The sequence below is a fragment of the Eisenbergiella porci genome (assembly GCF_009696275.1).
GTDB classification, from domain to species: domain Bacteria; phylum Bacillota; class Clostridia; order Lachnospirales; family Lachnospiraceae; genus Eisenbergiella; species Eisenbergiella porci.
Genome location: NZ_VUMI01000008.1, coordinates 1 through 57,671, shown reverse-complemented (window position 1 = coordinate 57,671; position 57,671 = coordinate 1). Strand labels below are relative to the sequence as shown.

At 48.8% G+C, this 57,671-nt stretch carries 53 protein-coding genes, 2 tRNA genes and 4 pseudogenes (1 of these 59 running past the window's edge); 53 read left to right on the top strand and 6 right to left on the bottom strand.

Going from position 1 to position 57,671, the window contains the following annotated elements; translation table 11 throughout:
* From FYJ45_RS06895 to FYJ45_RS06765, 27 genes are all read left to right on the top strand, one after another.
* Positions 1-1,050: the 3' portion of a CCA tRNA nucleotidyltransferase gene (locus tag FYJ45_RS06895; protein WP_154464012.1), read on the top strand. Its footprint begins 279 nt before the window's first position; 1,050 of the gene's 1,329 nt are visible here — the last part of the coding sequence; its start codon lies beyond the left edge, outside the window; its stop codon occupies positions 1,048-1,050.
* 146 nt (positions 1,051-1,196) lie between these two features.
* Entirely contained in the window at positions 1,197-2,180 is a 984-nt protein-coding gene (locus FYJ45_RS06890; RefSeq protein WP_025488182.1) for a phosphotransferase, read from the top strand.
* Positions 2,181-2,404: 224 nt separating this feature from the next.
* On the top strand, positions 2,405-2,680 hold the full coding sequence (locus tag FYJ45_RS06885; protein WP_009255984.1) for an HU family DNA-binding protein: 276 nt from the start codon (positions 2,405-2,407) through the stop codon (positions 2,678-2,680).
* Between the two features lie 495 nt (positions 2,681-3,175).
* The gene (locus FYJ45_RS06880; protein ID WP_025488183.1) at positions 3,176-3,415 is read left to right on the top strand and encodes an RNA-binding S4 domain-containing protein; all 240 of its coding nucleotides are present in this window, start codon (positions 3,176-3,178) and stop codon (positions 3,413-3,415) included.
* A 79-nt stretch (positions 3,416-3,494) separates the two neighbouring features.
* Complete coding sequence (locus FYJ45_RS06875; RefSeq protein WP_154464011.1) at positions 3,495-3,683, top strand: hypothetical protein; 189 nt, start codon at positions 3,495-3,497, stop codon at positions 3,681-3,683.
* A gap of 35 nt (positions 3,684-3,718) precedes the next feature.
* Positions 3,719-4,699 carry a phosphotransferase enzyme family protein gene (locus tag FYJ45_RS06870; protein ID WP_154464010.1) on the top strand — a complete coding sequence of 327 codons (981 nt, stop codon included), beginning with the start codon at positions 3,719-3,721 and terminating at the stop codon, positions 4,697-4,699.
* A 218-nt stretch (positions 4,700-4,917) separates the two neighbouring features.
* Complete coding sequence (yabP, locus tag FYJ45_RS06865) at positions 4,918-5,208, top strand: sporulation protein YabP (protein ID WP_021638429.1); 291 nt, start codon at positions 4,918-4,920, stop codon at positions 5,206-5,208.
* Between the two features lie 7 nt (positions 5,209-5,215).
* Positions 5,216-5,806 carry a spore cortex biosynthesis protein YabQ gene (gene yabQ, locus FYJ45_RS06860; RefSeq protein ID WP_207708399.1) on the top strand — a complete coding sequence of 197 codons (591 nt, stop codon included), beginning with the start codon at positions 5,216-5,218 and terminating at the stop codon, positions 5,804-5,806.
* Positions 5,807-5,829: 23 nt separating this feature from the next.
* Complete coding sequence (locus FYJ45_RS06855) at positions 5,830-6,138, top strand: septum formation initiator family protein (protein WP_154464009.1); 309 nt, start codon at positions 5,830-5,832, stop codon at positions 6,136-6,138.
* 313 nt (positions 6,139-6,451) lie between these two features.
* Positions 6,452-7,660, top strand: a complete 1,209-nt coding sequence (locus FYJ45_RS06850) for a SpoIIE family protein phosphatase (protein ID WP_154464008.1) — start codon at positions 6,452-6,454, stop codon at positions 7,658-7,660.
* Positions 7,661-7,809: 149 nt separating this feature from the next.
* Positions 7,810-9,348 carry a tRNA lysidine(34) synthetase TilS gene (gene tilS, locus FYJ45_RS06845; protein ID WP_154464007.1) on the top strand — a complete coding sequence of 513 codons (1,539 nt, stop codon included), beginning with the start codon at positions 7,810-7,812 and terminating at the stop codon, positions 9,346-9,348.
* Positions 9,341-9,868: a hypoxanthine phosphoribosyltransferase gene (gene hpt / locus FYJ45_RS06840; RefSeq protein ID WP_021639548.1), complete on the top strand. Its 528-nt coding sequence runs from the start codon at positions 9,341-9,343 to the stop codon at positions 9,866-9,868. The genes tilS and hpt overlap by 8 nt, the downstream gene beginning before the upstream one ends.
* Before the next feature lie 133 nt (positions 9,869-10,001).
* The gene (gene ftsH, locus FYJ45_RS06835; protein ID WP_154464006.1) at positions 10,002-11,852 is read left to right on the top strand and encodes an ATP-dependent zinc metalloprotease FtsH; all 1,851 of its coding nucleotides are present in this window, start codon (positions 10,002-10,004) and stop codon (positions 11,850-11,852) included.
* Between the two features lie 469 nt (positions 11,853-12,321).
* Positions 12,322-14,478: a glycoside hydrolase family 13 protein gene (locus FYJ45_RS06830; RefSeq protein ID WP_021639666.1), complete on the top strand. Its 2,157-nt coding sequence runs from the start codon at positions 12,322-12,324 to the stop codon at positions 14,476-14,478.
* Between the two features lie 57 nt (positions 14,479-14,535).
* Positions 14,536-14,617, top strand: a tRNA-Tyr gene (locus FYJ45_RS06825).
* 43 nt (positions 14,618-14,660) lie between these two features.
* Positions 14,661-14,744: transfer RNA gene (locus FYJ45_RS06820), tRNA-Leu, on the top strand.
* Positions 14,745-14,954: 210 nt separating this feature from the next.
* Positions 14,955-15,830: a helix-turn-helix domain-containing protein gene (locus FYJ45_RS06815; RefSeq protein WP_154464005.1), complete on the top strand. Its 876-nt coding sequence runs from the start codon at positions 14,955-14,957 to the stop codon at positions 15,828-15,830.
* A gap of 358 nt (positions 15,831-16,188) precedes the next feature.
* The gene (locus FYJ45_RS06810) at positions 16,189-18,081 is read left to right on the top strand and encodes a sialate O-acetylesterase (RefSeq protein ID WP_154464004.1); all 1,893 of its coding nucleotides are present in this window, start codon (positions 16,189-16,191) and stop codon (positions 18,079-18,081) included.
* 23 nt (positions 18,082-18,104) lie between these two features.
* The gene (locus tag FYJ45_RS06805; RefSeq protein WP_154464003.1) at positions 18,105-20,114 is read left to right on the top strand and encodes an alpha-glucuronidase family glycosyl hydrolase; all 2,010 of its coding nucleotides are present in this window, start codon (positions 18,105-18,107) and stop codon (positions 20,112-20,114) included.
* Positions 20,111-21,043, top strand: a complete 933-nt coding sequence (locus tag FYJ45_RS06800) for an ABC transporter permease (protein WP_235930663.1) — start codon at positions 20,111-20,113, stop codon at positions 21,041-21,043. Before FYJ45_RS06805 ends, FYJ45_RS06800 begins: the two co-directional genes overlap by 4 nt.
* A gap of 12 nt (positions 21,044-21,055) precedes the next feature.
* Positions 21,056-21,967: a carbohydrate ABC transporter permease gene (locus tag FYJ45_RS06795; protein ID WP_154464002.1), complete on the top strand. Its 912-nt coding sequence runs from the start codon at positions 21,056-21,058 to the stop codon at positions 21,965-21,967.
* 74 nt (positions 21,968-22,041) lie between these two features.
* A complete protein-coding gene (locus tag FYJ45_RS06790) occupies positions 22,042-23,742 on the top strand; it encodes an ABC transporter substrate-binding protein (protein ID WP_154464001.1) in 1,701 nt (566 codons plus the stop codon).
* A 402-nt stretch (positions 23,743-24,144) separates the two neighbouring features.
* Entirely contained in the window at positions 24,145-24,972 is an 828-nt protein-coding gene (locus FYJ45_RS06785; RefSeq protein WP_276890356.1) for an MATE family efflux transporter, read from the top strand.
* Between the two features lie 49 nt (positions 24,973-25,021).
* A complete protein-coding gene (locus tag FYJ45_RS06780; protein ID WP_154464000.1) occupies positions 25,022-26,059 on the top strand; it encodes an aldo/keto reductase in 1,038 nt (345 codons plus the stop codon).
* 302 nt (positions 26,060-26,361) lie between these two features.
* The gene (locus FYJ45_RS31385) at positions 26,362-26,646 is read left to right on the top strand and encodes a sulfatase/phosphatase domain-containing protein (protein WP_154463999.1); all 285 of its coding nucleotides are present in this window, start codon (positions 26,362-26,364) and stop codon (positions 26,644-26,646) included.
* Between the two features lie 269 nt (positions 26,647-26,915).
* The gene (locus tag FYJ45_RS06770; protein WP_154463998.1) at positions 26,916-27,896 is read left to right on the top strand and encodes a hypothetical protein; all 981 of its coding nucleotides are present in this window, start codon (positions 26,916-26,918) and stop codon (positions 27,894-27,896) included.
* 316 nt (positions 27,897-28,212) lie between these two features.
* Entirely contained in the window at positions 28,213-29,850 is a 1,638-nt protein-coding gene (locus tag FYJ45_RS06765) for a SulP family inorganic anion transporter (protein WP_154463997.1), read from the top strand.
* Positions 29,851-30,006: 156 nt separating this feature from the next.
* Here the strand turns inward: FYJ45_RS06765 and FYJ45_RS06760 are convergent, their stop codons facing one another.
* Together FYJ45_RS06760 and FYJ45_RS06755 are read right to left on the bottom strand one after the other, a co-directional pair.
* Complete coding sequence (locus FYJ45_RS06760) at positions 30,007-30,525, bottom strand: type 2 periplasmic-binding domain-containing protein (RefSeq protein WP_154463996.1); 519 nt, start codon at positions 30,523-30,525, stop codon at positions 30,007-30,009.
* On the bottom strand, positions 30,522-30,719 hold the full coding sequence (locus tag FYJ45_RS06755) for a hypothetical protein (protein ID WP_154463995.1): 198 nt from the start codon (positions 30,717-30,719) through the stop codon (positions 30,522-30,524). The genes FYJ45_RS06760 and FYJ45_RS06755 overlap by 4 nt, the downstream gene beginning before the upstream one ends.
* A gap of 200 nt (positions 30,720-30,919) precedes the next feature.
* Here FYJ45_RS06755 and FYJ45_RS06750 point away from each other — a divergent pair, with 200 nt between their 5' ends.
* From FYJ45_RS06750 to FYJ45_RS06670, 19 genes and pseudogenes are all read left to right on the top strand, one after another.
* Positions 30,920-31,879, top strand: coding sequence for an AraC family transcriptional regulator (locus FYJ45_RS06750; RefSeq protein WP_154463994.1), 960 nt, complete (start codon positions 30,920-30,922; stop codon positions 31,877-31,879).
* Positions 31,880-31,911: 32 nt separating this feature from the next.
* Positions 31,912-32,100, top strand: a complete 189-nt coding sequence (locus FYJ45_RS06745; protein ID WP_154463993.1) for a hypothetical protein — start codon at positions 31,912-31,914, stop codon at positions 32,098-32,100.
* Between the two features lie 8 nt (positions 32,101-32,108).
* Positions 32,109-32,504, top strand: a complete 396-nt coding sequence (locus FYJ45_RS06740) for a hypothetical protein (RefSeq protein ID WP_154463992.1) — start codon at positions 32,109-32,111, stop codon at positions 32,502-32,504.
* A gap of 199 nt (positions 32,505-32,703) precedes the next feature.
* Complete coding sequence (locus FYJ45_RS06735) at positions 32,704-33,192, top strand: hypothetical protein (RefSeq protein ID WP_154463991.1); 489 nt, start codon at positions 32,704-32,706, stop codon at positions 33,190-33,192.
* Between the two features lie 34 nt (positions 33,193-33,226).
* Entirely contained in the window at positions 33,227-34,483 is a 1,257-nt protein-coding gene (locus tag FYJ45_RS06730; RefSeq protein ID WP_321170212.1) for a carboxylesterase family protein, read from the top strand.
* Between the two features lie 42 nt (positions 34,484-34,525).
* Positions 34,526-34,960, top strand: coding sequence for an alpha/beta hydrolase fold domain-containing protein (locus tag FYJ45_RS06725; protein WP_154463989.1), 435 nt, complete (start codon positions 34,526-34,528; stop codon positions 34,958-34,960).
* 196 nt (positions 34,961-35,156) lie between these two features.
* Positions 35,157-35,405 (top strand): annotated as a pseudogene (locus FYJ45_RS06720) (phosphatase PAP2 family protein); the annotation flags it as partial.
* Between the two features lie 179 nt (positions 35,406-35,584).
* Positions 35,585-35,932 carry a type II toxin-antitoxin system PemK/MazF family toxin gene (locus FYJ45_RS06715; RefSeq protein WP_154463987.1) on the top strand — a complete coding sequence of 116 codons (348 nt, stop codon included), beginning with the start codon at positions 35,585-35,587 and terminating at the stop codon, positions 35,930-35,932.
* Between the two features lie 130 nt (positions 35,933-36,062).
* Positions 36,063-36,137: pseudogene (locus FYJ45_RS32605) on the top strand (PTS transporter subunit EIIB); the annotation flags it as partial.
* Between the two features lie 57 nt (positions 36,138-36,194).
* Complete coding sequence (locus FYJ45_RS06710; protein ID WP_320620544.1) at positions 36,195-37,106, top strand: PTS transporter subunit EIIC; 912 nt, start codon at positions 36,195-36,197, stop codon at positions 37,104-37,106.
* On the top strand, positions 37,097-37,420 hold the full coding sequence (locus FYJ45_RS31705; RefSeq protein ID WP_320620545.1) for a PTS sugar transporter subunit IIA: 324 nt from the start codon (positions 37,097-37,099) through the stop codon (positions 37,418-37,420). Before FYJ45_RS06710 ends, FYJ45_RS31705 begins: the two co-directional genes overlap by 10 nt.
* Positions 37,421-37,491: 71 nt before the next feature.
* Positions 37,492-38,505: pseudogene (locus tag FYJ45_RS06705) on the top strand (glycoside hydrolase family 32 protein); the annotation flags it as partial.
* Positions 38,506-38,556: 51 nt separating this feature from the next.
* Positions 38,557-38,970: a GH32 C-terminal domain-containing protein gene (locus FYJ45_RS29485; protein ID WP_195841701.1), complete on the top strand. Its 414-nt coding sequence runs from the start codon at positions 38,557-38,559 to the stop codon at positions 38,968-38,970.
* 225 nt (positions 38,971-39,195) lie between these two features.
* Positions 39,196-40,064, top strand: a pseudogene (locus tag FYJ45_RS06695) (YeiH family protein).
* 202 nt (positions 40,065-40,266) lie between these two features.
* Complete coding sequence (locus FYJ45_RS06690) at positions 40,267-42,858, top strand: EAL domain-containing protein (RefSeq protein ID WP_154463985.1); 2,592 nt, start codon at positions 40,267-40,269, stop codon at positions 42,856-42,858.
* 16 nt (positions 42,859-42,874) lie between these two features.
* Positions 42,875-46,867: a PAS domain-containing hybrid sensor histidine kinase/response regulator gene (locus tag FYJ45_RS06685; protein ID WP_235930661.1), complete on the top strand. Its 3,993-nt coding sequence runs from the start codon at positions 42,875-42,877 to the stop codon at positions 46,865-46,867.
* Between the two features lie 13 nt (positions 46,868-46,880).
* Positions 46,881-47,321 (top strand): GntR family transcriptional regulator, encoded by a 441-nt coding sequence (locus tag FYJ45_RS06680; RefSeq protein WP_154463983.1) that lies wholly within the window; start codon positions 46,881-46,883, stop codon positions 47,319-47,321.
* Positions 47,322-47,328: 7 nt separating this feature from the next.
* Positions 47,329-47,811, top strand: a complete 483-nt coding sequence (locus FYJ45_RS06675; RefSeq protein WP_154463982.1) for a hypothetical protein — start codon at positions 47,329-47,331, stop codon at positions 47,809-47,811.
* A 162-nt stretch (positions 47,812-47,973) separates the two neighbouring features.
* Positions 47,974-49,308: an SPFH domain-containing protein gene (locus FYJ45_RS06670; protein ID WP_154463981.1), complete on the top strand. Its 1,335-nt coding sequence runs from the start codon at positions 47,974-47,976 to the stop codon at positions 49,306-49,308.
* Between the two features lie 88 nt (positions 49,309-49,396).
* On the opposite strand, the gene FYJ45_RS06665 is transcribed toward FYJ45_RS06670, so the two are convergent.
* Positions 49,397-50,017 carry a flavodoxin family protein gene (locus FYJ45_RS06665; protein ID WP_154463980.1) on the bottom strand — a complete coding sequence of 207 codons (621 nt, stop codon included), beginning with the start codon at positions 50,015-50,017 and terminating at the stop codon, positions 49,397-49,399.
* Positions 50,018-50,512: 495 nt separating this feature from the next.
* Between FYJ45_RS06665 and FYJ45_RS06660 the strand changes: the two genes are divergently transcribed.
* The 7 genes from FYJ45_RS06660 (at position 50,513) to FYJ45_RS06630 (ending at position 56,059) form a co-directional block, all read left to right on the top strand.
* A complete protein-coding gene (locus FYJ45_RS06660; RefSeq protein WP_021637638.1) occupies positions 50,513-51,040 on the top strand; it encodes a hypothetical protein in 528 nt (175 codons plus the stop codon).
* Between the two features lie 220 nt (positions 51,041-51,260).
* Positions 51,261-52,610 carry a TrkH family potassium uptake protein gene (locus tag FYJ45_RS06655; RefSeq protein ID WP_102287395.1) on the top strand — a complete coding sequence of 450 codons (1,350 nt, stop codon included), beginning with the start codon at positions 51,261-51,263 and terminating at the stop codon, positions 52,608-52,610.
* A 6-nt stretch (positions 52,611-52,616) separates the two neighbouring features.
* Positions 52,617-53,267, top strand: a complete 651-nt coding sequence (locus FYJ45_RS06650) for a potassium channel family protein (RefSeq protein ID WP_154463979.1) — start codon at positions 52,617-52,619, stop codon at positions 53,265-53,267.
* Positions 53,268-53,301: 34 nt separating this feature from the next.
* Positions 53,302-54,441, top strand: a complete 1,140-nt coding sequence (locus FYJ45_RS06645) for a sensor histidine kinase (RefSeq protein WP_021637642.1) — start codon at positions 53,302-53,304, stop codon at positions 54,439-54,441.
* Entirely contained in the window at positions 54,438-55,145 is a 708-nt protein-coding gene (locus FYJ45_RS06640) for a response regulator transcription factor (RefSeq protein ID WP_154463978.1), read from the top strand. The genes FYJ45_RS06645 and FYJ45_RS06640 overlap by 4 nt, the downstream gene beginning before the upstream one ends.
* Positions 55,146-55,187: 42 nt before the next feature.
* A complete protein-coding gene (locus FYJ45_RS06635; RefSeq protein ID WP_154463977.1) occupies positions 55,188-55,544 on the top strand; it encodes a winged helix-turn-helix transcriptional regulator in 357 nt (118 codons plus the stop codon).
* 98 nt (positions 55,545-55,642) lie between these two features.
* Positions 55,643-56,059 (top strand): pyridoxamine 5'-phosphate oxidase family protein, encoded by a 417-nt coding sequence (locus tag FYJ45_RS06630; RefSeq protein WP_154463976.1) that lies wholly within the window; start codon positions 55,643-55,645, stop codon positions 56,057-56,059.
* A gap of 399 nt (positions 56,060-56,458) precedes the next feature.
* Here FYJ45_RS06630 and FYJ45_RS06625 read toward each other — a convergent pair whose 3' ends face one another.
* The 3 genes from FYJ45_RS06625 to FYJ45_RS06615 all read right to left on the bottom strand — a co-directional run bounded on the left by FYJ45_RS06625 (position 56,459) and on the right by FYJ45_RS06615 (position 57,537).
* Positions 56,459-56,935, bottom strand: a complete 477-nt coding sequence (locus tag FYJ45_RS06625; protein ID WP_154463975.1) for a phosphorylase family protein — start codon at positions 56,933-56,935, stop codon at positions 56,459-56,461.
* Positions 56,936-57,164: 229 nt separating this feature from the next.
* Positions 57,165-57,434: a hypothetical protein gene (locus FYJ45_RS06620; protein WP_207708398.1), complete on the bottom strand. Its 270-nt coding sequence runs from the start codon at positions 57,432-57,434 to the stop codon at positions 57,165-57,167.
* A 1-nt stretch (position 57,435) separates the two neighbouring features.
* Positions 57,436-57,537, bottom strand: a complete 102-nt coding sequence (locus FYJ45_RS06615; RefSeq protein WP_330588576.1) for a helix-turn-helix transcriptional regulator — start codon at positions 57,535-57,537, stop codon at positions 57,436-57,438.
* Between the last annotated feature and the right edge of the window lie 134 nt (positions 57,538-57,671).

The following is a 57,671-nucleotide window of genomic DNA, read 5'->3' as shown; positions in this document are numbered from 1 at the left end:
AGGCATCCGAATGAGGTTACCTTTACCTCCAATTTAATTGAAGATATGAAACGGCGGGATTTTACCATTAATGCCATGGCCTATAATGAAGAGGAAGGCCTGGTGGACGCCTTTGGCGGCAGGGAGGATCTGGAAAAAGGAATCATACGGTGCGTGGGCGATGCCGATGAACGTTTTACGGAGGATGCCCTGCGCATCATGCGGGCCGTCCGTTTTTCTGCACAGCTGGGTTTTGCCATAGAGGAAAAAACAAGGGCCGCCATCTGCGGACATGCTGAAAACCTTCGGAAGGTAAGCGCGGAACGGATTCAGGTGGAGCTGACGAAGCTGCTTGCAAGCCCGCATCCCGAATTTTTAAAATACGCCTGGGAGACGGGAATTACCGCCATTATACTGCCGGAATTCAACAGAATGATGGAAACGTCCCAGCAAAATCCCCATCACAGCTGGAATGTGGGGGAGCACACGCTGCGCGCCATGCGGGCGGTGCGGGCCGACAAGGTCCTGAGGCTTACCATGCTGCTGCATGACTGCGGTAAGCCGGAATGCGCTTTTACAGATGAAGACGGTGTGGATCATTTTCACGGCCACGCAGCGGCTGGAAGCCGTATGGCCAGAGGGATCCTGAAAAGGCTGCGGTATGACAATGATACGATTGACAAAGTGACAGAGTTGGTATACTGGCACGACTGCGAGATCCTTCCGGAAATCAGGGCGGTGCGCCGGGCGGCCTCTAAGGTGGGGACCGCGCTTTTCCCGCTGCTTTTAGAAGTAAAGCGAGCTGATTTGGCGGCGCAGAGCGATTATCAGAGGGCTGAAAAGGTGAAATGGCTTGACAGGCTTGACAGCCTTTATGAACAGATTCAAAAGGAGGGAGACTGCCTCACGCTTAAGGACCTGGCGGTGACGGGCCGGGATCTGATGGCGGCGGGCATGAAGCCGGGGCCGCAGCTGGGGCGGACCCTTACGGCCCTCCTGGAGTTTGTCCTGGAGGACCCGGGGAAAAATACAAAAGAATATTTGCTTGCAAACCTTCCGAAAGAAACATAACTTGAGCTTCCTTCTCATATGATAGGTAATACCTAGCGGCAGAAAATTGCTGTTGCCCGGGGGCTGTGAACCCGGCCTGCGGGCGGCGTTTGGCCGGCAGCATCTGCTCGGCGGAAAATGCCGGGTATGAGAGGGAGGAAATATCAGTGAATGACAGAGCGGTAAGCGTTTTTGAAAATTATGAAATAGAAATTCTCCGTACACTGAAGGGAAGGGGCGCGCTTCTGTGTGAAACACAGGAGGGCTGGTTTATCCTGAAGGAATATACAGGCCCCCTGGCGCGTCTGGAGATTCAGGAAAAGCTTCTGGCGGCGGTGAAGGATAACGGCTTTTCACAGCTGGAGCAGCTGATCCGGAATAAGGAAGGCGGGTTAATCTCCTACGATCAGGATCGGGTGCCTTATATTTTGAAAACCTATTATGAAGGCCGGGAATGCAATCTGAAGGATGTGCGGGAATGCCAGAGCGCCGCGCGGACGCTGGGAAGGTTACATAATGCCATGCACCTGCCCGAGCTGGTGCAGGAATATGACGTGCCCGCCCTGTGTATGGAAAATGAATACGTGAAGCATAACCGGGAGCTGAAAAAGGTCCGCCGTTATCTGCGGGAAAAAGGCCAGAAGACGGAGTTCGAGATTTACCTTCTCCATCATTATGACTTCTTTTATGAGAAAGCGCTTTCCGCGGTGGAGGAGCTTCAGGGATATGCGGATGCCTTTGATGAAGCAGCGATAAAAAAGAATGGTAATTTCTGCCATGGTGATTTTCAGCATCACAATATCCTGTATACGCCTGATGGCTTTACCGTCATCAATTTCGAAAAATACCTGCTTGATAATCCTATCCGGGATCTCTACCTCTTCCTCAGGAAGCTTCTGGAAAAAAATGCATGGTCGGTCAGCCTTGGCCTGAACATCCTGACAGCGTATGAAACGCAGCGCACACTCTCCGAAGCGGACCGCATCCAGCTGTATTACCGGTTTGCCTATCCTGAGAAATTCTGGAAGATAGTCAACTTTTATTATAACAACGGAAAGGCCTGGATACCGGGGAGAAACCGGGAAAAACTGGAGAATCTGCTGCGGCAGGAAACTGAAAAAAAAGCTTTTCTTGACAATGCATTAAAATAAATGAAAAAACGACAAAAAATGGCGCACACGTAAAAACGGAAGTGCGTCTTTTTTTGAGAGCTTCTTTATTAAAAAAGGGTTAATTTTGCCCTGAAAACGCAGGTTTTTCGGGGGAAATACTTGACAAAGGGGGGATAAACGTATATATATAATATAGTGTCTGAGAGAGTACACTCTTTTGCATACAATCTATAAATTTACAGTGATTACAGGAGGAGTTCATAATGAACAAAACAGAATTAGTAGCAGCTATGGCTGACGCAGCTGAAATTTCCAAGAAGGATGCAGAGAAGGCCCTGAAAGCTTTCACTGATGTAGTAGCAGATGAACTGAAGAAAGGCGGAAAGGTACAGCTGGTTGGCTTCGGTACCTTCGAAGTTTCCGAAAGAGCAGCAAGAGAAGGAAGAAATCCTCAGAGCGGCGAAGTTATGAAGATTGCTGCTTCCAAGGCTCCCAAGTTCAAAGCTGGTAAGGCTTTAAAGGATATGCTGAACGCATAATCGGAAGAGTTTCGTAATAATGGACAAGTTCGGTGGCTGCCAATGACATGTATTGGCAGCCATTTTTCAATAGGGGGGAGGGAACGGAAGGAGAATCCGGAACCAGGGCGGCAGGCTGGGGGCAGGGGGGAGACGGGACAGGTGTTTTTCGGGTGCCAGCCGGACCGGGCATTGCGATGAGCCTTGGGCGAAAAATTGTGTCAGGTTCCTTCCACAATTTTTAAGTCTCATCTCCATGGTCCGGGAAGGCACCCGAAAAACACCTGTCCCGTCTCCCCCCTGCCCCCAGCCTGCCGCCCTGATTCCGGATTCTCCTTCCGTTCCTGCGTAGGTTGTGTAATGCGGGGATGAAGGACGGTGGCGGGGAATTTGGTTGAAGAATGTGAGGGGGAGGGGCAAAACCCATAAGCGCAGGAGATGGGGCGGGATGGGGGATTGTGAGGGAAGGAAGGGTTAGTGCGGTGTTATTTGTTGAGGAAAAGAGGATGAATGAGTATGAGGTTGGATAAGTATTTGAAGGTGTCGCGGTTGATTAAGAGGCGGACGGTGGCGAATGAGGCTTGTGATGCGGGGCGGGTTTTGATTAATGATAAGCCGGCCAAGGCTTCTTCTAATGTGAAGGAGGGGGACGTGATTACGATTCAGTTCGGGAATAAGGATGTGAAGGTGGAAGTGCTGGATGTGCAGGAGACTGTACGGAAGGAAGAGGCGAAGGAGCTGTTTAAGTATCTGTAGGGAAATTGGTGTTGGGATAAATTGAGAACGGGCTTTACTTTTTAGGGGCCCGGGGTTATGATGGGGTCAGGAAAGGCAGGTGAGTCGTTATTATGAGGAATCGGATATTTTTGAATTACGGAAAACGAAGGCATACGGCTCATTTTGCAGGACAATTCTGATGGCATTCATCCTGTTGTTTTTTCGGGCGGTAAATTACGGCGCTTCTGTTTTTCGGGAGTGCCGTTTTTTTATTGTGGAAATTGGTTTGGGCAGGGGCCTGGAGTGAACTCTTAAGGCGGCTGTCCGGAAAGGATTGAGTGAATGCTGAAGCTTGAGAATATGTTTGAAAATTTTAATCTTGTGAGGGAGGCGTTGGCTTTTTGGGCGCATGATGAGGAGAATCTGGAGGAAATGTTGGGGTACTTTCGGATTTCCTCCAACGCGGTTTATCCGTTTACGGCAGGCGGAAAGATGTATTTCCTGCGGCTGGCGCCGGTGGATGAAAAGGTGGAAGGAGATATCCTGGGAGAACTGGAGTTTATCCGGTATCTGCGTGGGCAGGGGTATCCTGCTTTGAAGGCGGTCGCGTCGGTGTCGGGTGAGGAGCTGCTGCGGCTGGAAACGGTTTATGGATGTTTTTATGCATCGGTTTTTGAAGGGGTAGATGGTGTGCAGATGGTGGATTCCGGGTATCCCCGGGAGGCGGTGTACGCGTATGGAAGGGCGCTGGGGCAACTGCATGCATTGTCTGCGGCGTATGTACCCACGGTGCGGAAGCGGTCGTATGCGGATATCCTGGAATGGATACGGGAAGTCCTGGAGGAGTACGGAGGGTCCAAAGGGGCGCGGCAGGAGCTTGAAAAGGTGAGGAAGGCGCTGGATGGCCTTCCGAAGACGGCGGAGAACTATGGGCTTGTGCATTATGATTTTGAACCGGATAATGTGTTCTGGGATGCGTCGGAAAGGGTTTGCCGGGTTATTGATTTTGATGACGGGATTTATTGCTGGTATGCGCTGGATCTTGCACAGGTATGGGACAGTCTGGAGGATGAGCTGGAAGGAGAAAAGGAGCGGCTGCCGGAGATAAAGAAAACCTTTCTGGAGGGATATGCCGAAGAGTATGCCTATACGCAGGAGACGGAGTCGATGCTTGCGTTGATGCGCCGGTTTGTGAATCTTCGCAGCTATGCGCGGCTTATCCGCTGTGTCAGCTCGCGGACGGCGGAGGAACCGGATTGGCTGGTGGAGCTGAGGGAGAAGCTGAATGGAAAAATCCGGGCGCTGGAGGATGGTTTCAGGTAAGCCGGAGTCATAAATGCGGACCTTCTGACATATATTCTATAAGAAATATGGTTACTGTCTGGCAGGGCAATGCATTGGGCTACGCAGGCCGGTGTTTTGCGCCGGCTGTTTGAAAGTGATTCAGGAATGCCGGAATCCATCGGCTGAAGCGGTTGGGGATGGATTCTGGCAGTACTGTAAAGAAGCCGGACAGTTACATACGTTAGGAGGCCTCAGCTATGGAAGATTTGAATACAACCAGAGTAAGACAGCATAAGATGGTTCTGACGGACAGAGGAATCTGCAATATCACGGGCGTGTGTGATGTGCTGTCCTTTGACGTTGCGGAGGTGCTCCTGGAAACGGAACAGGGGATGCTCATGATAAAAGGAAGCGATCTGCATGTAAGCCGCCTGATGTTAGATAAGGGCGAGGTCGATGTGGACGGTAAAATAGACAGCTTAACCTATTCGGAGAACACCGGCTATGGCGGAAAGGGCGAATCCCTTTTCTCCAGGCTTTTCAAGTAGGTGCGCCGTGAGCCCGGTGATTGCGGGAGAGGGAGTGTTTATGCTGCATTCCTTCCTCCTGGGCGTGATTATTACTTTTATTTATGATTTGTTCCGGATTTTCAGGAGAATCATTCCCCACGGATGGTTCCTGCTTTCGCTGGAGGACCTGGTTTTCTGGGTGCTGGCAACGGCAGGTATTTTTTATATGCTTTATTATGAAAATAACGGCATGTTCCGCTGGTTTTCCGTTATAGGCGCGGGCACCGGTATGTTTCTTTATAAGAAAACATTGAGCGCAGCACTGGTAAATCTGGTGTCAGGGGCCGTTAATAAGCTGATTGCGCTGATTGGGAAAATTTTGTGGAAGCTGAGCGCTCCCATCCGGTTCCTTTGGCGCAAGATGAAGGTCCTTGCAGGCCGGTGTGCGCGCCGTGCGGCGCGGGAGGCAAGAATCCGGCGCAGACAGATAAAATACAGGTTGACTGCATGGGAGAAAGTGATTAAAATGAGGTTATGTAAACGACGGGAGAAAAGGCAGAGCAAACGGCAGAATAAAGAACAGGCAGCAAAGAAACTGAGTGGGAAAAAATTGAGGCGCGGGGAAGCAGAAAGCTGACTTTTCAAAAGAGGTGTTAGATTATGGTAAAAAGAAAAGTGGTTTTCCGCAAGAAGAGGCAGAACCGACTGGGTATGTTCCTGGTTTTGATGGTGGTACTGATGCTTCTTGTGGTTGTTTCCTTAAAGAGCGTGGAGTTAAGGCAGAAGCAGGAGACCTACGCGGCACGGGAAAGGGTCCTTCAGGAACAGATCGATGCGGAAAAGGCCCGTACGGAAGAGATAGAGGAATACAGGAAGTACACCCAGACCAAGAAATATGTGGAAGAGGTGGCAAAGGATAAGCTGGGGCTGGTAAATGAGGGAGAGATCATTTATAAACCGGATGAATAAGAAAATAAAGGTTCTGCGGCACGGTTAAGGGTGCTGCAGGACTTTTTTTATTCCTGCGGGCAAAGGTATGGGGGCCGGGAAAGGGTTTTTATGCGTGGTTTTGCCGGAGCGAAAACGACCGGCCGCGACCGCCTTACGGAAAAGCCGACAGCAAAGAGCGCCGAAAAGCGCATCTCCTGGAGGAAAAAGGAAATATAGCCTGATAAAAACCGGGGACAGGCCCCCATGCTTTGACAAATCCCGCGGAAGGATCCCGCTATAATGAGAGCGAGTCACAGACAGGAAAACAGAGTAAAGAAAGGCGGGATGGCAGATGAAGAGCAGGGACACGGCAGGTGCGGCGCAGTCCGGTTATCTTTTGGAATATGGCAGGCGGAAAATCAGGGTATGTGCGGATACCTTTCAGAACCTGGCCCAGATTTTTGGGGAAGACGAAGAAGAGGCGCAGGGAGAGGATGGCGCAGACGCAAGGCAGGCGAGAGCGGTATACATGATGAGGAAAAGGCTTGCGGAGGGAAGGCAGCTGTTTGCGGGAAATCTGAAGGAAATGGCGGATATGATGAATCATGTGGCCGATGAGTCCGTGCGCTTCATCAGCCTGGGGAACCGGAGGCAGAAGCAAATCATGAAGGGGCTTCTTGGCGAGGGGCTGATTGCCAGGGATATTTATCTTGTCCAGAAGGGCGACGGGCGCATGGAACTGTCCATCCTGCTTTCTACAAAGGGAAGGGCTTCCAGGACCGTGGAGGAGGCTGCGGATTATCTTTCTGTGCTTCTGGATATGAGGCTGATGTCTGCCAGGCGGAATCCTTTTTTTATCGGACAGGACCCGGTCTGCTTTTTCTTCGAGGAGGAGCCCTTTTATTGCTATATGACCGGGACGGCCCGGGCGGCCAAGGAGACAGAGGAGGTTTCGGGAGATAATTTTGCTTTTTTTGAAGCGGATGACGGAAATTTTACGATTGTGCTTTCCGACGGCATGGGTTCAGGGGAAGAGGCCTGCAGGGACAGCGAGGCCGTGGCGGATATGACGGAAACCATGCTGGAAGCGGGGCTGCCGCTGGAAATGGCGGTGCAGCTTGTGAACAGCGCGGTGGCCAGCGAAGGGAAGGAAGGGAATATGCCCACGCTGGATCTGTGCAGTGTGGATCTGTATGAGGGAAGCTGCCGGTTTATGAAAACAGGGGCGGCGGCAAGCTTTATCAAGCGGGGGAGCATTGTGGAAAAGATAGACGGCGGGACGCTGCCTCTGGGCGCTTTCGGACATGCACAGCCCCAGCCCGCGGAGTGTCAGCTGATGGACGGGGATTACATAATCATGCTTTCCGATGGAATGACGGAGGGCTGGCCCGGAGAGGATGGGGAGGAGAGGCTGGAAACGCTGCTTGGCTGCATCGGCTCCGTTTCACCGGCGGAAATCGCCAATACGATGATGAAATATGCTATCGAACAGTGTCAGGGCAGAATCAGGGACGATATGACCGTGCTTGCGGCAGGCATCTGGGAGAGGAATCGGGAGTGACAGAGTGAACAGCAGTACCACACAGACTTCGGGGGACAAGACCTGGCGGCAGCATTGATTTTTTTGAAAATATTGGATATAGTAAAAGGATAGCCGGTATCTTTTGAAGGATACCGGCAGATACGAAAAAGAGGAAGGCAGCAGCAGGCATGATAGAGAAAATCCGCTGGTATATGGAAGAACAGCATATGGCCGGGCCGGGGAGCAGGATCGTGGTGGGAGTGTCAGGAGGGGCGGATTCCATCTGCCTGCTTCATGTGCTTGCCCTTCTTGCGCCGTCATTTCAATGGAAGCTGGCGGTGGTCCATGTGAACCATCTCATCCGCAGGGAAGCGGGGGAGGATGCCGCCTATGTGGAGGAAACCTGCAGGCAGCTTGGGGTTTCCTTTTATCTGACCGAAGTGGATGTGGAGGCTCTGGCAAAATCCAGGGGGCTGTCCGTGGAGGAGGCGGGCCGTCAGGTGCGCTACCGCGCTTTTTATGAAGCGGCGGAAAGCTTTGGGGCGGATCGTATTGCGGTGGCGCATAACAGGAATGACAGGGCGGAGACGCTGCTTTTCCACATGTTCCGCGGGACAGGCCTGGACGGCATGGCATCCATCCGGCCGGTGCGGGATAACATCATCCGGCCCCTTCTTTGCGTGGGAAGGGAAGAGATTGAACAGTGGCTCCGGGAAAAAAATATCCGCTGGTGTATAGATAAAAGCAATGATACGGATACTTATACCAGGAATAAGATCCGCCGTCATATTCTTCCTTTTGCCAAGGAGGAAATTTGTCCGGAGGCGGATGCGCATCTTTCGCAGGAGGCGGAGCTTCTGGCCCTGACGGCGGATTTTGTCGGCAGGAGGGCGCAGGAGGCCCTGGACAGATGCAGGCTTTTAGAGGAAGCGTCCGATGGCTCCGCGGGCCCGGAGAAAGCCCGGGCCAGGGTGGGGAACCAGCAGGAATGCAGGCCATCCCCGGTAAAAAGAATCCGCATCGCCGTACCGGCCTTCCTTCAGGAAGAGAAGCTTCTGCAGACCCATCTTCTCAGGCTGGTGCTCAAGGAGCTGTCCGGAGGAGGAAAGGATATCGGCATGAGCCATATCAGGGATGTGGAAAGCCTTTTTTACAAACAGGGCGGAAAAAGGGTGATGCTTCCCTATGGCCTGGAGGCGCTGCGCAGCTTCGGCGAGGTGATCGTTCAGGAGAGAAAGCCGGCGGCCGCGGCGTTGGCAGGGACGGAGGAGGAAGTCCCGGCGGCGCATTTTTTCCAGAAAATAGATATGGAGGAGCTGGCCGGGAATATAGGGGATACGCAAAATGCGGCCCCGGTTCTTACATTGGCCTGCGGCGGGGGAAAAATCCTTGAATTTTCCCTGTTCCGGCGGGAAAATTCTCAGATAATTCCGCAAAAAACATGTACGAAATGGTTTGATTATGATAGAATAGAATCTCTGGTACTTCGGACCAGACAGCCGGGAGACTATCTTAGCATCAATGATAAGCTTCAGAAGAAGCGTCTGAAGGATTACCTGATTCAGGAAAAGATACCGGTACAGGAAAGGGAAAATCTGCTTCTGCTTGCGGACGGCAGCCATATCCTCTGGGTAGTGGGACACCGCATCAGCAGCGCAGTGAAAGTGACGGACAGCACGAAAAGAGTGCTCCGGGTACACATAAGAGGAGGAGAAGAAGATGGCTGAAAGAGTCAGAGTATTATTAACGGAAGAAGAAGTGGATGCAAGAATCCAGGAAATCGGCGATCAGATCAGTAAGGATTATGCGGGCAGGCAGGTTCATCTTGTATGCGTCCTGAAGGGCGGCAGCTTTTTTATGTGTGAGCTTGCCAAGCGGATTACGGTTCCTGTTTCCCTTGATTTTATGTCTGTTTCCAGCTATGGCAGTTCTACCAAATCCAGCGGCGTCGTTAAGATCGTAAAGGATCTGGATGAACCCCTGAAGGATAAGGATGTTATCATTGTGGAGGATATCGTGGACTCCGGCAGGACACTGAAGTACCTGATGGAAATGATGCGTGACAGAGGGACCAAGAGCCTGGCGCTCTGCACGCTTCTTGATAAGCCTGAGAGAAGGGTTACGGATGTAAAGGTGAACTACACCGGCTTCCAGATCCCAGATGAATTCGTAGTGGGCTACGGTCTGGATTATGATCAGAGATACAGAAATCTTCCGTACATTGGTGTGGTTGAATTCGATGATTAATGAAAATAATGAAGAAGCTGCGGAATGCAGCTTTTTCGTTTGAAAAAAGGCAGTTTCCCGCGGGCCGCAGTCCCGGCAGGGAGGAGGCTCACACAGAAGGGCTTAAACAGCTGCCGTAAAAGGAGGAAAGAAATTGGGAAAGAATATCAGGGGTATTAATCTGATTTTTATTCTGCTGCTGGGAGCGCTCCTTCTGATGGTATGGTCCAGCTCCATGAACCAGATGCAGGATAATTATACCCGGGGCGCCCTGGAAGAGGATTTGAAGGCCGGAAATGTAACCAGCGCCGTCATCACGCAGAACAGGGAAACGCCTACCGGCTCGGCCGCCGTTCTGCTCAAGGGCGGGCAGAACCGGACTCTTTATGTGACGAATGTGGAAGAAGCGATCCGGCTGTTTGAGGATTACAGCATTGATCCCGTTGTGCGGGATGTGCCCAGGGAAAGCTGGTTTATGAATTCCTTACTTCCCATGCTTGTCGTGGCCGTAATTATCATGGTGTTCTTCTTTATGATGATGAATGCCCAGAATGCGGGCGCGGGCGCCGGCGGCAACAAAATGATGAACTTCGGGAAAAGCCGGGCCAGAATGAGCGTGGGCGCAGATAACAAAATTACCCTTAAGGACGTGGCCGGGCTGAAGGAGGAGAAGGAAGAGCTGCAGGAAATCGTGGATTTCCTCCGGGAACCCTCCAAGTTCACCAGGGTGGGAGCCAGGATTCCCAAGGGCGTCCTGCTGGAGGGCCCTCCCGGAACCGGTAAGACCCTGCTTGCCAAAGCCATTGCGGGTGAGGCGAATGTACCGTTTTTCAGCATTTCAGGATCTGATTTCGTAGAAATGTTTGTCGGCGTGGGCGCTTCCAGGGTCCGTGACCTGTTTGAAGAAGCGAAGAAAAATTCTCCCTGTATCGTATTTATTGATGAAATTGACGCCGTGGCAAGACGCAGAGGAACCGGTATGGGCGGCGGCCACGATGAAAGGGAGCAGACGCTGAACCAGCTGCTGGTGGAGATGGACGGCTTCGGCGTGAATGAAGGAATTATCGTTATGGCGGCCACCAACCGCGTGGATATACTCGATCCCGCGATTCTGCGTCCCGGACGTTTTGACAGGAAAATCAGCGTGGGAACCCCGGACGTGGGCGGCAGGGAAGATATCCTGAAGCTGCACGCAAGAAATAAGCCGCTGGCCGATGATGTGAACCTGAAGCAGGTGGCCCAGACTACCGCGGGCTTTACCGGCGCAGATCTGGAAAACCTTTTGAATGAAGCGGCCATTCTGGCGGCGGAGTCCGACCGGGTATTCGTATCCCAGGAGGACATCCAGAAAGCCTTTATTAAGGTGGGAATCGGTTCGGAGAAGAGAAGCCGTATCATTTCCGATGCGGAAAAGAAAATTACGGCCTATCATGAATCCGGCCATGCGATTCTGTTCCATGTGCTTCCTGATGTGGGGCCGGTATATACGGTTTCCATCATTCCCACAGGAATCGGGGCGGCCGGCTATACCATGCCTCTGCCTGAGAGGGATGACATGTTCATGACGAAGGGAAGGCTGGAAGAGGAGATTATGGTGTCCCTGGGCGGACGTATCGCAGAGCAGCTGATCTTTGACGACATCACTACCGGCGCATCCAGCGATATCAAGAAGGCAACCAAGCTGGCCAGGAAAATGGTGACCCGCTTCGGTATGTCCGACAATATCGGTGTTGTCTGCTATGATGACGACGATGACGAAGTATTCATCGGCCGTGACCTTGCCCATGCCAAATCCCACAGTGAGCTCATCAGCGGTGAGATTGACAAGGAAGTCAAGGAAATCATTGACAGGTGCTATGCAAAGGCCAAAGAAATCATTCTGGAAAATATGGAAATCCTCCATAAGTCCGCGGATCTTCTTTTACAGAAGGAAAAGATTACGCGGGAGGAATTCGAAGCGCTGTTCCGGCAGGAGAAATCTTTCTTTGACACAGTTACGGAATAATTGATTGTGAAAAATACACAAAAATGGAATGGTGAATTTGTGATATTTGTGAATTCTGGGTATGTACAAAATGGGGCGGGTTTGATATTATAATACTCGTAACCCCCCCAATACATTATATAGTTTTTTGCTATACCCCATAAGAAATACCTTCTCTAAAAAGGACAGCCATAAAAAGCTGTCTTTTTTACTGCAATTTTTCAGGGGCTGCCGGCTTGTGCATAGTATGGTGTCAGGCGGATACAGGAAGACAGACACAGGAAGACAGGCACGGGGACACGGACACAGGGCGGCGACGGCTTTAGCCCGGGCGGGATGTGAACAGTAACTTACGGAGTGAGGTGTTACAGAATGAAGCGTAAAAGGGCTTGAATGTAGCAGATTTTTACGCTACAATGGGTAAAGAAGTACTCTAAAATTAGGCATTTGCGGCAGTGCTGCGGATGCATGAGAGCAAGGGTGTTAAAATATGAATTTTGAACGGTTTTTGCGCGGAGAGCAGCATCAGTACATCAGCAGCATGCGGCCGATTCTCAGCAAAAAGGCTCTGTTCAGTGATACAACGGAAAATTTTATATCACCGGCGGAACCGGCGCCATACAGTGAAGTAACCATTACCTTCCGAGCCAAAAAGAACAACCTGGACAGGGTGTTCTTTATTTGTCAGGGACAGAAGAATCTGATGTTTAAAGCGTCGTCAGATTCTCTTTTTGACTATTACGAACATCGGCAGCAGCTGGATAATGAGAAGATTACGTACTATTTTGAAGCACAATCAGGAAAAGCCAGGTGCTATTACGATTCAAGGGGAGTTGTCAAGCAGCCGGAGGAGCATTATTATTTCAGCATCATCCCCGGTTTTTCCACACCGGCCTGGGCAAAGGGCGCGGTAATGTACCAGATTTATGTGGATCGCTTTTGCAACGGGGATCCGACCAATGATGTCCTCACAGGAGAGTATCATTATATCGGGGATAAATCCAGGAAGGTAGAGGACTGGTACGCATATCCTGCACAGATGGATGTACGGAATTTTTACGGAGGGGATCTGCAGGGTGTTCTGGATAAGATGGATTATCTGCAGGATCTGGGGATTGATGTTATTTATTTTAATCCCCTGTTCGTATCGCCCTCCAACCATAAATACGATATACAGGATTACGATTATATTGATCCCCATGTGGGGAAAATCGTCAGCGAGGAAGGGGAGCTTCTGCCGGACTGGCAGCATGAGAACCGCTTCGCCGGCCGTTATATCAACCGTGTTACGAATAAGGAGAACCTGGAGGCCAGCAACCAGCTTTTTATCAAGGTTGTGGAGGAAGCCCACAGGAGAGGCATGCGGGTTATCATTGACGGTGTATTCAACCACTGCGGTTCCTTTAACAAATGGCTGGACCGGGAACGTATTTATGAAGGACGGGAAGGGTATGCTAAGGGCGCCTTTATAGACAGAGACAGCCCATACCATGATTATTTCATGTTCCATGACGAATACAGGTTCCCCTATAACCCCACTTATGACGGCTGGTGGGGGCATGATACGCTGCCGAAGCTGAATTATGAAGGCTCCAGGGAGCTGTATGAATATATCATGCGGGTTGCCGCCAAATGGGTTTCGCCACCCTTCAATGCGGACGGCTGGCGGCTGGATGTGGCGGCGGATTTGGGCCATTCCCCTGATTTTAACCACCGTTTCTGGCGGGATTTCCGCAGAAGCGTGAAAAGCGCCAATCCCAACGCCATCATTCTGGCGGAGCATTACGGCGACCCATCCTCCTGGCTGCAGGGTGACCAGTGGGATACGGTGATGAATTACGACGCCTTTATGGAACCGGTAACCTGGTTCCTGACGGGAATGCAGAAGCACAGTGACGATTACCGTCAGGATCTGCTCGGAAATGCGGAAAGCTTCTGGGGCGCCATGGGCTACCACAGCGCATGCTTTGCCACACCTTCCATTCAGGTTGCCATGAATGAGCTTTCCAACCACGATCATTCCCGGTTCCTCACCCGTACCAATAAGAAGGTGGGGCGTATGAACACACTGGGTCCGGATGCCGCAAACCAGGGAGTGAACAAGGCGGTGATGCGTGAGGCGGTTCTTATCCAGATGACCTGGCCCGGCGCGCCGACCATTTATTATGGAGATGAAGCGGGTTTGTGCGGCTTTACGGATCCGGATAACCGCAGGACCTATCCCTGGGGAAGGGAAGATCAGGAGCTGATAGCCTACCACAAAGCGGCAATAAAGGTGCACAAGGAAAACCAGGAGTTCAAAACCGGATCCATCAAGTGGATGCTTACGGATTATAATATGATTGGCTATGCCCGTTTTACCAGGGATAACCATTCACTGATCCTTATTAATAACAATGACCATGAGATGACAAAGGAGCTTTCCGTCTGGGAGCTGGGAATACCGAAAGAGGCGGAAATGACAAGACTGCTCCTCACAGGCAATGACGGTTTCTATACGGATCCGGTAAAATATGTGGTGGAAGCGGGAAAAATAACGGTGACGCTGCCTCCGGTTTCGGGAATTATACTGCAGCATCGGAACGAACCTGTGAAGCGGAGCGAAGAAATGAAATCCAACCGAAAAAATTTCTTGCAATTCCTATAAAGGTATGGTTAAATGTATATTGTCGGAGACGGAGTGTCGTCTCCGGCGGCTATAAATGGATGGATTCCCGAGTGGCCAAAGGGGACAGACTGTAAATCTGCTGCAAATTGCTTCGGTGGTTCGAATCCACCTCCATCCATTATTCATTGACGTAAATTGATATTTGCGGCGGTGGATGGTCTGCCGGCATGGCGGAATTGGCAGACGCAAGGGACTTAAAATCCCTCGGGGGCAACCTCGTACCGGTTCAAGTCCGGTTGCCGGCATTAAAGATAGTGTGAAAGGGACTCTTTCCCAGCTCGCGGCTGGAGGGAGTTCCTTTTTATTTTCTCCGGGCGGAATTCCTGTAACTGCATTTGTGCTGGTTACTTTACAACTCTTAGGTTTAAAATAGGAAACATATGATAAAGTAGAAGTGGCCAAAATATCGTTAGAGTGATAAAATAAAAAAAGGAGGGATTTAATGGAACAATATTATGCAAAAAGAAAGTATAGAACATATCTACAACCCAATACCTGAGGATTTATTTATTCGATATTCAGATAAATTGGAGGGGCAGTCTTTTTATCACACACATAACGGATACGAATTATATTTTTTGGTAGATGGGATTGTCAATTATTATATTGATCAGCAATGTTACAGGCTTGATACCAAAACAATAATTGCGATGCGGCCTGGAGAATATCACAGGGTAGAAATGCTGGATAATAAAATATATAAACGTTTTGTCATCAATATCAGCAGCAGATATTTGGAAATGCATTCTACATCACATACAAATTTGAAGGATTGCTTTAATAAACGTTTCAATAATAAGCCTCCTATTGTTGTTTTGGATAATGAGACTGCTGAAGAGCTGTTAACATTATATAATTCTTTATTGAATATAAAAAAATCAGTAGATTATGGGCAGGATGTTGCTACTTCCTCTTATGTCCTGCTGTTGTTGGTAAAGATTAACCTGTTATTTTATAATAGCAAGGATAGTAAGGCGATGCCCAATGTGATGCCGGTTTTGGTCAATGAGACAATGTCCTATATTGATGCTCATCTTTTAGAGACAATCACCCTGGAGGAGTTGTCAGATAAATTATTTTATAATGGTACGTATATCAGCAGAAAGTTTAAAGCAGCAACGGGTTTGTCTATCCAGCAGTATATTTTGCGAAAACGAATTTATCTTGCACAAAATTATCTGGATGAAGGAAAATCAGTGACGGAAAGCTGTATGCTTTCCGGATTCAGCGATTATTCTAATTTTTCAAAGATGTTCAAGAAATGTATTGGCATTTCACCAAAGCAATATCAACAGAAAGTCCTGAATAGTTCGCAGCCTTACATGGTATAAAAACAATCAATTTATTTGTTCCGGTTAAATAACTACGCCAATGGAACGACTGAATTGGTTGTTTTTTTTGTGCATTTTAATTGGATTATTATATTAATTTTCTTGGTGATATTTATATTATGCTAAAAATGAAAGCAAAAAAGTCGTTTTACACCAAAAAAGTATGCATAATATACATATTTTTGTTTCCGATAAACCAATATAGTTAATATAACAAAAATAAATGAAACGTAATTTGCCGGGGCTATATGGGTTAGAACCATTGAGGCAGGAGAAAAGATTTTTCTGATACTTATGCCAGGCAGTAAATTTGATAAGCAATAGTTTCGATCTCTTTGCGATAGTGAAAGGTAAAACTATGAAGAAACAAAACCTCTTAAAATTATTAGCTTTTTTCCAGGATGGTATGGTGCTCCAGCAGGATAAGGAAATTAAGATATGGGGGGAAGGAAAAGCAGGAGCACAGGTCCGTATACACTTTCAGGGACAACAGGCGGCAGTAATTACAGGCGGGGATGGCAGATGGGAATTATTCCTGAAAAATCTGCGTGTTGGCGGCCCGTATATTATGCAGGTATTCCATGGGGATGAGACACTGGAATTAAAAGACATTTATGTTGGTGATGTGTGGCTTTGCGCAGGCCAATCCAATATGGAGCTTCCAATAGCCCGGGTAAAGGATTTTTATCCCGAACTTTCAAAAATCAGCAGGGAGCCGAACATACATATATTTACTATTCCGGAGAACAGTGTATTCCAGGGACCTTTAGAAGAGCCGGCTGCAGGAAAATGGTTAGAAGTAAATGAAAAAAATATAGAAGGGTTTTCGGCTTTCAGTTATTTCTTCGCGGATTATTTGTGGAGAAAGAAAAAAGTGCCGGTAGGAATTATTAATGCCAGTAAGGGAGGTTCCCCTGTTGAGGCATGGCTGGGCAGGGATGCATTGGCAGATATGCCGGAACTATTAACACTTGCCAGGCGGTTTTGCGCTGAAGAGGTTGTAGCGGAATTTATTGAGCGTAATGAAAAGGAACAGCAAGAATGGCGTGAAAGGGTATCGGCTCTGGACGAAGGGCTTGGTAAACTGCCCTGGTATAAGGATATTAGTGAAGAAGGCTGGAAAACAATTTCTCTTCCGGGATGGTTTGAAACAGAGGAACTAAGAGATTTTTGCGGTTCCCTGTGGCTTAGGAAAAAATTTGATATTCCTGAGGAAATGGTCGGCAAGCCAGCAGACCTTTGGCTGGGGACAATTGTTGACAGCGATAAAACCTATGTAAATGGGCAAATGGTTGGAGAAACTGCTTATCAGTATCCGCCAAGAAAATATAAAGTGCCGGAGGCGGTTCTCAGAAAAAAGGATAATGTACTGACAATCCGTGTTTTATGTGAGCGGGGAAACGGACGGTTGACACCGGATAAGATATATCGTTTGTTTTCTGAAGAGGGCTCGGTGGATTTAACAGATAATGAAAATTGCTGGGAATATAAGATAGGATGCAGTTATCTGCCGGCGCCTGAGATGGATTTTATTATCCGAAAACCCACAGGGCTTTACAATGGCATGCTGGCGCCGTGCCAAAAGCTGGCTGTCAAAGGAATCGTGTGGTATCAGGGCGAATCGAACGACAGGAATCCTGACAGCTATGAACAATTGCTATGTCGCCTTATCTGTTCCTGGAGAAAAAAATGGAACGAGGAACTGCCTTTTATTTTGGTTCAGCTTCCCGCTTTTTCTATCGATCTCCCGGAAGAAAACAGCGGATGGCCTATTATCCGTGAAGCACAGAGGCAGGCCGCGCACCGCTTGCCTTTGGTGAAGATGACGGTAAATTTGGATCTTGGTGAATGGAATGATCTTCATCCCTTACGTAAAAAAGAAGCGGCTTACCGTGCTGCTGAGGCAGCCATGTTATTTGAACAGGGAGATAACAGGCCGGAACTGGGACCGATTCCTGTTGTGATTAAGAAGGATGAAGAAAAAATAAGTGTGACCTTTGATTCGGCCCCGGGAGGATTGAAGCCGCAAGGAGGCTTCATCTCAGATGTTGAGGCGGCCGGGGACGACGGGATATTTTATGAAGTACCAGCCTGGCTTGAAGAAAACCGGCTCATCATAGAATGCCCGTCAGAAATTACAGTACGTGAATTGAGATATGCCTGGCGTAATGTGCCAAGAGGAAATCTGATTACTGATGAAGAGGGACATCCGGCGTCTCCCTTTTGCATAAGGACAGATTTCAATACATAAGGGAAAAGGAGCTGGTTTGTAGTATGGAGGAACAAATGGACTATAGCATGGCATGGCTTTCTTACCGGAAAATTCCATGGTATCCGGACAGGGAATATTTCAGGAAAATATATGTACAGGAGAATGAAGCGGTAATTCATACTGCGGCAAAAGAATTGAGCAGGGCAGCAGAGGCGATGTTTGATGAATCCCCTCAAATAATTACTATTTTGAAGGAGGCACCCGAAAATTCATCGGCCGGAATTTACCTGTATACTGATAAAAATGGTCCTGGAAACGGTGGATATCATTTGTATGAAGAAGGAGGAAGGTTAACAATAACCGCGGAGGAACCCTCTGGTATTTTATACGGATGCTTTGCCTTGATAAGAAAGGTTCAAAGGCAGCAGCCGTTAAAGAACCTGGACTATAAGGAAGTGCCGGACAATCCTCTAAGGATGCTCAATCACTGGGACAATATGGATGGGAGTATTGAAAGAGGATATTCGGGGGACTCATTTTTCTTCAAAAATCAGGAATTACTGATAAATGAGCGGACAGCGGATTATGCAAGACTGGTCTCTTCTATCGGTATTAATGGAGTAGTTATAAATAACGTTAATGTAAAAGAAAATGCAACCAAATTAATTTCAGAGGATTATGCAGAGGATTTAAAGCAGCTGGCTATGATTTTCAGAAATTATGGAATCAGTCTTTATCTCAGCCTGAATTTTGCAGCTCCAATGGAATTGGGAGGCCTGGACACTGCAGATCCGGAAGCGGCAGAAGTAAGGGACTGGTGGGAAAAGCAGATGAAGCAGGTATATGCATCTGTACCGGATCTGGGAGGTTTCCTGGTAAAAGCGGATTCGGAAGGAAGGCCGGGGCCTTTTACCTATCAAAGAACGCATGCGCAGGGCGCAAATATGTTAGCCAAGGCTGTGAAGCCATATGGGGGAGTAATTATATGGAGGTGTTTCGTCTACAATTGCACCCAGGATTGGCGGGACAGAAAAACTGACAGGGCGCGTTCTGCATATGACAGTTTTTCACCCCTGGATGGACAATTTGAAGATAATGTAATTTTGCAGATTAAAAATGGACCTATGGATTTTCAGGTGAGGGAACCGGTTTCCTCCCTATTCGGAGCTTTGCAGAGGACAAGGCAGATTTTGGAGGTTCAGATAGCACAGGAATATACCGGACAGCAAAGACATGTCTGCTATCTGATTCCAGAATTTAAGGAAATCCTGGAATTCCATACATGCTGCACTAAGGAAAGGGACACGGTAGCTGATATTATAAGCGGGCGGGCTTTCCCCCAATTTGCAGGCGGAATTACCGCAGTGGCAAATACGGGATCCGATACAAACTGGACCGGGCACGATTTAGCAGCCGCAAATTGGTTTGGATTTGGCAGGCTTGCATTTTCCACATCATTATCTGCTGGGGAGATTGCTGAGGAATGGTGTGAATGCACATTTGGCCCTGACAAGGAAATCACAGAGGCTGTGTGCAGGATTCTGATGATGTCGTGGCCTGCCTATGAAAAATATACTTCTCCCCTTGGAATCGGATGGATGGTTAATCCCCATAATCATTATGGACCTAATGTGGATGGTTATGAATATGACAGGTGGGGAACTTATCACAGGGCGGATCATTATGGTCTTGGTGTAGAACGGGGAAGTAAGGGAACAGGATATGCACAGACGTATTTGGAAGCAAATGCATCTATGTATGAAACGATAGAGGATTGTCCGGAAGAGCTTTTACTGTTTTTCCACTATGTTCCCTATACATACAGGCTGAAAAACGGAAAGACGTTAATACAGCATATTTATGATACTCATTTTGAAGGAGTGGAGGATGTACAGAAAATGATTGCCCTCTGGAATGGGATACGTGAGAGAATTCCGGAAGATATATTTATGCGTGTGTCAGAACGTTTGGAACATCAGCTGGAGCATGCGAAAGAATGGAGGGATCAGATTAATACCTATTTTTACAGAAAATCTTTTATAGAAGATGAAAAAGGGAGGAAAATTTATTGAATACAGGGAAAAAGAATCATTTAGGAAAAATAAAATTGTCAAAACATATAAAGAAGGAATGGAGGCTGTATAGTTTTTTAATTATACCCATCCTATATTTTGTCATATTTAAATATATACCAATGTTTGGAAACATAATTGCTTTCCGTAAATATTCCGGTGGAGTAAATATTTTTGGGAAAAAATGGGTTGGACTGCGCTATTTCAAACAGTTTCTCAGGGATCCGTCTTTCTGGAGAGCTTTTCGGAATACCCTATTTTTAAGCGTAAGCTATTTAATTGTGAGATTCCCGCTTACATTGATATTCGCATTATTATTGAATGAAATCAGAAATATAAAGTGGAAGAAATTTGTACAGACGGTATCTTACCTGCCTCATTTTATTTCAATGGTTATCATTGCGGGCATGATAAAAGAAGTAGTGTCATTGTCCGGCCCGATTAATACCTTATTAAGCTCATTTGGGATGGAAAAAATATCATTTATACAGGAAGCGTCGTGGTTTCCTCCAATTTATATTATTTCCGGTATCTGGCAGGCGCTTGGATGGGGAACTATCCTGTATCTTGCAGCAATGACAGGGATTAATACAGAGCTTTATGAAGCAGCAAGAGTGGATGGGGCCAACCGGTTCAGGCAGGCGCTGCATGTTACCATACCAGGGATACTGCCTACGATTGTAACACTGCTGATTCTTGATATAGGCGGCATAATGGGCTCTAATTTTGAAAAAATTATTCTGTTATATTTACCATCCACATATGAAACGGCAGATGTTATTTCAACATTGGTTTATCGGATGGGTATCTCAGGAGGTAATTTCAGTTACGCAACCGCGGTTGGTCTTTTTGAGGGGATAATCGGTTTGATTTTAGTGACTACTGCTAATTTTGTTTCTAAAAAAATTACTGAGTCAAGTTTATGGTAGGAGGAGGGGAAAATGGAGAAAGGGAAAAAAATCGTTCAGCAAAAAAATAAAGTAAAGGATTCAACGGGATTTCGCGTATTTCAGGTAATAAATACAGTAATCATGATATTTGTTGTCTTTGTTACCCTGTATCCCTTTGTATATCTTGTGGCACAGTCATTTAGTTCAGAAGGCGCCATTTATGCGGGAAAGGTATCTTTTTTTCCGGTTGAGTTTACAGCCAGGACATATCAGGTCATATTAAGCAAACCGAATTTTTTCCTGTACTATAAAAATACAATTGTATATTCCCTGTTGGGAACCATAATTTCTGTAGCGGGTTCGGCATTGCTGGCCTATCCGCTTTCGAAGGAACGGCTGGTACTGAATAAATTTTTTACTCCGTTTGTTGTGTTTACCATGTTCTTTGCCGGCGGAATGATCCCAAACTACATATTAATTGCACAGGCCCTTCATATGCGCGATACCATGTGGGCATTGATTATACCCGGGGCTATCAGCACCTATAACGTATTGATTATGAAATCGTTTTTTGCCAGCTTGCCCGGTGAACTGGAGGAAGCCGCTTCTATTGACGGGATGAATACATATGGAATATTCCTGAAGATTATTCTTCCGCTTTCCAAGCCAATTATGGCCACTATGTTTTTGTTTTATATTGTTGGCATATGGAACAACTGGTTCGGACCATTCCTTTATTTGGACAGCAAGGATAAATGGCCGGTTGCATTATATCTGAGGCAGATAATCATGGGCGCCACCGGAACTGCGGAGATTGGCGCGGTTTCAGACGAGGCCAGCCAGATTTCCGCAAATGTCCGTTCCTGCTGTATGGTATTGACCGCAGCGCCTATTATATGTGTTTACCCGTTTGTACAAAAATATTTTGTACAGGGGATGATGATCGGATCGGTGAAAGGTTGAAATTATGTCGTTTGTATATAAATAATGGATATGCGGCGGCTTAATATTTATTAATAAGAAGGAGGATTTCATTTATGAAAGCAAAAAAGATACTGGCGATGGCTCTCGCGGGAATTATGATGTTTTCCGTTGGGGCATGCGGCGGAAGCACATCTGAGGAGGCGGCCGCGAATCCGGCTGAAACGGCAACGGATGTTGCGGACATGCTGAATACGGAGGTGGCAACGGATGCGGAGGATGCGCAGCTGGATTATACTTATGGGGAGGATGTGACATTTCATTCTGATGAACCGGTTACTTATTCAATGATGTATTCCGATCATGAAAATTATCCCTATCAGGAAAACTGGCGGTTATGGTCAGCCATACAGGAAAAAACAAATGTAACATTTGATCTTACGATTATTGCGAGAACAGACTATGAAGACAAGAAGTCGGTTCTTATTAATTCGGGGGATTCACCTTATATTATCCCGAAAACCTATGAGGAAGGGAAGTATGTAAACAGCGGCCAGATAGTAGCAATTTCCGACTGGGTAAAATATATGCCCAATTACCAGAAATGTGTGAAAGAATGGGATATGGCAGGAGATTTGAAGTCAAAGCTGCAGGCCGATGGAAAGTATTATGTACTGCCTGGCATATGGGAGAATGGCGGAGGCGGTTATTCCTTTATCATGCGTAAAGATATTTTTGATGCGGCGGGAGTGGATGTGACCGAATTGGAAAAAACCTGGACATATGACGATTTTTACGAGGCGTGCAAAAAGGTAAAAGAGTATACTGGCTGTGAGTATGTTATTTCCGATATGTCAAAGGGTGACTGCCTGTTAAATATTTCTTCCATCCCCTATGGCGCTAAAGCAGGGTGGGGGATATCAAACGCACTGGCCTTTGATCAGGAAAAGGAAGAATTTTATTTTGCCGATACAACAGATGGTGCAAAGGAATGGTTGACCTGGCTGAATAAAATGGTCAAAGACGGAATTTTGGATCCGGAATCCTTTTCCCAGGAAGACGATGCGGCAAAGGCAAAATTTTTCACAGGTGAAACATATGTTATGACGGGTAATTATCAAAATCTGAATGATTATACAACTCAGCTGCAGGTAGAGGGCGCGGAATTGTATATGGCAACGACACCCGGGGGACCTGCGGGCATGGTGCAGATAGAGAATTCCAGGCTTGAAAATGGCGTTATGATTTCACAAAATGCATTGGATGAACTGGGAGAAGAAGGATTTATTAAGATGTTAAGATTTGTTGACTGGTTATGGTATTCCGAAGAAGGCCATACACTTAGCCAATGGGGTGTAGAGGGTGAGACTTATACAAAGGATAGCCAAGGAAATATTATTCTGAATCCTGATATTACATATAATGGCGTTAATCCGAATGCAGAAAAGAAACTGAATGCAGATTATGGATTTGCAGGCGGTGTTTTTGCCTATGGGGGACCTACATGGATCCGGAACTCTAAAATGACAACAGATGGGGAGAAGGATTTTGAAAAGAGAATTCAGGAATACAGAGAGCCCCGGCCGAAGGATCCTCCATTTATGGCAAATGAAGAAGAATCAGAAGAGTTGACTTTAATCCAGACTCCGCTTATCGACAGTACAAAGACCTGGATACAGAAATTTATTACCGGACAGGCAGATATTGAAACTCAATGGGAAAGTTATGTTTCTGAAATAAAGAGCCTGGGTGTTGATAATTATGTATCGCAGGTAAATGAAATTTTTGAAAAAAATAAAACTAAACTCGGTTACTGATTGTGGTAAAAGGGCGGCTGCATTATTCTTCTGTTGAATAGAGTGCTGTACCTTGCTGATGAAAAATGAGTGATATTTTTCAACCGAGCAATAAAAAGTCGGCCTGGCTTTTACTCCCGGGCTGGTAAGACAATCGTAATAGTCCGGCAGAACAGTGCATTTACTGCGCCGGCAAATATATAATGGAAAACACAGGTTTATTTTATGCTTCAATTTTTTGAATGCATAACAATAGCCCTGTGTTTTTTATATACAAATAATGAATACCCCTCAATAGGATATAAGCATTAGACAAAATAAGAAGTAATTTGTACAATGAAGAGAATACTTCACTGTTTTTATCCAAAATTATAATGAAAAGTGCTGCCTGGCTGAAGCAGATTGCCTGAGAGAGGGAAAATTGTGTTTTCCAATAAAGATTTGAAAAAATTAATCATTCCGCTGTTCATGGAACAGCTTCTTGTTATGCTGGTGGGGATTGCGGATACCTTTGTAATCAGCTTTGTGGAAGAATCGGCGGTTTCCGGGGTCTCACTGGTTAATTCCTTCAATACCATATTTATTTTTCTGTTCACGGCGCTTGCCTCAGGAGGGGCAGTGATAATAAGCCAGTATCTGGGCAGAAAAGATCAGGATGCAGCGGGAGAATCGGGCAGTCAGCTGCTTATGATATCCATACTGTTTTCAGTTGCCATGTCTGCAGTCATTCTGGTTTTTAATGAGAAGCTGATGCGTCTTATGTTCGGCAAAGTTGAGGACGGGGTGATGGAAGCCTGCCTGGTTTATCTGCGTATCTCAGCTTATTCTTATCCTGCGCTGGCGGTTTATAATGCGGGGGCGGCGCTTTGCCGGAGCTTTGGAAAAACCAGCACTACCATGTATATTTCAGTGATTGCCAACGTCATTAATGTGGCGGGGAATCTCATAGGGGTATTTTTCCTGAGGGCGGGGGTGGCCGGAGTGGCCTATCCTTCCCTGCTTGCAAGAGCTTTCTCAGCGGTAATCATTACCTTTCTGTGTTTTTCCGGCCGGAATCCGATTCAATACCGCGGGCAGTGGATGAAAATCACGCTGGTTTTTTCCGTTGCAGTCTCTGGGGACCACTGCCGGCATGCGCCTGGTGTTTTCCATCCTGTTTGGCGTGGCGATGAATCTGGGGGTTATGGGGATAGCCTGGGCCATGTGCCTGGATTGGGTGCTTCGCGGCATTATTTTCCGGCACCGTTTTAAGCAAGGCAAGTGGAAAACATGCAAAGTGATCTGAAAGGAGAAAATTAGGATGCAATACACAAAGTTAGGTAATTCTGATTTGACGGTTTCCCGTATCTGTATGGGCTGTATGGGATTTGGCGATGCCAAAAGCGGCCAGCATTCCTGGACACTGGATGAAGCTGCTTCCCGTGAGATTATAAAAAAGGGGCTGGAGCTAGGCGTGAATTTCTTTGATACAGCCATCGGCTACCAGGGAGGGACCAGCGAGCAGTTTGTAGGACGCGCGCTGCGGGATTTCGCCAAACGCGACGAGGTTGTGGTGGCAACAAAATTCCTGCCCCGTACAAATGAGGAGATAGAGGCCGGCATTACCGGGCAGATGCATATTGAGAGAATGGTGGATAAAAGCCTGGAAAACCTGGGGATGGACCATATTGACCTGTACATTTATCATATGTGGGATTACAGAACGCCGGTTTATGACATTCTGGATGGATTGAACCTGGTGATCAAGGCGGGGAAGGTACGTTATACAGGCATATCCAACTGTTTTGCATGGCAGCTTGCGAAAACCAACGCACTGGCGGAAAAGGAAGGCTTTGCCAGGTTCATATCTGTCCAGGGACATTATAATCTTCTGTTCCGTGAGGAGGAAAGGGAAATGGCGCCATTCTGCGCTGAAGAAAATATTGCAATGACACCTTACAGTGCGTTGGCCGGAGGCAGGCTTTCCAAACACCCTGGGGAGACTTCAAAACGTCTGCTTGAGGACAGTTATGCAAAATCCAAATACGATGCCACCGCACAGCAGGACGGCGTGATTATCAGCCGCGTAGCACAGCTGGCAGAAAAAAGAGGGGTCACTATGACGGAAATCGCACTTGCCTGGCTTTTGACAAAGGTGACGGCTCCTGTTGTGGGCGCTACCAAATTGCATCATATGGAAGGGGCGGCAAAGGCGGTGGAACTTGCTTTGTCGGAAGAAGAAACCGCTTATCTGGAGGAACCTTACGTGCCGCATAAGCTGGTCGGGGTAATGGCGCAGAATACGGCGGTGTCCTCCGCGGCCTCCCATGTCTGGCCGGTTGGCGGCCGGAAAATATAAAAAGGGTATTGAAAACTGTTATTATGGTGAAAACGGGCTGATTTTGGGCCCGTTTTTTTAATTTTTAATTTTTGCAAAGAAGCATCATCCATTTCGGCATGTATGCAGTGACGGGAGGCGCCTGGTGGGCGGGAAAAGGGAAATCCCCGTTATGGTTAACTGAAGAAGAAAAGAAAAACCGCTGAAGCTGCAGATCCCTTCTTTCAAGAATACGTGCTATGATGTAATAGGTATGGGGCCGGAGGGAGCTTTATCTGTTTAAATGTAGTCAGGAAGAGAAGGCCGGCTTCCTTGTAATCAGAGTGCTCTTAAAAAGAGCGGAATGGCATGAAGGCAAGGTCAGGGCGGTGAAAAAGGCGCCCTATAAGCTGATAGAATACCGCACGGATAAGATGCGCAGAACCCAGCTGTTTGATATGGAAAAAGATCCATATGAGCAAGATGATCTTAGCGAGGAGGAAGGACTTGCAGAGGTAAGGCGCTCCCTCGCCTTGCTGTTGGAAGACTATAATGAAAAACTTGATGACTGCAGACATAGAATCGGGCGGGAGTTCTGGAAGAATTACGGGAAAACGGAAGAACGGTAATAGCAGAGGCGGCACAGGGAGAAAGGCAGAAAGCTGATACAGCCGGCCCATAGGCGGCTGTATGCGGACTGTCCGCAGCAAATGAATTCTTCACTATTGACAATTAACCATCTGTAAAGTATCATAATTATATTCTTATTATTAGTATTAAGTGCGTTCGCACATTCTGGCAGTTTCTGCCGAAAATCACATTTTATAACGGCAGGAACTGCAGAAGATAATATCAGAAGTGTCTTTGTCTGCATTCCTGCTTTCACAGGGAGGTAAGAATGAAGGGAAAGACAGCAATTGGCGCGGCACTGGATGCCGCCGGAGCGAAGGCCCAGTACGACGGGCATGTAAAGCGTATCCTGGGTAACAGACAGGTTCTGGCACGTATTCTTAAGGGTGCTTCTGAGGAATTCCGGGAGTACTCCCCGGAAGAAATCGTCGGCTGGATTGAGCCTGACATCGAGATTGAGGGGACAGCGCTGCGTCCGGGAGAAACAGGGAAGGGTAAGCTTCTTATCACAGGGGACAGCACGGAGAGCAGGATACCCGGAGAGGGAACAATAACCTATGATATCAGGTTCCGCGTTTATGTTCCCGGGCAGGGGCGCAGGGAGACGGTAAAGCTTCTGATGAATGTGGAGGCGCAGAAAAAATTCTACCTGAAATATCGGATAGTAACCAGGGGAATATTTTACGGCGCAAGAATGCTTTCGGAACAGCTGGACAGGGAATTTACAGACTCGGAATATGGGAAGCTGAAAAAGGTATATAGCATATGGATTTGTATGAATGCGCCCCTGCACATAGGAAACGCCCTGACAGAGTATTGGATTGGGAAAAGAGATATTATTGGGATAATGCCGGAAAAGAAAAAGAATTATGATAAACTTTCAGTTATCATTATCTGCCTGAATGAAAAGAGCAAGGAGAAAGGGGGAGAACTGCACGGCTTTCTGAATACCCTGCTTTCCCCCAGGATGAATGCAGCCAGGAAAAAGGAAGTGCTGTTAAGGGACTATGGAATTGAGATGGAACAGGAAATAGGAGAGGAGCTGAAGCAGATGTGTAATTTAAGTGAGGCCATTGAGGAAAATGCTATGCGAAAGGGGGTAAGGAAAGGCGTAAGAAAAGGCGTAAGAAAGGGAATCAGCCTGACTAAGAATATAATGCGTCTGGCGGGAGAGGGGAAAACGGAAGAAGAAATTTCGGCCCTCTGCGGCGTTAGTACAAAGATGGTGCGTGAGATTATGGAGGCTTAGCGGGGTATGTATCCAAAGGAAATTATAACTATAATATTCTTCTAGAAAAAACAGAGCCGTCTGTGTCTGATATCAGTAAAGTATCGGACGCAGGCGGTTCTTTGCGTAGCCGCAGAGGGAGAAGCGGCCAGGGTTATGAGGGCAGGAGGGCTTTCTCCTTGATTTTACCTTCCTTCATGTCTCCGCTGATTTCATATTGACGCAATATCATAGAAATCCTATAATTAAGTTCTGCGCGCCGGCCTGCAAGGGAAACCACGATTACAGAGGCAGGTCCTGCGCCGGACTTTTTTATATTAAGGGGAGATAGTATGTTATGTTAATCAGGAATTATGTGCAGCAGCTAAAAAAAGAGTTTAAGAACTACAGCGGGGCCGATCTTATAAAGGATCTCATGGCCGGGCTGACGGTTGCGGCGGTGGCACTTCCGCTGGCGCTGGCCTTCGGCGTAAGCAGCGGTGCGACGGCGGCGGCCGGGCTGGTTACGGCCATTATTGCCGGCCTGGTAATCGGTGCGTTTTCGGGCGGGTTTTATCAGATATCCGGCCCTACGGGGGCAATGGCAGCCATATTGATGTCCGTTATTGCAGGATATGGCCTGCAGGGAGTTTTTGCGGCCACGCTCATTGCGGGTGTCCTGCTTGTGCTTTGCGGTATTTTCCATATCGGCAGGCTGACAAGCTTTATCCCGGCGCCTGTTATTACAGGATTTACATCCGGTATTGCCGTAATTATTGCAATGGGGCAGATTGATAATTTTTTTGGAGTTGCATCGGAAGGATCCAGCGCCGTGCAAAAGCTTTTCAGCTATGGGCGTCTGGGCTTTCCGGTGAATTTGCAGGCTGTTTTGCTGGGAATGTTTGTTGTATTATTTATGGTGTTTTTCCCGAAAAAATGGAACGCGGTGGTGCCGGCTTCCTTTCTGAGCATTATTATTGCCACAGTGATTTCTGTTGTAATGAAACTGGATGTGGAAACGGTGGGCGCCATTCCCAAAACGCTTTTCCTGGAGGACCGTCTGGATATTGCGGCGCTGAATCTCCAGGATATCAAAGGGCTTTTCGGCCCGGCGGTGAGTATTGCCATGCTGGGGATGATTGAAAGCCTGCTGTGCGGGGCCAGCGCCGGGAAAATGGCAAATGTCAGGCTGAACAGCGATCAGGAGCTGGTGGCGCAGGGCATCGGAAATATTATCCTGCCCTTTTTCGGGGGGATTCCCGCAACTGCGGCCATTGCCAGGACGAGCGTTGCGCTGAAATCCGGGGCGCGCACAAGGCTGACCGGAATATTCCATGCGCTGGGGCTTCTTGTTTTTATGTTTATCCTGGGGCCTGTGATGGCAAAGATTCCCCTGTCCGCCCTTGCGGGGGTTCTGATGGTGACCGCCTTCCGTATGAATGACTGGAAGGAAATCAGGTATATTTTTTCCCATCATTTCAAGGGGGCCGCAGCCAAATACCTGATTACCATGGCGGCGACCATTTTGTTTGATCTGACTACGGCGATTCTGCTGGGTGTGGTAACCGGGCTGGTTCTTCTGGTCAGCCGTTTGTCCCATATAGAAATCAATTATGAGAAAGTGGATATGAGCCGTATCAATAATGCGGACGAGAGGCTGAATAAGAAGTATGAAAATGCTGCGGTCGCTTATCTGACGGGAACCATAATTTTTGCAAACACGCAGAATATTGAGGGAATCCTTGTAAAAATGCAGGAGTTTGATACCGTTCTGCTGTCCATGCGAGGGGTTTCCTATATGGATATCTCAGGCGCCATTACTTTTATGCAGGTGTTGGCCGAGCTGCAGAAACAGGGGAAGAAAATCTTTTTATGCGGAGTGCCGGGCAGTACCATGAATATGCTGAAGCGTTCCGGCATTTATGATATGATTGGGGAGAATAATTTCTATTGGAGTGTGGAACGGGCGCTGCTGGAAGACGGAGAGGCCGCTTAGGAAATAATCCTGCGGGCCGCTTGGCTTAAAATCTTAGCTTTAAGTTTAAAAAGAAAGGAGCAAAACCATATCGTTTATGGTTTTGCTCTTTTTCCGGTGAGTAATTATTAACCGGCAGCAATTCTTTTTCTTTTGGAAAATACTTTAAGCAAATTCCTACTGCTGTAGCTTGGTTGTGTTTCCAGCCTGATACTGCTCCAGTCTTTCATCCAGGATTGCCTGATATCCGGCATCCAGATATTTCTGAGTCAGTTCATCATACAGAGCATCAAACTCTTCGGGTGCACACATGGTCAGCTGATCCCTGTATTCCTTATACAGCTCACCCAGTGTACCGCGGTATTCGCTTTCAGACTCAAGGGCAACGGAGTAAACTGCATCAATAATTGCCAGTCCTTCATCAGCCATTTTTACACGTGTATTGTAGAAGTCAAGCACTTCCTGTGTGAAATCCTGAGGTAAATCCTGAGGAAGGGTTGCCTTGATAATCTGTTCCATGGTACCGGCGCTTCTGCCTTCCCTTACCACTGCCCAGTAGTCCTTGTTGTTATTATAGCCCTGCTTATATTCGCCGCTGTAATCAGCCACGCTGATGGGAAGTCCTTCTGCATCAACATTGTAGTTTTCGCCTTCAACACCCCACTGTAATGTGAAGAGCACATCTTCCTGGCTCATCCATTAATCTTGGTCAGGGCATCTTCATATTCTTCATAGGTTACGGGAACATGATCATAGCCGACCTGATCAAGCCAGTCCGTACGCCAGAATACCTGCCAGGTATAGCCTGTGTTGTAGAAAGGTCTGTTTGCCAGGGCAAAATATGTTTCGCCGTTCATAACAGAGTAATCAACCAGATTATTTTCCACCATGGAATTGTACGTTTTCTATTCATATTCAAATTTGTTTTGTGCAAAAACGACCATTTATTCCGCCTGAAGACGCCGAAACGACGTACAATGCATAAATTTTATTGGTTTTTGTAAATTAACAATAAATTTTTACGGATTGATTTAATTATTTCTGCATATCTGATAAGATTAAATAGAAAAAAAGGAGGAGGAGGAATATCATGGCAAGACGTAAAAATGTTATAACAGAATACCGCAGTTATTTTCTTCCGCTTCATTTTCCGGTGGTACTTCTTGCGGGAGATTATTGGAGGATATCTGATAAACCCAGTGGGAGGCTGCATTTTCATAATTGTCTTGAACTGGGTGTCTGCCACAGTGACAGCGGTAAGATGGAATTTTTCGGGAAGACATATACCTTTAAGAAGGGGGATGTCACCTGTATTCCCCGCAATATACCGCATACAACATATTCGGCGCCCGGGACAAAGAGCCATTGGTCCTATATTTTTTTAGATCCGGAGCTTTTATTTGCGAGGTTTCTCCCTTCCGCTTGGCGTAATTTTGATCTGTCAATGTACAGCTTTCATAACTGTAATTTTATATTTGGCCAGCAGGAATATCCTGACATATATTCTCTGGCGGTACAGGCGATTGAGGAACTGAAAAAACAGGAGACAGGATATGAGCTGAGTGCACAGGGATTATTGCTTTCACTGTATATCAAGCTTTATCGGATGCAGTATCTTGAGGCAAAGGCCAATCCCGAAATAGAATCGGGTATGCCGGAGTATTCCCAGCCAATTACCTCCGCATTAAATTACATAGAAAATTACTATGATCAGCCATTGACGGTAGAACAGCTGGCCGAACAATGTCATTTAAGCGCTACGCATTTCAGACGTACCTTTCATGATATTATGGGGATGCCGCCGCTTGAATATCTGAATATAACAAGGATTATGAAGGCCTGTGTTCTGTTGCGTAGTACCCAGGATACGATTTTAAATATTGCTGAGCAGACCGGATTTCAATCCATTTCCAGTTTTAACAGGCTTTTTGGACGTATCATGCAGATGTCTCCCAGAGAGTACCGTAAGCAGATGCTTCAGGCGGATGAACAGTTAAGGAACCAGTCTATTCTGGAATATTCGGGGTGGCTGTTTCCGGAAAGGGAATAAGAAGGACAGATAACAAATTTTGGAGGTAGAAAATGAACAAAAGAAAAACGCCTATTATGGGATGGGCATCCTGGAACTGTTTTCGGACAGGGATTTCAGAAGAAAAAATAAAGGAACAGGTGGATATGCTTGTCAGGACAGGGCTGGCTGAGCATGGCTATACCTATGTGAATATTGACGACGGCTTTTTAGGCGGAAGGGATTCCGCCGGAATAAAATAACTAGAGTAATGGCAAGGGGAATCTGGAATATATTAACAACCGTTTGTCAAAACCAGATTGGTGTGCTGCTGAAGGACGAAGTTAAAGATATACAAGGTTCATTAGAATTGCTTCTTTCAGCACTTGTAGAGGAAACGGAAACCACTCATCTTGTAGATGAAATTCCTTCAATTATTAAGGAACAGTCTTTTACCTACGATGCAGAGTTGGATAAAATATGCTTTATTATTGATCGGGATAGAAAAAGCTTTATATATCCAAAGTCAAAATACGATAGTGAGGAGCTTTTAAGGAGAATTGATAAGGCGGTTGTGAATGAAAAACAGTTTTGCGAAGATGACATAGAACTTGAACATTCTGTAGGAAGTAAGGTTGGTAAGCTTGTTGAAGAACTAAGAAAATAACTGTAATTTTTGTACCTGAAAATATGGTATGACATTATGGAAAATGTCAACCTAATGCTTGCCAGTAATGCATTTCACTGTTATTCATGACAGCAATGTATGGCTTTATATAAAAAGGGCAGGAGAAAAACAATTAATCTGACAAAAAACAGGAGGACTTCTGGTTTACCCTGCTGCGCAGGGAGGACGAACGCCCGCTGTGGCATCCGGAACTGGAACTGATTTTCGTACTAAAAGGGGCGGGCGGGTATGCTTTACCCATAACGGGCCGGCATACCGCATCAATGAAGGGGATATTTTTGCCGTCAACAGCTTCCAGATGCTTGAGCTTGAGCTGGACGGGGATGCGTATGCGCTGTCGCTGTCGATTTCCCTGCATTATCTGGCCTCCATCAGTCCGGAGCTTCTGAGCCACAAGGTAAACTGCCGTTCCTTCCTGTATCCGAAGGACAGGCAGGAGATCTATGATGTACTCCGGAACAATCTGGCCCGGGCCTTTCAGGCGCAGTATAAATATGAGATGAGGCAGTCCCTCTATTTAAAGAACCGGATTGCGGCGCTTCTTGAAAACCTGGTCCGGCATTTCCTGGAGGAAAAGGAGGAGCTGCCGGAGGGCGGTGGCTGGGAGCGTCTGAAACCGGCCAACCGGTACCAGGTGTTTCAGCGGAAGGAGGCGATCCGACGGTAATGGCAGATTTACAGAAACAGGAGACAGAAGGAAAATAAGAGTCATTCAGGGAAACACATGGCTGCACGGTGGCGGATATTTCGCCGGATCTTCCATTGAGCAGGTTGCCTATGACGGGTATAACATGTGCATGGACGGGGATGTGGTTGTGGTTTCCGTCAATCACCGTCTGAATCTGCTGGGATATCTTGATCTGTCCCCCTTCGGGGAAAAGTACAAAAACTCCGGAAATGCAGGCCATGCGGATATGGTGGCGGCATTACGCTGGATACATAAAAATATCGCCCTGTTCGGCGGGAATCCTGAGAATGTAACAATTTTCGGCCAATCCGGAGGCGGTATGAAGGTGGCCGACCTGATGCAGATTCCGGATGCGGACGGCCTGTTCCATAAGGGCATGATCATGAGCGGCGTTGGGGATGCAGCCACACTGCCTATCTGCCGCGGCGACGGGCGTGAGATCGTTAGGGCACTGCTCGCGGAGCTGGGGCTTGGCGAGGGGGATGTGGAAAAGCTGGAAACCGTACCTTATTATGAGCTGGCAAAAGCCTACACAAAGGTCAGCGCGCTGATTGCCATGAAGGGCGGCTATGTGGGAGGATCCCCGCTGTTAAATGATTATTATCTCGGCAGCCCGCTGGAGTGCGGCTTCCGTGAACATGCATATCAGATCCCGCTTTTGATCGGTTCCGTATTCGGGGAGTTCGCATTCCTGCCGGAAACCTATGATAAAACAAAGCTGTCTGGGGAAGAGGCAAGGGAGATTATCGCAAAGGTTTATGGGGAACATACGGATGAAATGATCGCCGCCTTTGCCAAAGCCTATCCCGGAAAATATGCCACGGATCTGCTGAATGTGGACCGTGTGATGCGTCAGCCCTCCAAACGTCTGGCAAAGCTCCACGCGAAGGGAGACGCGGGGACCTACCTTTACAACTTTATCCTGGAGTTCCCGATCCAGCATCAGAAAATCGCATGGCACTGTTCGGATATCCCCTTCTTTTTCCACAATACGGATAAGGTGGAGGTATGCGGCATCCAGGGTGTTTCCGATGAACTGGAGGCCCGGATGTTCGGCGCCCTGATGACCTTTACACGGACCGGCAGGCCGGGACATTCCGGACTTCCCCAGTGGGATGCGGTAACGGAGGAAAAAGAGCCTACCATGATCTTTGACCGCAGCTGTGAGGTGCGCGACCATTATGACGACGCTCTGTATGAGCTGATTGACAGTATTCTTCCGCCCTTTAACCTGATGGAAATGATGAAGAATCAGGATGTCCAGCACTGAGCAGGTTTGTATGAAGATAAACATGTGTGAAGAAGAACATGCATGTACCGGGAAGAGAGAAGCAATATGGTAAAAATGCAGGTGCTTCTTTATCCGGCCGTAAACATTGCCGGGCGGGAAACTGAATTTTTTCATGGCATGAATCCGGAAAAATATCATTGCAGCAAAAAACATGAGAAGGTTATAAAGACCATGTTTTCCATGATGAGCGGCATGATGGGCGGCCAGGCCGGGTCGAACATGCTGGAGGAGGTGTACCTGCAGGGTCGTCTGGAAAAAGAACATATTTATGCCTCCCCGCTTCTGGATGATATGCATGATCTGCCGCCCACGCTTCTTCTGTTCGGGGAACATGATTTTCTGGTATTTGAGGATTTTGCCTACGCCAGAACGCTACAAAAGGCGGGAACGGCGCTTAAGATGGTGGTTTACCGGGAACCGGCTTTGCCGATCAGATTGGCGTGGGCCCCAGGCTGAGGACTGTATCAGAGAAATCGCGGTATACATGAAGGAAATATTGTGATTGCAGGAGAAAAAGCAGTTACGTTACTTTGTAAAAAGGGGGACTGGCCATTACCGGGTGCGCCGTATGGCTTGCGGCAAAGGTGCCTGAGGAAAAGAGGGATAAGGCGATTGCCTTCGGTGTGACGGCGCTTCTTTATTTTACGGCGGTCATTCCATGAATTCCGCAGGCGTCATCCTGCTGCTGCTGTTTCCGGGAATTTATCCTGCTCTGGCGGGAAAGGAAAATATCTTCCGGGCCGTCGTCTACATCTGGTGTCTTGTTGTGGGCAGCAGCCGTGTGTTTATGGGAGCGCATTTTGCCAGTGACGTGACGGTGGGGATCCTGATTTCCCTGGCGTTGTTTGAACTGGTGAGTTTTCTTGTGGATAAGGTAAAGACTAAACAGATGCATAGTTAATATCATAGGAATATATAAAACAGAGGGCTATTGGTAGTCCCCTGTTTTTTATAGTTTGTAATAATTTTTCCGTGATGCAGTATCGTACCACGAATAAAGCCTCGCCGGACAGGCAACACTCCTCAATAGGATACAGAAAGGGATTTTCAGACGAAGTATTTTATTTGGAGGAGACAGCAATGAGCATTCAAAAAGGTGATATATATTACGCAGACTTACGTCCGGTGATCGGCTCAGAACAGGGAGGCATCCGTCCGGTTCTTATCATTCAGAATGATATGGGCAACCGCTACAGCCCCACCGTCATCGTGGCCGCAATAACAAGCCAGACCGGAAAGCATAAGCTTCCCACGCATATACCGCTTGAGGATTCCAAATTCGGTTTAAGAAAGGATTCCATCATTCTTCTGGAGCAGGTGCGTACCATTGACCGCTCAAGGCTTAAGGAATACATAGGCAGAGTGGACAATCTTTTGTTGGGACAGGTGGACCGGGCGCTTGCGGTAAGCTTTGGGATGTGTATGTAAGGTAAAGGTTATTTGGGAATGCGGTAGATAGTCAAAAACTATTTATCGCATTCTTTTTTTGTAATACTTACTTCGTAACTGTTTTGTGGGTCAGTATATTTAGCCGTGCAGACAGACATGTCCGTTTAGGCTGGTTTACAGAAAAGCAGCGCAGGATGTATATGAGAGCATCGGCGGCAAAGAGAATATTATCAGTGCGGCGCACTGCGCCGCCAGGCTGCGGCTGGTAATAGCGGACAATGACAAATGCGATAAGGATGCGGTGGAAAATATTGAAGGAGTAAAGGGCGTGTTCTTTGCCTCCGGCCAGCTCCAGATTATTTTCGGGACCGGCACGGTTAACAAGGTATATGACGAATCCCTGCAGATTGCGGGAATCGGCGCTGCCACCAAGGAAGAGGTGAAGCAGGCCGCCTCCGCCAGGACCAGCTTCTGGAAACGCGCTGTGAAAACGCTGGGGGACGTATTTGTACCCATCATTCCGGCCATCGTGGCAAGCGGCCTTTTAATGGGACTTCTGGAAGGCCTCTGCAAGATTTATCCGGCCATGGCCCAGTCCGGCGCTTATACCATCCTGCATCTGTTCAGCAATGCCGCTTTCGTGTTCCTGCCTGTGCTCATCGCCATCAGTGCGGCGCGGGTTTTCGGCGGAAATCTGTTTCTGGGCGCAGTAGTGGGCATGATTATGATTCATCCGGATCTGCTCAATGCCTGGAGCGTGGCCGGCGCGGAATCCATCCCAACGGCGGATGCCTGGTTCGGACTGTACCAGATCAACCTGGTGGGCTACCAGGGACATGTAATTCCCGTGGTAATCGCCGTCTGGATCATGTGCATGCTGGAGAAGAAGCTGCATAAAATCGTGCCTGAAATCCTGGATCTTTTCGTAACGCCTCTCGTAACCGTACTTGTGACCGGTTACCTGACGCTGACAATCATCGGCCCCGTATTTTCCTGGATTGAAAATGGCGTCCTTTCCGGCATGCAGTTCCTGATTACCCTGCCCTTCGGCATCGGCGCCGCTGTCTGCGGGGCTGCCTATGCGCCTACGGTAGTGGCCGGCGTGCACCATATGTACAATGCGCTGGAGGCCGGACTTCTGAGCGGGACAGGCCTGAATACCTGGATGCCCATTGCCTTGCCAGCGGCGTGCTTGGAAACGGTATGGCTATAATACCCTCAGAAGGGAAGGTATACGCTCCCTTTGACGGGACGGTGCAGACCATTTTCTCTACGGGCCATGCGGTGGGACTGCTGGGCACGGACGGTACGGAGATCCTGATTCATATCGGCATGGATACCGTAAAGCTGGAAGGAAAATATTTTACCGCCCATGTGCAGGACGGCTCCGATGTGAAAAAGGGAGATCTGCTGATAGAGTTTGACCGGGAAGGAATTCTTGGGAAAGGCTATGATATAACAACCCCCGTTATCGTGACGAACACCGGAGATTATGCACAGGTAAATACGCAGGCGGCCGCTCTGTAAAGGCCGGGGAACCGGTGCTCTCCCGTGTAAAATAAACAGTGTGCCAAACAAAAAGAGGAGGAGCAGCGGCCATGAACGAAGCAGGACTGCAGATGATCCGGAAAATCAGGGAGGCGGAAGCGGCGGCGCAGGAAGGGGTGCAGAAAGACCCCTGGCGTCTGAAGTTCCATCTTATGCCGCCCGCAGGATGGCTGAACGACCCTAACGGCCTGTGCCAGATGAACGGTGTCTACCATGTTTTTTTCCAATATTCGCCCTTTGACCCCTGCGGCGGGGAAAAGTTCTGGGGGCATTACACCAGCCGGAACCTGACGGACTGGGAATATGCGGGCGTTCCCCTGGCCCCGGATGAACAGTTTGACAGAAGCGGCGTTTATTCCGGAAGCTGTCTTATAAAGGATGGGATCATGTATCTGTTTTACACAGGAAATGTGAAGCTTCCGGGAGACTTTGACTATGTCACCCAGGGACGGGAGGCCAACACGGTGCTGGTGGAAAGCCGGGACGGCAGGACCTTTGGGGATAAAAAGCTGCTGCTTACGAACAGGGATTATCCGGCGGACTATACCCTGCACATCCGCGACCCCAAGGTATTTGCCCTGGAAAACAGATACTATATGGTTTTGGGGGGCAGGAAGAAAAATGACTGCGGGGCGGTGCTGCTCTATGAAAGCTGTGATTTGGAAAACTGGCGATTTTGCCGGGAACTGACCGTGCCCATGAGGTTCGGCTATATGTGGGAATGCCCTGATTTGTTTTACACAGGGGGAAAATGGTTCCTCTCCCTTTCCCCCCAGGGGCTTCCCAGGAATGAACACGAATTCTAGAATGTCTATACGGCAGGTTATTTTCAGATAAACGGAGATTTCCGGGCGGGCTGCCGGCTGGAGGATTTCCGGGAATGGGACAAGGGGTTTGATTTCTACGCTCCTCAGACCTTTACGGATGAAAGCGGCAGGACCCTGCTGATCGCCTGGGCCGGCCTGCCGGATGTTGAGGAGGAATATGTAAACCCCACGATAGAAAGCGGCTGGCAGCATGCGCTTACGGTTCCGCGGGTCATCCGGGAACAAAACGGCCGCCTGCTCCAGTATCCGGTTCCCGAGCTGGAAGCCCTGCGCGGCGAACGGCAGGAGGTGAGGGCCGGGGAAGCCGTGTACTGCGCTCCCGCCTTTGATTTGATAGTCTCTGTGGATGAAAAAGGAGGCGCCGGTGCCAGCGGCGCAAAAGACAGTAAACTGTCAATTACGATTGCAGACGCTCTCAGGTTTACCTGGGACGGAAAAGAGGCGGTGCTTTCCTTCACGGACGATGTTGCCGGCAGACAGATCGGCGCCGGCAGGGGGCGCACGCAGCGGAGGGCGCTGATCTCCGGTATACAGGAAGTACGTATCCTGGCAGATACATCCCTGATAGAGATTTATGTCAACCATGGAGAAACAGTGTTTACCACCCGTTTTTACCCGACGGAGGATACCAGGCGCCTTCTCATGGAAGGAGTGTCTGCTAAAGCCGGCGTTCTTTGGCCCATGTGTCAGGAGACTGAGTAATTAAAAATAAAAAGCGGCTTTCCCGCCTGCCCGGCATATTCCCCGTGCCGCAGGGCTGTACGGCTGCAAAATGTGAAAACTTCTTCCGAAGAGAAAAACACGGTGTTTTCCTGCGGAGGAAGTTTTTTTGGTGCCCGGATTTATGCACAGTTGGCAGAAATTGTACCTGACGTTTATGCAAGATGGAACGAAAACGAAATATTGATCGGAAATGAATTGCGTATTATGACTTCCCTTGCATTTCCCTCCTGGCTGCTGGTCAGGCAGGTAGGGGCCCTGGAGGTGATAGGAGCTCCGGTTATAGCGATCATAGCGGGAATGGTGCTGGCAATTGCCATCAGGGACAAGTCTTCTGTCAGTGGAGGCATCGCCTTTACCTGATTCCCGGCAAGACGGCGGCTCTTATCGGCGTCGGCTCCTGCATCTGCGGCGGTTCTGCCATTGCGGCCGCAGCGCCTGTCATTGACGCGGACGATGAACAAATCGCCCAGGCCATATCCGTTATTTTTCTTTTTAATGTAATAGCGGCGCTTATTTTCCCCACGCTGGGAAAGGTACTTGGGCTGACTGACACGGGCTTCGGGCTCTTTGCGGGAACAGCGGTCAACGATACCTCCTCCGTTACGGCGGCGGCCTCCACCTGGGATACGCTGCACGGTACGAACGGGGCGGTATTGGAATATTCGACCATCGTGAAGCTGACGCGGACGCTGGCAATCATACCGGTTTCGCTGATGCTTGCTTTTGTAAGGATGCAGAAGGAAAAGAAAGAAATGCGGGGGGAAGGGAAGCCGGTCAGCCTGAAAAACGTATTCCCCACATTCATACTCCATTTCGTTGCCGCCTCCATCATTACCACAGTTATCACCTCTGTCTGCACCGGGCCTGTCCTGGGAGCCGCCAATGAAATCTTCGGTTTCCTCAAGCAGCTGAGCAAGTTCTTTATCGTTATGGCCATGGCGGCTATCGGAATCAACACAAATGTGGTAAAACTGGTAAAAACAGGAGGCAAGCCTATTGCTCTTGGATTTACCTGCTGGGTGGCCATTGCCCTTGTGAGCCTGACCCTGCAGCAGATGCTCGGCATCTGGTAAGACGGTAAAGCCTCAATATCTGAACTGCGTCAGAAGAAGTCCTGGTTTTCAGGGCTTCTTTTTTTAGTGGTTCCGGTGATATTAAATTTCATAATTCCGTTTCTAAACTTCCGCATCATTGCTTATTCCTTTCTTGTATGATAAAATTATTAGATATATGTGGGTTGGGCAGGAATGAAAACATAATGCAGAGGGCGGAGACATGATTTCACAGAAAAAAATACTGGTGGTAGAAGATAATGAAATTAACAGGGCGATGCTGAGCGAGATTTTATCCTCGGAATATCAGGTCCTGGAGGCGGAAAACGGGGCGGTGGCTCTGGATGTGCTGAAGGAGTATGGGGAGGGGATTTCACTAATCCTGCTGGACATCATCATGCCTGTCATGGACGGCTATACCTTCCTGGCTCATGTAAAGGCGGATCAGGCCTATTCTTCGATTCCTGTGATTGTTACGACGCAGAGCGACGGTGAATCCGACGAGGTGGCGGCGCTTTCCCATGGGGCGGCGGATTTCGTGGCGAAGCCCTACCGTCCGCAGATCATACTGCACAGGGTGGCGAGCATCATTAATTTAAGGGAAACGGCGGCTGTGATTAATATGATCCAGTATGACCGGCTGACCGGGCTGTACAGCAAAGAGTTTTTTTATCAGCGCGTGAAGGAAATCCTGCTGCAGCATCCGGACAGGGAGTATGATATCCTGTGCTCCGATATAGAGAATTTCAAGCTTATCAATGATATATTCGGCATACCGGCAGGGGACCGGCTCCTGTGCGGCGTGGCCGACATGTATACCAGGCTTGTGGGAGATAAGGGGATCTGCGGCCGTTTTAACGCGGATCGGTTTGCCTGCCTGCTGGAGCATACCGCAGAATATACGGACGACATGTTCATTGAGCTGGGAATGGAGATCAATTCCCTCTCCCATGCGAAAAATATTGTGATGAAATGGGGGATTTATTCCATACACGACAGGGGGATTTCCGTGGAGCAGATGTGCGACCGGGCCTTGCTGGCGGCCAACAGCATCAAGGGGCAGTACGGCAAATACTGTGCTGCCTATGACGATCAGCTGCGGAGCCGGCTCCTGCGGGAGCAGGCCATCACGGACGGTATGGAGGCGGCGCTGGCGGAGGGCCAGTTCGAGGTGTATCTGCAGCCCAAGTACCGGATTAAGGATGACAGGCTGGCCGGAGCCGAAGCGCTTGTACGCTGGAACCATCCGGAATGGGGAATGCAGTCCCCTGCGTATTTTATTCCTTTATTTGAAAAGAACGGTTTTATCACCAAGCTGGATCAATATGTCTGGGACCGGGCCTGCGCAGTGCTGAGGGAATGGGAGGATAAGGGATATCCTCCGCTTTCCGTTTCCGTCAACGTATCCCGTGCCGACATTTACAACGCGGACATTGCGGATATTCTGCTTAACACCATCCGCAGGCACAGGCTCCCGCCTTCGCGTCTCCATCTGGAGATTACCGAGAGCGCCTATACGGAAAATCCGGCGCAGATCATCCATACCATCGGCCGGCTGCGTGAGCTGGGCTTCGTGATTGAAATGGACGATTTCGGAAGCGGCTATTCGTCCCTGAACATGCTGAATAAAATGTCCATTGATATTCTGAAGCTGGATATGAAGTTTATCCAGAGTGAGACGGCAAAGCCGGTGAATCAGGGGATTCTCCGCTTTATTATGGGACTCGCCCGCTGGATGAACCTGGGCGTGGTCGCGGAAGGCGTGGAAACCAGGGAACAGCTGGAGAGGCTCAGGGAAATCGGCTGCGATTATGTACAGGGCTACTTTTTTGCCAGGCCCATGCCCTGCGGAGAGTTTGAAGCGCTCCTGAGGAAGGAACGGACCACCGTGGACGAGGGGCAGGCGCAGGCGAAGGAGCGGCCCTGGGTGGAGCAATGGTCCCGCGTGATCCTGGTGGCGGATGAGGATGCGGAGTACCGCAGCCAGGTGAAGAAGACCTTTGAGAATAACTATCAGGTAGTGGAGGCGGCCGACGGGGAAGCGGCGCTGGCCTGCATTGCCAGCTATGAAAATAAAATTGCCGTGGCGATCCTGAGTATGACGCTTGACGGTCCGGATAATTTTTCTGTGCTTGAAGTGCTGCTTCGGGAAAAATCTGTCTGGAACATCCCCGTGATTGCCACAGGCCCCGGGGATACGCAGCTGGAGGAACGGGTGCTGGATGCGGGCGTGGATGATTTCGCAGGAAAGCCACATACCCAGAAAAGCCTGTGGAACCGGGCGCTGCGCGCCATGGGAATTACAGCGTCCAGGGAGCGGGAGCGCACCCTTCAAAATGAAGCCTACCGGGATTTCCTCACAGGGCTTCTGAACCGGAGGGGGCTGGAGGCGTCCGTGGAAGCCCTGCATAAGGAGGACTGCCCTCTGGCGGTATATCTTTTTGATTTGGACAACCTGAAATACATCAATGATTCCTTCGGACACGGAGAAGGGGACCGGATGCTCATGAAGTTCGGTGAAATTATCCGCAGCCATACCAGGGGGACAGACATTCTCTCACGGTTCGGCGGAGATGAGTTTGTCGTAGTTATGAAGCAGATGCGTTCCGAAGAAATGGCTCTTAAAAAGGGAGAAGAAATCTGCCGGGCGGTTCGTGAAAGCGGATGGAGAGAGGGTCTGGTACCGGCATGTTCTGCCGGAATTGTGATTGGTAATGAGGAAGACGGCCTGAATGAAATGGTAAAACGGGCGGATGAGGCGCTTTATAGTGCCAAAACCGCCAATAAAGGCGGATGCTGCCTCTGGAAAGGGTGAAGGGAGCCTGGAGATCATGGGGGAATACGAATATCAGGGGGACAGCACAGGGATGGACAATAAAGACCTGAAGGAGCGGCCTTTCCCGGAATATCTGCTGAAGAAGGAACTTTCGGAAGCCAACGAAAAAATGCAGGAAATCATAAATGCCATACCGGGAGGCGTTGCCATCTATAAGGTATCCGATATTTTTGAAACCATCTATTTCTCGGATGGTGTGCCGGAATTGTCCGGCTATACGGCGGAGGAATACCGGGAGCTCGTGAAACGGGATGCGGCGGAAATGACCTATTGTGAGGATTCCAAAATGGTGGTATCCAGAGCGATGAAGGTTGCCAGGAGCCATGGCGTGGATGATTTTGAGTTCCGTAAGCAGCACCGGGACGGGCATATTGTATGGGTGCGAGTACGGATGAAATGGATCGGGGAAGAGGACGGCTGCCCTCTGCTCCATTGCGTATTCCATAATATATCCGATCTGAAAGAAGCGCAGCTGGAAATGGATCATCTGATTAACTCCATACCGGGCGGGATTGCCAGCTACCGGATAGAAGGGGGACGTTTTATCCCCACTTATTTTTCCGACGGCGTTACCATGCTTTCCGGCCACAGCCGGGAGGAATATGAGCGGATGATTGGCAGGGATGCGCTGAACGTGATTTATGAACAGGACAGGAAGCGGGTTTTTGAGGCCGCGCAAAAGGCAGTGGAAAGCGGCGGCGTGCTGGATGTTTCCTACCGGATGTTCCATAAGGACGGACATCTGATCTGGATTCATTTGAACGGCAGGCGGATGGGGCCGCTGGCGGAAAGCACGAGGTTTTATGCTGTTTTTACGGGGATTTCCGAGGAAACCAGGCTTTTTCAGAGCATTGCCAATGAAACGGCGGACGGGATTTATATCATTGACAGAGATAATTATGATCTGCTTTATGTCAATGAATCCAGGACTCTTTTCAGCAAAGGCGCTGAATGCGTGGGGAAGAAATGCTATGAGGCGCTGCACGGCAAGGATGCACCCTGTTCTTTCTGTACCCTGCGGTGCTATCAGCCGGACGGGATCGAGCATGAAATGCGGATTGACGGTACAGACCGCTATTTCATGGCCCGTTTTAACGAAACGGAATGGAACGGGATTCCCGCCTATGTGACGTATATCCGGGATGTGACGGACGAGGTGAGGACGAGAAAAGAGAAGGAGCGTCTGGAGGAGTACTTCGAAACGGTGGTGAAGAATCTGCCGGGCGGAATTGCGGTGGTGCATTATGAACCGGACGGAAGCATGATACCGGAATTTCTGTCGGATGGTTTTGCGGCTCTGACCGACATGCCGCTGGACAAGGCCTGGGAGCTTTACAAAGAGGATGCCATGGTGGGTGTCCATCCGGAGGATCGGGATTATGTAAATAAAAGGATGAATGATTATATCAAAAGCGGCGACAGCCACTGTGAGATTGTTTACCGCCTGAAAAAAGGGAAAGACAGCTATGTCTGGGTGAAAAACAACCTTACCCTTATCCAGAATGAAGGCGGGGAGCGCCGGGTCTATGCCGTTTATCATGATGTTACCAGGGAACGGGAGGAACAGGAGCGGCTCCGGAAAAAATATCAGGATCTGATTATCAGCCATTACCGTACTCCGGATCCCAATGCGCTCATTATGGGGCACTGCAATATTACGCAGAACCGTATCCTGGAAATTATCGACAGGACCGGTTCAAATCTGCTGGAGACCTTTGGTACGGTGAGGGAAGAGTTTTTTATGGGCCTTTCCAGCCTGGTGGTGGATGAACAGGAACGGGAGGAATTTCTTGGTATTTATTTGAACAGACCTTCCCTGGAGGCATTCCGCCGGGGGGATACCCAGCGGCGCCTGAAATGCTTTGTAAAGCTGCCTCATGAAGAAAGGGGGCGGTATGTCCTCATCAATATGAATCTGGTTGCCACGCCGGACAGCAAAGATGTGACGGGGATACTGACAGTGTCGGATATAACAGGACAGACCATTTCCGACAGGATTTTGCATCAGCTGTCCGTTACAGGCTACGACTATGTGCTGGATGTGGATTTGTCCATGGACAGCTGCACGCTTGTTTCCAGTAATGAAGGCGCTTCCCGCGTACCTTCTCAGCAGGGCCGGTATACCGAATGGATAGATTCCATGATCCGTGACAGCGTGGTTGGGCAGGATGCACAGTTGTACCGGGAAAGCCTGAATCCGGAGAAAGTTTCTGAGAAGCTGGGCAGGGAGGGGGCTTATGCCTTTTACTTTTCCATGGTAGATGGCAGCGGGGATATCCGTATTAAAAATATGACCGTTTTCGCCACGGATCTCAGGCTGGGAAGGGTATGTCTTGCCAGGACGGATATTACGGAATCGGTGAGGCAGCAGCAGGGGCTGCTTTATATGATTGCCTATACCTTTGATCTGGCGGGCTTTGTGGATCTTAGCAGCGGCGGACGGCTGACCATGTATACAAGGGACACGGTGCTGAAGAACCTTCCTCCGTTTATCATGGAAAATTATGATGAAGCGATCATGCGTTTCCTGGGCAGCCATGATTCAGAGGATGCGAAGCGGGATGTCAGAGAGCTTTTCCGGACAAAAACGATGCTTAAAAACCTCAGGGAAAAGCCTCAAGGCTATGATTTCCTTTTTTCCTACAAGGAAGATGACGGCAGCCTGCGTTATAAACAAGTCAATGTACTCTGGGGAGATGCCAATCACAGGACGATCTGCCTGGTGCGTGCGGATGTGACGGATATGCTGGCCTCCGAACGTCAGAGCAAGAAAATACTGGAGGATGCGCTGGCCCTGGCGGAAGAAGCCAACAAGGCAAAGAGTGAATTTCTATCCGCCATGAGCCATGATATCCGAACGCCCATGAATGCGATTACGGGGATGACGGCTCTGGCTGCTGCCCATTTGGATGACAGGGAAAGAGTGGCGGACTGCCTGAAGAAAATATCCGTGTCTTCCAGACATCTGCTGAGCCTTGTCAATGATATTCTGGACATGAGCAAAATAGAAAGCTCCAAGATTACCCTGAACCGGATGAGCATATCCCTTTCCGGGCTGGTGGAACAGCTGTCGGCCATTATTGCTCCCCAGGCAGGGGGCGCAGGGCTGCGGTTTGTGATAAACAAAGGGGATATCCGGCATGACTGTTTTTATGGGGATGTCCTGCGGATTAACCAGATTCTGATCAATATCCTTAGCAATGCGGTGAAATTTACGCCGGAGGGCGGTACGGTGGAGTTCCGGATTGAAGAACTGGAGACCTGCCGGGAACCGGAGCATACGCGCTACCGGTTTACGGTCCGCGATACGGGGATTGGGATGTCGGAGGAATTTTTAGCCCATATTTTTGATCCTTTTACCCGAAGCAACAGGACTGCGGGGATTGAAGGAACCGGATTGGGGCTGAGCATAACCAAGGGGCTTGTGGATTTGATGGGCGGAACGATAAGTGTGGAAAGCCGGGTCGGGGAAGGAACCACCTTCTGTGTGGAACTGGAGGGTGAATACGCGGACGGAATGGACAGCGACGTCAGTGAAGAGACGGATGCAGGAATTCTGGAGCCGGGGGCGGACACGCTTTTGGCCGGCCGCCGTTTCCTGATAGCCGAGGATAATGCCATAAATGCGGAGATTATCAGCGAGCTTCTCCGCATGTTCGGTGCGGAGCCAGTTCTCAGGCAAAACGGCGCCCAGGCGGTGAGGGAGTTCCGTGACGCGCCGGCAGGGACCTATGATGCGGTGCTGATGGATATTCAGATGCCGGTGATGAACGGCTATGAGGCCGCGCGCGCCATCCGGGAAACCGACAGGGAGGATGCCGGGACAATTCCTGTGATTGCAATGACTGCCAATGCCTTTGCGGAGGATATCCAGGCAGCCCGGGATGCTGGCATGACGGCCCACATTGCCAAGCCCATTGATGTGGGAATGCTGAAAAATACGTTGACAAGAATACTTGGACGGACGAATAAGAAGAAAGGGAAATAAAAGTCGAGGGTTTATGATGAAGTCGGATAACGGACTTTATAAGCTTATTTATGAGTATTTTGAGACAAGGCTTCTCTATGGATATTATGCCTGCGGTGACAGCCTGCCATCCATTGCCAGAATCGGGGATATGTTCCACATGGCTCCCGGAACCGTGCGGTCCGCGTTGGCGCTCCTGGAAAAAAAGGGATATATCCGGATTGATGCGAGAAAGACCGCCAGGGTGATTTATGAAGCGCCCAGGGTCAGCTTCCGCAAAAATGCGGCCCTGTATTTCGTGCCGAGAAGGAACGGAATTACGGTTTTGCAGGCCGCCGGAAGAACCTTTTCAGGGGGCTGTGTCCATGCCTGTTTCATTTTATATAATGGTTCTTTCCAACTTAAACAACCGGCTGATTCTGGATCTTTACTGAGAAACGATTCGGTATATCCGTTTTCCTTATCTGGACACTAAAGCGGATATGGAAACTGAGGTCTGGAATGCGAGAGAGCTGTCACAGGAAGAAGTCATCTCAACCCTGGGAAACCGGTTCGAGGTCTCTTATGGCAAGGCCGCCTCGGAACTGTTTGCCTTTATGGACGAAGCGGAAAATGAGTTTTCCTTAAAGCAGGTAAAACAAATTCCGTTTTGCTGGGATGTATTCCGCAGCAGGCCGCAGCGGCGGTATTCCCTGGCCTCGCGCATTATCCGCGAGATTATCCACGGCAGCTATCCGGCCGGCAGCTACCTGCCTTCCCTTCCTCATATGGCAGGCCGGAGGAGATTGCCGACAGCTGGCGTAGGATTGTGGAGACGGAGGAAAGCCAGTTCCGGGCATTTATCCGTGATTCCTTTCCCCTGCTGGATCCACATGGCGCCATGGAGCGGCAGGCTCCGGGGCAGCCGGCTCCCGGAACGAAATAAAACAGGCGGGCGGTTTCTTTTGCAAAAAAAGGGTGGATGACATATAATAGACACATATTGCTGCATGCCGCGGCAGAAGGGCAGCCGACACAGGAGACTGGGGCGCAAAAGACCCGGAAGGAACGGCGTGCAGCCTTGATTCCCGGAAATAGAAAGAGCATGGTAAGGCGGCATGACAGCAGCTGCAGAAAGGACGGTTTTAATGGGATTAATCAGAGCGGCAGTACAATCGGCGGCATCGGTAATGGCGGATCAATGGGAGGAGTATTTCTACTGTGACTCCATTCCTGCCAATATCCTTGCGGTAAAAGGAAGCAAAAAAACCTCAAGAAGAGGCTCCAATAAAAAAGGAAGCGACAATGTAATTTCCAACGGTTCCGTCATTGCGGTCAATGAAGGACAGTGCATGATGATTGTGGACCAAGGCAGGGTTGTGGATATCTGTGCCCAGCCCGGGGAATACATTTATGACACCTCCAGCGAGCCCTCTGTTTTTTACGGTGATTTAGGAGAAAACATACGTAGATCCTTTGAAAATTTCGGCATCCGGTTTGCCTTCGGCGGGGAAGCGCCTAAGGATCAGCGTGTTTACTATATTAATACAAAGGAAATTGTGGGCAATAAATACGGCACGGCCAATCCGGTTCCCTTCCGTGTGGTAGACAGGAATATCGAGCTGGATATTGATATCGCCATCCGCTGCCATGGGGAATATTCCTACCGTGTGGTGGATCCCATCTGCTTTTACGTGAATGTATGCGGTAATGTGGAGGGGGCCTATTCCAGGGAGAATCTGGACAGCCAGCTGAAAAGTGAGCTGATGACGGCCCTTCAGCCGGCTTTTGCAAGAATATCGGATATGGGAATCCGTTATAGCTCCCTTCCGGGACATACGCAGGAAATCGCGGCGGCGCTGAACCAGGTGCTTTCCGAAAAATGGGTGAAGCTGCGCGGCATCGCGCTGGCATCCTTCGGCGTGAGCAGCGTGAAGGCGTCGGAAGAGGATGAGGATATGATTAAGCAGCTGCAGAAGGCGGCGGTGCTTAGGGATCCCAACATGGCGGCTGCAACAATCACCGGCGCGCAGGCTGATGCGATGAAAACCGCGGCAGGAAATAAGGCTGCCGGGCCGATGATGGCCTTTGCGGGAATGAATATGGCGGCCAATGCAGGCGGAATAAATGCGGGCCAGCTTTTTGAAATGGGACAGCAGAACAGACAAAACAATGCGGCGCCCCAGGCAGGGGCTGGCATGTCCCAGGCTGCCGGCGGCTGGACCTGTAGCTGCGGCGCTCAGGGAAATACGGGCCGCTTCTGCGCGGAATGCGGAAAGCCGAAGCCGTCAGATAACGGCTGGACCTGTTCCTGCGGCGCGGTAAACAAAGGAAAATTCTGTACGGAGTGCGGAAAGCCCAGGCCGGCGGGCGCAAAGCTTTACCGCTGTGACAAATGCGGCTGGGAGCCTGAGGATCCGGCTCATCCGCCGAAATTCTGCCCGGAATGCGGCGACAGGTTTGACGACGGGGATGTGAAGTAGAAAAAGAAAGCAGGAAGTGACTGGCGGGCCTTGTTTGGGAGGCCGCCGGCTTTCCTGCTTTTTTCAATGTTATAACCTGGATGCGCAGTTACCGGATAAAACTGGTGGTATTTCCTCTTTCCGGTTCAGGCGCATGGATTCCGGCTTCCTTACCCGCCTGGATGCAGTGCAGCAGCCAGGCCATGTCCCTGGCGAGATTGCGCATGGTCTGCAGACCTTCCTTATCCTGAAGCACCTCCTCCGGGGTATTTCCATGAACCATATTCCAATAGGAGGAACCTACAAGGGGCATGTTGGATATGGTAAAATATTTGTTCAGCTGATCCAGCGTGGCAGTGGATCCGGCGCGGCGGCAGCTTGCCACGGCGGCGCCGGGCTTGTAAACCATGCTGCTTTTCCCGGCATAGAACATCCGATCCAGGAAGGAGGTAATGCCTCCGCCCGCGGAAGCGTAATGAACAGGGGAACCAAAGATAAAGCCGTCTGCCTCCGCCGCCTTTTCGATAGCGGTGTTCACAGTGTCTTCATAGATGCATTTCCCCTTTCCGGCGCATCCGCCGCAGCCCATACAGCCGCGGATGGGAGCGGCGCCGATATGGAAAATTTCAGAATCAACGCCGCATTCCTGCAGGGTCTTTGCAATTTCGGACAGTGCAGTGAATGTACAGCCATTTTTGTGGGGGCTTCCGTTAATTAATAATACCTTCATGCTATGTACCTCTTTTTTCATAATATAATCAGGCAGGGACTCTCCAGGGCCGGAAAACAGACGCCGGTCTCCCTTATCTTATTATTATAGCGCGCTACAGCCGAAAATTGACAGTAAAATAATCAAAAGCAACACGCACTTTATGGAGATTGAAATTTAATGACAGATTCCGACAGCCTTAATGGGGCTGTGTTAAGAAAAGCTATAGGGAATGACGGGATATACGTATATAGTGCGTCAGAATTAAGATTAATTTGTGACAAAACCTCTTGAAAAAAGACTTGAAGCATTGTAAAAGTGCCTGAAACCCGCATAAATGCTGGGGAATTTGAGGTACACGAATCTTATTGGAATCTTAATGCCACAGAAGCAATCTTAAGACTATCTTAATGCCCGGGATGCTATGCTTAAATTAAGAAAAGAGTTTAAGCGAGCATCCTTTTTCGTATCCGGAAAGCTGTGGATACGGAGAAAAGGCAAGGAGGCGATCATGAAATGACAATTCTGACAAATATTTTATTGCTGACCGCATTGACTGCATATCTGCTGATTGTAGGCTTTGTTTTTACAGGACATATGGATGAGATCCTGAAGGGATACCATTTCCGGCCGAAGGGTGCGGCGCCGGACGATGATTACGAGGTGCTCATCGGAGGCGAAGGGGAGCTTGCCATTCTGTTTGAAAAGAAGCTCCAGGAAAACGGTATCAGCTGCCTGCGGATTCCAGAGTTTGACAGCGCTGCAAGAGAAGAGCTGACGGATGTATCCTCCCGATGGCATGAGGTGGCCGGCGCGCCGGGGATGACGGTGTTCGCCCTGGATGGTTCCGATTACCATAACCTGCTGCTGTGCGGCATGGCAAACCGCCTGGCAGGGGCGGAGCAGCTGTACGGCATCTGTAATGAATCGGGAAACCGGGGGATTTACCTGGAGAACCGGATCAGGGTCCTGGAAAAAACGGGAGCGACGCCTGAAGGGTTGTATCATCTTTTTGAAAGACAGAGTTCAGGCAGCAATGCCTGAGCAGCACAGCCCCGTGACTGCGGGTACGGGCAGAGAAATGTAACAGTTCAGCCTTCGGCCGAACTGTTACTGCATCCGCCCATGATAAGTCGCCTTCGGCGAGGGGCGGATGCCTGCTGCAACCACGTTTTCTCACGGTTTGCGCAGTGAATGCGCAAACCTGCCTGAACTGTTACAGAGAAATAACAATAAAAAATAATAAAAGGAAAAGGATTGGGAAATGTTTCATTATATCAGAAACAAACTGACACAGGCGCAGATAATTGCGATGGGATATTTTCTGGTAATTACCGTAGGGACGCTTCTGCTGATGCTACCTGCGGCTACAAGAAGCGGTGAGATGGCTACGCCCCTTACCGCTTTGTTTACGGCAACAAGCGCCACCTGCGTGACAGGCCTTGTTGTGGTGGATACCGCTTCCTACTGGAGTGTGTTCGGACAGTGTATCATCCTGCTCATGATTCAGGTGGGCGGACTGGGCTTTATGACCATTGGCGTGCTTTTCGCCATGTTCCTGAATAAGAAAATTTCCCTGAAAACAAGGGGAATCCTTCAGGAGAGCATGAATACCAGCCAGGTGGGCGGCGTGGTCAGATTGGTGCGTAAGGCGCTCATCGGCACCTGTATTATAGAGATGGCGGGTGCGGTTCTTCTTTCGTTCCGGTTTGTGCCGGAATTCGGGGTGCTGCGGGGAATTTATTTCGGTATTTTCCATGCGATATCCGCCTTCTGTAATGCGGGCTTTGATTTGATGGGAACAAGCAAAGGCCCTTACTCCTCCTTCACCTCATATGCGGATGATACGCTGATTAATGTAACGATTATGGGACTGATTATAATCGGCGGCATCGGTTTTTTTGTCTGGGATGATATCTGCAGAAATAAATGGCAGGTAAAGAAATACAAGCTGCATACTAAAATTGTTTTGTCCTGTACGGCGATTCTCATTGTGGGAGGCGCTTTCTTTATCTATCTGTTTGAAAAGGATAACCTGATGGCAGGCATGTCCGTAAAGGAAACGGTGCTCACCTCCGCCTTCAGCTCCGTGACAGCGCGTACTGCGGGCTTTAATACCATAGATACGGCGGGGCTGACCACCAGCTCCAAGATGCTGACCGTGCTTCTGATGTTCATCGGAGGCAGTCCCGGATCCACGGCAGGCGGCATCAAGACCACCACCATTGTGGTGCTTCTCATCTATGTATGGTCCAACCTGCGCGGCGCCAGAGGCTGCAATATTTTCGAAAGAAGGCTGGAGGACGATGCTGTGAGAAAGGCCAGCGACGTGGCTGTAATCAGTCTGTGCATGGCGATTATCGCGTCCATAGCCATCCCTTATTTCCAGCCGCAGCTGGTAATGGAGGATGTGGTTTTTGAGGTCTTTTCCGCCATAGGCACGGTAGGCATGTCCACAGGCATTACCAGGGATCTGAGCGCGGCCAGCCGGATTGTCATTGTCCTGCTGATGTACTGCGGACGTATCGGCAGCATGTCCTTTGCCCTGTCCTTTATGGAACGCAAGAAGGTGGCGCCCATAAAGCTGCCGGAAGAAAAAGTAATGATAGGATAAGATAAGATGAAAACAGTATTGATTATAGGCATGGGGCGGTTTGGGCAGCATTTAACCCGAAAAATGCTGGAGCTGAAAAATGAAGTCATGATAGTGGATCAAAGGGAGGAGGCCCTGGAGGCTCTGCTTCCTCTGGTGACCAGTGCCAAAATAGGGGACTGTACCAATGAAGAGGTGCTTCACAGCCTGGGTGTGGGAAATTTTGACCTGTGTTTTGTGTGCATCGGCACCAATTTCCAGAGCAGCCTGGAAATCACCAGCCTTTTGAAGGAGGCGGGAGCCAGGTTCGTGGTCAGCAAGGCCACCAGGGATATCCAGGCAAAATTCCTTTTAAAAAACGGCGCGGACGAAGTGGTGTACCCGGAGCGCGATATCGCGGAAAGAGTGGCCGTCCGCTATTCTGCGGATAATGTATTTGATTATATCGAGCTGGACGAGGACTATTCTATCTATGAAATCCCTCCCCTGAAGGAATGGGTTGGAAAAACAATCGGCGAGGTGGATTTCCGGGCCAGGCTCAACAGCAGCATTATCGGTACGAAAATCAACGGCGAGACCAGCTTCCTCCCCGGAGCGAACCATGTATTTTGCGCAAAAGAGCACCTGATGGTAATCGGCCGTAAAAAAGATATTGATAAAATCCTGAAACATCTATAGAATAGAGACAACACAGGTTTCAGGAGGATTTATTGTGAAAGAGAAAATGGAAAGGTTTTTGAGATTATATCAGATCCGGTATGCGGGACGGCTGGCGGGGATTATGCTCATTACCTCTCTGTTTTCTTTTTTGCTTCACGGGCTGGGCATCGGTAAGGAAAATATACTGATGCTTTTTATTGTGGGGGTGCTTCTGGTGGCTTATTGTACGAATGGGTACCAGTATGGCGTAATCGCTTCCATTGTCAGCGTTATGGTATTCAATTACCTGTTTACGGAACCGGTGCGTACGTTTTCCATATCCAATCAGGATGATGTGATTCTGCTCATCTTTTTTCTTGTGGCGGCGCTCATATCTTCCAACCTGACGGTACGGTTCCGGAATCAGGTGGAGGTGGCGAGGAAGAATGAGCAGCTGGCGGAGCAGCTGACCATGGAGCAGGAGAGAATCAAGTTCGCCATGGAAAAAGAGCAGATGCGCAGTAATCTACTGCGCAGCATTTCCCACGATCTGCGGACGCCTCTTACGGGGATTGCGGGGGCCAGCAGCCTGATCGCGGAGTCAGGGGATAAAATGGACCGGGAAAGCATTGTGAGCCTGGGCAAGGACATCAATGAGCAGGCGGACTGGCTCATCCAGCTGGTGGAAAATATCCTGAATATGACCAAGATTGACAGTGGCAAGCTGGTGGTGGAGAAAAAGCCGGAGGCCGTGGAGGATGTGATTAACAATGCGCTTTCTTATGTGAAGGGGCGGAGGAAGCAGCGCCGGGTGGAAATAGACATCCCGGAGGAGATGCTTCTGGTGGAAATGGATGGAAAGATGATCGTACAGGTGATCATCAACCTTCTGGACAACGCCATCAAGCATACGAAGGAGGACGGCTTTATCCGGATAAAAACGGAGGCGGCCCCGGAAGGGGTCTGGTTTTCCGTAGAGGATAACGGTACGGGGATCGAAGAGGTAATTAAGGACAGGATTTTTGATGAGTTTGTGACCTTCCGGCCGGTGAACCGGGATACGGGGAAAGGAATCGGCCTGGGGCTGGCCATCTGCAAGGCCATAGTCACGGCGCACGGCGGTACGATTGAGGCTCTCAACAGGGAGGAAGGAGGCGCATGCTTCCGGTTTTACCTGCCATTCGACGGGCATCTGCCGGAAAAGGAGCAATGATGGAAAACAGTGAAAAAGAAGTGAGCATCCTTATTGTGGAGGATGATAAATATATATCCAATTTTATCTGCATGAGTTTAAAGCAGAAAGGCTACCATTATCTGAAGGCGGACACCGGGAGGGAGGCCATCGGCTTAAGCTATGCCAATAACCCGGATGTGGTCATCCTGGATCTGGGATTGCCGGATATGGACGGCATGGAGGTCATAGAGCATATCAGAAGCAATTCGGACAAGCCGATCATCGTGGTATCGGCCAGGCAGGAGGAAGGCGAGAAGATTAAGGCGCTGGATCTCGGCGCGGACGATTATGTGGTGAAACCCTTCCACATGGGCGAGCTGCTGGCCAGAATCCGCGTTGCTATCCGGAAATCTGAGCAGAGCAGCGGCGGCAGCGATCTGGGGGAAAGCTTTGAATGTGATTATCTGCGGATTGATTTTGTGAAACGCATGGTGTTTATTGACGGGAAGGAAATCCATGTGACGCCCATTGAATATAAGCTGCTTACGCTTCTGGTGAGCAACCGGGGAAAGGTCCTGACACACAATTATATCCAGAGTAAAATCTGGGGATATGGGGAGGGCGGCGATCCCAACAGCCTCCGGGTATTCATGGCGACGCTGCGGCGGAAGATCGAAAAGGATACCACCAACCCGCGGTTTATTATTACAGAGGTAGGCGTGGGGTACCGGTTTTCGGAATAAAGGGAAATGGGGCGGCCGCCGCCGGAAAGGGAGTGAGCGGAAATGAAAATGCGTGAGGAATATACCTGCCCGCTGGAATTAACCCACGATATGATTAAGGGAAAGTGGAAGCCTGTTATCCTGTGGCAGCTGAGCAAGGGGCCTGCTTCCCTGTCCGCCCTGAAAAAAGAAATTGCAGGAATCAGCCAGAAAATGCTGCTTCAGCACCTGAATGAACTGCAGTCCTGCGGCGTGGTGGATAAAAAGTCCTATGAAGGATATCCGCTGAAGGTGGAATATTTCCTGACACCGCGCGGTCATAAGATTTTCGGCGCAGTGACCATCATGCAGGAGGTGGGGGTTGAGATTATGGTGGAAGACAATAAAACGGATTTATTGAGGGATAAGGGCCTGTTATGACGCAGGCCCTTTATAACTGCCATTTAATAGTTACTAAAAAGTGTGTACTTTACCAAAGGAAGGCAGACAGTTATAATGAGGGAAAAGAAGGGCGAGCGATGAAAAATGCGGAAAACACAATAGGAAATCTGATTGATAAGCAAGGGATGGCTTCTATCAGCTCCGTGGACGGGGATGGCTTTCCGAACACCAAGGCCATGCTGCCGCCGCGTAAAAGAGAGGGCATCAGGACATTTTATTTTACTACGAATACATCATCCATGAGAGCGGCGCAGTATCGAGATAACCCAAAAGCCTGTATTTATTTCTGCGACAGGCGCTTCTTCAGGGGCGTTATGCCCAAAGGGACGATGGAGGTTTTAGAGGACAGTGAAAGTAAGGAAATGATTTGGAGAGAAGGGGATACCATGTATTACCCGAAAGGTGTCACGGATCCGGATTACTGCGTCCTGCGGTTTACGGCTGCCGAAGGGAGATATTACAGTAATTTCAAATCGGAAACCTTTGAAATCTGACAGGCGAAACAGGTACGGGCCGGAAAACATAAATGTTTTTCGGCCCGTATCTATTGTCAGCAGATAACCAGAACCGCTTATCTGCTGAGAAAGCAATTTTATTTTTTCCCAAAAGGCGCTTTTTAAAGGCCTTAATTTTATATATGGAATTACTCGTATAGAGGACGGCGGTAATTAACATCCCCAAAGACAGTCCGCTGCAGAAGGAAGCTATGGCTTCCGTAATTCTCTGGCCGGCAAGGCCGGTTACAATTTTTTTCTGATCCACCGGGTATTCCTCCTTTCAACAGCGATCATAGAACAAATCGAATGAAAAAAAAACGACACAAAGCGGGAAATGCCGTGTTTCCATATACCAGACACTGCGTGTGCAGTCCATGAATACAAACTCTGCCCTCATCAGGACAACATGGCTTTTCTTGCTTTCTCGTCTATATCAATAAATCTTGACGGCGGAGCATAGTGATAGGAAGTTCCTTCATCTCTCAACGCTTTATATGGAACAAGGAAAGTGCTTTCCGGAAAATCCTCCAACACTCCGCAGGAGCCTGCGGATATAATTTCTTTTACGCCATAGCCAATCAGGAAATCCAAGAGCTGTGCGGCCGCCGCCGCTCCTACGGGAGCCCGGTAAAGGCAAATGTCCGTATCCATATATTTTGTTACATAAATTGGATACTGCTTGGTAGCGCTGATAAAGGTTTCTACTTGTCTTGTCTCACTGTTTTTCGCATATTCATCGATGTACTCCCCAAAAAATGCAAATACGCATTTCGATGGAAGCTTCAGGTCGAGTCTGTCATGCGTAGGATTAATGACTGCTGTTTTCTCGGTATCAAATTCTAAAATCGGTATTTCATGTTTGATGATACCCATAGTTCTGTTTTCCTCCATGCCAAGCAATTTAATAATATTATAAAATGAATTATCAAAAGCTTAAATATTCATATGATATTACGTGTAGATAAAGATACTTCAGGTCAGGGGATGATTGCTGTGGAAACGAATCAGCAGGCAAATAAAACGTTTTCCGTCCCAATAGAATTTTTACTTAGATAAACTAAAGACTATTTAACGGAAATCCCGATCATTACCGTTTCAGATTCTATATTATTCCATACAGAATGCGGAATATGCCCTTCCACAAGAAACGCTTCATCTTTTTTACAATAACTTCGCTGTCTGCTAATTTTATTTTTGCTTCCCCCTGCGTTATAATAAACAGATGATTATGTTCATGCGTATGCTGCTCAGTTGGCCCGTCGCCACTCAAATCTACATATGCTATCGAGCCATCGATAATTGTTTCCATTGCTCCAAAAAGTTTCTTCGCCTTGAAGTTTATGTGCTTTGGCGGTGTAATAAAATTGTCCATATTATGACACAGCCTGCCTGCTGACATCCAGCAATTCAGCAAGCTTCTCCTGGGAGATATTTTTTTCTTTCCTGATTTGTTTCAGGTTTTCCGCAAAGCTCATATTTTTCCCTCCCTATTTAGTCAAGTGTTTTTTCCTTATTTTTCAAGAAATTTTTAATTTCATATCTCAGATAAATGAGCCAAGAGGATGGACATTTCTCTGTATCTGGTACGAAAATAGAGGGTTTTGGGTAC

What these genes read in the sequence shown, in the direction of transcription:
- FYJ45_RS06880 (WP_025488183.1), top strand. Translation starts at nt 3,176, where the DNA reads ATGAGGTTGGATAAGTATTTGAAGGTGTCGCGGTTGATTAAGAGGCGG.
- FYJ45_RS06755 (WP_154463995.1), bottom strand. Translation starts at nt 30,719, where the DNA reads ATGGTGGAAAATAATCTGGTTGATTACTCTGTTATGAACGGCGAAACA.
- FYJ45_RS06850 (WP_154464008.1), top strand. Translation starts at nt 6,452, where the DNA reads ATGAAGAGCAGGGACACGGCAGGTGCGGCGCAGTCCGGTTATCTTTTG.
- FYJ45_RS06655 (WP_102287395.1), top strand. Translation starts at nt 51,261, where the DNA reads ATGTTTCATTATATCAGAAACAAACTGACACAGGCGCAGATAATTGCG.
- FYJ45_RS06725 (WP_154463989.1), top strand. Translation starts at nt 34,526, where the DNA reads ATGTACCGGGAAGAGAGAAGCAATATGGTAAAAATGCAGGTGCTTCTT.
- tilS (WP_154464007.1), top strand. Translation starts at nt 7,810, where the DNA reads ATGATAGAGAAAATCCGCTGGTATATGGAAGAACAGCATATGGCCGGG.
- yabP (WP_021638429.1), top strand. Translation starts at nt 4,918, where the DNA reads ATGGAAGATTTGAATACAACCAGAGTAAGACAGCATAAGATGGTTCTG.
- FYJ45_RS06650 (WP_154463979.1), top strand. Translation starts at nt 52,617, where the DNA reads ATGAAAACAGTATTGATTATAGGCATGGGGCGGTTTGGGCAGCATTTA.
- FYJ45_RS06760 (WP_154463996.1), bottom strand. Translation starts at nt 30,525, where the DNA reads ATGAGCCAGGAAGATGTGCTCTTCACATTACAGTGGGGTGTTGAAGGC.
- FYJ45_RS06750 (WP_154463994.1), top strand. Translation starts at nt 30,920, where the DNA reads ATGGCAAGACGTAAAAATGTTATAACAGAATACCGCAGTTATTTTCTT.
- FYJ45_RS06670 (WP_154463981.1), top strand. Translation starts at nt 47,974, where the DNA reads ATGGGATTAATCAGAGCGGCAGTACAATCGGCGGCATCGGTAATGGCG.
- FYJ45_RS06640 (WP_154463978.1), top strand. Translation starts at nt 54,438, where the DNA reads ATGATGGAAAACAGTGAAAAAGAAGTGAGCATCCTTATTGTGGAGGAT.
- FYJ45_RS06625 (WP_154463975.1), bottom strand. Translation starts at nt 56,935, where the DNA reads ATGGGTATCATCAAACATGAAATACCGATTTTAGAATTTGATACCGAG.
- FYJ45_RS06675 (WP_154463982.1), top strand. Translation starts at nt 47,329, where the DNA reads ATGGAAACTGAGGTCTGGAATGCGAGAGAGCTGTCACAGGAAGAAGTC.
- FYJ45_RS06615 (WP_330588576.1), bottom strand. Translation starts at nt 57,537, where the DNA reads ATGAGCTTTGCGGAAAACCTGAAACAAATCAGGAAAGAAAAAAATATC.
- FYJ45_RS06630 (WP_154463976.1), top strand. Translation starts at nt 55,643, where the DNA reads ATGAAAAATGCGGAAAACACAATAGGAAATCTGATTGATAAGCAAGGG.
- FYJ45_RS06870 (WP_154464010.1), top strand. Translation starts at nt 3,719, where the DNA reads ATGCTGAAGCTTGAGAATATGTTTGAAAATTTTAATCTTGTGAGGGAG.
- FYJ45_RS06660 (WP_021637638.1), top strand. Translation starts at nt 50,513, where the DNA reads ATGACAATTCTGACAAATATTTTATTGCTGACCGCATTGACTGCATAT.
- FYJ45_RS31705 (WP_320620545.1), top strand. Translation starts at nt 37,097, where the DNA reads ATGGCTATAATACCCTCAGAAGGGAAGGTATACGCTCCCTTTGACGGG.
- FYJ45_RS06745 (WP_154463993.1), top strand. Translation starts at nt 31,912, where the DNA reads ATGAACAAAAGAAAAACGCCTATTATGGGATGGGCATCCTGGAACTGT.
- FYJ45_RS06795 (WP_154464002.1), top strand. Translation starts at nt 21,056, where the DNA reads ATGGAGAAAGGGAAAAAAATCGTTCAGCAAAAAAATAAAGTAAAGGAT.
- FYJ45_RS06740 (WP_154463992.1), top strand. Translation starts at nt 32,109, where the DNA reads ATGGCAAGGGGAATCTGGAATATATTAACAACCGTTTGTCAAAACCAG.
- hpt (WP_021639548.1), top strand. Translation starts at nt 9,341, where the DNA reads ATGGCTGAAAGAGTCAGAGTATTATTAACGGAAGAAGAAGTGGATGCA.
- FYJ45_RS06620 (WP_207708398.1), bottom strand. Translation starts at nt 57,434, where the DNA reads ATGGACAATTTTATTACACCGCCAAAGCACATAAACTTCAAGGCGAAG.
- FYJ45_RS06780 (WP_154464000.1), top strand. Translation starts at nt 25,022, where the DNA reads ATGCAATACACAAAGTTAGGTAATTCTGATTTGACGGTTTCCCGTATC.
- FYJ45_RS06830 (WP_021639666.1), top strand. Translation starts at nt 12,322, where the DNA reads ATGAATTTTGAACGGTTTTTGCGCGGAGAGCAGCATCAGTACATCAGC.
- FYJ45_RS06765 (WP_154463997.1), top strand. Translation starts at nt 28,213, where the DNA reads ATGTTAATCAGGAATTATGTGCAGCAGCTAAAAAAAGAGTTTAAGAAC.
- FYJ45_RS06715 (WP_154463987.1), top strand. Translation starts at nt 35,585, where the DNA reads ATGAGCATTCAAAAAGGTGATATATATTACGCAGACTTACGTCCGGTG.
- FYJ45_RS06810 (WP_154464004.1), top strand. Translation starts at nt 16,189, where the DNA reads ATGAAGAAACAAAACCTCTTAAAATTATTAGCTTTTTTCCAGGATGGT.
- FYJ45_RS06790 (WP_154464001.1), top strand. Translation starts at nt 22,042, where the DNA reads ATGAAAGCAAAAAAGATACTGGCGATGGCTCTCGCGGGAATTATGATG.
- FYJ45_RS06685 (WP_235930661.1), top strand. Translation starts at nt 42,875, where the DNA reads ATGGGGGAATACGAATATCAGGGGGACAGCACAGGGATGGACAATAAA.
- FYJ45_RS06665 (WP_154463980.1), bottom strand. Translation starts at nt 50,017, where the DNA reads ATGAAGGTATTATTAATTAACGGAAGCCCCCACAAAAATGGCTGTACA.
- FYJ45_RS06770 (WP_154463998.1), top strand. Translation starts at nt 26,916, where the DNA reads ATGAAGGGAAAGACAGCAATTGGCGCGGCACTGGATGCCGCCGGAGCG.
- FYJ45_RS06815 (WP_154464005.1), top strand. Translation starts at nt 14,955, where the DNA reads ATGCAAAAAGAAAGTATAGAACATATCTACAACCCAATACCTGAGGAT.
- FYJ45_RS06635 (WP_154463977.1), top strand. Translation starts at nt 55,188, where the DNA reads ATGAAAATGCGTGAGGAATATACCTGCCCGCTGGAATTAACCCACGAT.
- FYJ45_RS06690 (WP_154463985.1), top strand. Translation starts at nt 40,267, where the DNA reads ATGATTTCACAGAAAAAAATACTGGTGGTAGAAGATAATGAAATTAAC.
- FYJ45_RS06885 (WP_009255984.1), top strand. Translation starts at nt 2,405, where the DNA reads ATGAACAAAACAGAATTAGTAGCAGCTATGGCTGACGCAGCTGAAATT.
- FYJ45_RS06680 (WP_154463983.1), top strand. Translation starts at nt 46,881, where the DNA reads ATGATGAAGTCGGATAACGGACTTTATAAGCTTATTTATGAGTATTTT.
- FYJ45_RS06855 (WP_154464009.1), top strand. Translation starts at nt 5,830, where the DNA reads ATGGTAAAAAGAAAAGTGGTTTTCCGCAAGAAGAGGCAGAACCGACTG.
- FYJ45_RS06805 (WP_154464003.1), top strand. Translation starts at nt 18,105, where the DNA reads ATGGAGGAACAAATGGACTATAGCATGGCATGGCTTTCTTACCGGAAA.